Here is a 54,966-nt window from a genome sequence, read left to right on the forward strand (position 1 = left end):
GTCGGGGCGCTCCGCGCCCCGACCGCTCCCGCTCCGCGTGAGCGGAGGCGGCTCCGCTCCGCCTCCACCGCCAGCGGCACGCGCTCCGCACGCACCGCAAAACGAAGGGGGCCCGACCCACTCCGTGGACCGGGGCCGGCCTCCGGCCGACCCGTGGCCTCCGCTGCGCTCCAGCCACAAAAGACGCGCCAGCAGGGATGGGGTGCGGGCCCAACTCCCGCGCAGGACAGGCGCACCACGCTCCGCGAGGCACGCCCACTGGGGCTCAGACCACCAACAGCAGCAAGGGCGGAGAGGGGTGACGGACAGTCGGAAGAGTGGCGGGTCAAACAGGGATCGGGGGTGCCGGATGCGGGGCCGAGTTGACCGGCCGTCAGGCTGCTTTCCGGGGTGGCCATAAGGCAACAGTAACAGAATTCAGTCACGTTCGAGGGACTTTCACCATTCCTGGTGCTTCACTTTGAAGCACCAGGAAGACTCTGGACTCAGATAGCAGCACCATTAAGGGAGCTGTACCGGTTTCCGATCACGCTTCCCGCTACCAGTCCGAGGCTGCGAACCGGTTTCGGTGAGGTTCACCGTAGCCAATCACATGGCTTTTACGTGCATGTTTCCTGATTCCTGCCCATCTGAGAGCCTAGGAGAAGGCAGACAGATATGTCGACCACAACCCGAACTGATCAACGTGAGGCGGCTCAGCAGGAAGCCGTGGACGCGGTTGTCCGTGCCCTCGAATTGCCTGCAAGATCACTTGTGCCGGCGAGGGGGCTCCGGACTCAGGTGATCATGGCTACCGGATCCGGCAAGACCCGGGTCGCGGCCCGCAGCGCGGAGAAGCTCCGTGCGGGCCGCGTGCTGGTGCTCGTCCCCTCCCTGGATCTGCTCACCCAGACCGAGGCCGCGTGGCGCGTGGCGGGTCGTACGGGCCCGATGATCGGGGTCTCCTCCCTGCGGGGGGATGACGTCACCTTCCCCAACACCACAGATGTGGAGGAGCTGGTCGACTGGGTGCGGCCGTTCGACAAGGTCACCGTGTTCGCCACGTACGCCTCGCTCGGGCTGGGCACGCTGGAGCGCGCGCACCAGGCCGGCCTTCCGGGCTGGGACCTGATCGTGGTCGATGAGGCGCACCGGACGTCGGGGCGGCTGGGCAAGCCGTGGGCGGTCGTCCACGACAACCTGCGGATTCCGTCCCTGCGGCGCCTCTACATGACGGCCACGCCCCGGCTGTGGCAGCTGGACGAGGACGCCGAGGGCGCGCCCGGCGAGCTGGTCGCGAGCATGGAGGACGACCCCAACGGGCCCTTCGGCAGCAGAGCGTTCACCCTGACCCTCTCGGATGCGATCGACCGGGGAATCTGTGCGCCGTACCAGGTGGTGTGCGTGGACATCACCGACACCCAGCTCCAGGCCGCGCAGCTCCTAGGCGCCGAAGGCCGCTCGGACGAGGTCCGCGGGGCCCGGCTCGCCGCGCTCCAGACCGCGCTGCTCAAGGCGTCCTCGGAGGAGAACTTCCGCAGGACGCTCGTCTTTCACCACGTCGTGAAGGAGGCCGAGGCGTTCGCGGCCGGCCTTCCCGCCGTCGCCGCGCAGCTGCACGCGGCCGACCCCGAGCTGTACCCGCGCACGATCTGGGCGGACTGGCTGTGCGGGGAGCACAAGCCGGGCCACCGGCGGCGGGTTCTCGGGGAGTTCGCCGACGGCATCGCCACGGACGGCACGGTCGTGGAGAAGGGCTTCCTGGGCTCGGTGAAGGTCCTCGGGGAGGGCGTCGACACGAAGAACTGCGACTCCGTGTACTGGGCCGACGTACGGGGCTCGATGCCCGACCTCGTCCAAGCCGTGGGCCGCGCGCTGCGGATGCAGCCCGGCGAGGGCAAGCTCGCCAGCCTGGTCGTGCCGGTGCTGCTCGGGCCCGGCGAGACCGCGGACAACATGCTCACCTCCCGGGCGTTCGGCGGGCTGGCGAAGCTCCTGGAGGCGCTCAGGGCGCACGACGCCCGGGTGGTGGAGCAGCTCGCCGAGCAGCAGGCTCCCAGCGCCTACAAGCCCGTCCAGAAGGCCGCGAAGGGCAAGGAGAGCCGGGGTGAGGGGAACGGGTCCGGCGGGCCGTCGACCCCGGCGTGGAAGCTGCTGAAGTTCTCCACTCCGCGCGACCCGGCGCAGCTGGCCGCGTTCATCAACCTGCGGGTACTCAACCCGGAGCACGAGCACTGGCGGCGCGGGGTGGAGGCCGCCGTCATCTTCGCCCGCGAGCACGGCGACATGAAGGTGCCCTTCACCTACCGCGTGCCCGGCGGTGAGGAGGGGGCCGGGTGGCCAGCCTCGCTCGCGAACTTCCCGCTCGGGCAGTGGATCGCCGACAACCGGCGCTTCTACGCCCGCGGCGACATGGACGAGGACCGCATCACGCAGCTGGAGAAGCTGGGCATGGTGTGGTCGCACTTCGACGTCGCGTGGGAGGAGGGCCTGTCCGCCGCGCGCGGGTGGGCCGAGACGAACGGGCACCTCCTGGCGCCGCTGGACGCCACGCACCAGGGCTACCGGGTGGGCACCTGGCTGAAGAACGCGCGGGCCGCAGCCCGCAAGGCCGACGAGATCGAGCAGCGGCGTGCCGAGGGCCTGCCGGTGGAGTCGTCGGCCGGGGCGCTGACGACCGAGCGGCGCGAGCAGCTGGACGACGTCGACCCGTCGTGGTGCCCGAGCTGGGCGGTGGAGTGGCAGCGGGCCTTCCACCTCGTCCGCCTCCACCTGGAGAAGGCCGGCGGGGAGCTGCCGATGGAGCCGGGTGCCGTCGTGCACCAGGGCGAGGACCTCGGACGGTGGGTGCGCTCGGTCCGGCTCGGCTGGGACAACCTCACCACCGTGCAGCAGTGGATGTGCGAGCAGGTCCTCGGGATCACAGCCGCGACCGAGGAGGAGAAGTCGCCCCCGCGCCGTACGCAGGCCGACAAGTGGGCGCTGAACTACCAGGCCGCCCGCCAGTTCCTCGAGCGCGAGGGGCACCTGCGGGTCCCTCGCAAGCACGTCGAACGGATCGTCGGCGAGGACCAGGAGGAGCGGGAGCTCCGCCTCGGAGCGTGGATCGGCAACCAGCGCAGCCGGGCCGCGAACCTGTCCCAGGACCGGATGGAGCAGCTGTCCGCGATCGGGATGCGGTGGGCGTAGCCGCAGGTGTGGTGGTGGGCCAGGCAGAACTGACGCCCGGCCCACCACTGTTTGGTGTCAGGAACGGGAGGTGTAGATGTGCAGGATGTCACCCATCGGCTCTTGGGTACCGTCCGGGTTCTTCCGGATGCCAGGAGCTGTGTTGAAGCGCAGGGTGGGCCCGCGCTTGCTCAGCTCTACCTTGTCGAGCGCGGTATGCCGGTCCGGATGCCCGACGACGACCTGTTCGCAGTTGTCTGCGAGGTCTTGCTTGCAGCTGATCACTCGGCTGAGCTTGACCTCTTCCGCGGATGCTCCCGGGCGGCCGGGAACGAGCACTAGGCCGTGTTTTAGGTAGCGCGGGCGGCCAGCCATTTGGTGAGGTCGCCCGCGATCTGGTTGATGCTGGTCGCGGTGGTGATGTCGTGCTCGCGGCGGGTGGTGTCGCGCCGGACGATCTCATAGCCGCCCTCGTCCAGTACGGCGACGGAGGCGAACCAGAGGGGATCGTCCTCGTCGGGCTGGACAACGACGAAGGTGTTGTCCGTGCCGTTCAAGTCGCTGATCAGCATGAACAGGGCGTCTTCGGACGGATCGTCGACGTGGTCGCCGTTCTCGCTGTCCGCGCAGTAGTACTCGGCGGCCACAGGCCCTCCCCATGCGTGATGCGTGTGCTGTTCGAAGTCCGGCGGCCAGCATGGCACGGGCACGCGGCCGATCTGCTGGTCACAGCCACTGGTGGATCGCCGCAACGTGGACGGTCGCCTCGAACCGGACCGCGAGCTTGTCATAGCGGGTGGCCACCGCCCGGTGCTGCTTGAGGCGGCTGATCCCGCACTCGACGGCGTGCCGGGCCTTGTAGTCCTGAGAGTCGAAGGCGGGCGGGCGGCCACCGGCCCGGCCGCGGCGCTTGCGATTGCGGACCTGGTCGGCCGGCTCCGGGATGGTGCACCTGATCCCGCGTCTGCGCAGGTAGGCGCGGTTGGCGCGGGAGGAGTACGCCTTGTCACCCCGCACCCGCAGCGGTCGGTTTCGTGGCCGGCCCCGACTGGTCCTGGGCACCCGGATCGCGTCCAGAACCGGTTCGAACAGCGGGCTGTCGCCTCGCTGCCCGGCGGTGACCAGCAGCGACAACGGCTTCTGGCCCTGCTCACACGCCAGATGGATCTTCGTGGTGAACCCGCCCCGCGACCTGCCCAGCCCGTGGTCATCCGGCTCGGTCGTGACACCGCCAGGCGGTTCCTTCTGCCCGGCGCCGTCCCGGCGGGCGCCGGCTGCGTGCTGGTGGGCCCGGCAGACCGTGGAGTCGACGTTGACCTCCCAGGTGATGAGCCCAGCCGCGTCGGCCCTCGCCTGCAACAGCGTCAGCAGCCTGGCCCACACACCCCGTCGCTGCCATCGCCGGAACAGCCCGTACACGGTCTGCCAGGGCCCGTACTCATCCGGCAGATCACGCCACGGAACCCCCGTCCGCACCCGCCACCGCACACCGTCAACCAGCCGCCGCCGACCCGGCCACCTGCGACTTACACCCGCCGCAGGCAGCAACGACTCCAGAACCGACCACTGCTCATCGGAAAGATCCCCACGCCCCACAGCATGATCATCACAGCGCGAGGCGTGGAGTAGAACCCGATCTAAAACACGGCCTAGTGGCGCCGTGGGACTGACCGGGAACCTGATCTCATGGGCGTCCTCCAGGCCGAACCCCTTGTAGGCATCACTCGGAGTTTGCGGGCGCCAGAGCATGAGGGGCGCGTCGGATGAGAGGAAGATCGGCTTGCGGCTGGTCTCGAGTCGCCAGTGCCGAGCACGGTAGTGCGGGATACACATTTCGATGGAACTGAACGGTAGAGAGACCGCTTCGTTGTGTGTGGGGTCGTTGCCGCCGTTCATCGCTCGCGTGCCGTGGTAGTAGTCTCAGGCTCCCTGAGCTTCGGCGGCCCGCGGCGGCTCACCGAGATGCCGGTAGGTGAGGTACTCAGTCATGAGCACCAGGTCGACCTCCCGTCCATCCGCGTAGGCGGTGACATCGCGCCCGAAGCGCAACATCGTCCGACTCCGCGGGGTCCGGGCCATCTGAACGGCAAGGTAGAGGCAGAGCAGCTCGCGATCGTCGGTACCGACAGCCGGAGGCATGCCCGTCTCGTCTATACGGCGGAGGGCCTCAATGCCCTGCCCTTCCAGGCGGCTGAGCTCATGCTCGATGACCGTGGAGGGCGTGCCGTTGTCGTCCGTGATCGTGTAGAAGCCGGTCTCGGATGCGACGTTCTTAACGTTGGCGAGGTGTGTCTTAGGCGGGCACCGACGCCTCGCTCTGATCATCTCGCCTCGCCCAAATCGGGCCAGGTCGCTCTGCGGTACGTAGTGGTGAAGTTTCGGTGCAGACACGTCGCTCAGGGTAGGCGCCCCACCTGTGAGCGACTACGCAGTTTCCCGGTGCTACAATGGAGCTCCCCCGCCCGTCGCGTCCCAACCGCCCAGTAAGGCGGAGAGGGAACGGCATTGCTCTTCCTCGCGGGCGACCTGCCGGGCGAGGACGTCGCGGTCGACGTACGACTGGAGCCGAAGCCGCGGACCACGACCGGGATGCCGAACGGGGCGAGCCAGTCGGTGAGCGCGGGCCGCACGGATCATTCCGAGCGGCCCGCCGTTGTTCGGTTGGCAGTGGTCCTGTGCGTCAGATGCGTCGAAGTTCGGTGATCATCTGGTCGGCGGTGTTGATTGCCCTCTCCAGAGCGACGCGGACGGACTCCTGCCGCATGGCCTGAATCAGGAGGGCCCTGGCCTCGCGCTGCGCGATCGACTCCGTCAGCATGCGGGCCGCAAAAGGGGGCCTCTGACGGGACCGAATCCGACCGACCGCGGCAAGCCCGGATCGGAAATCCACCTGATCACCGACCGGAACGGACTGCCGCTCTCACTCGGCATCTCGGGCGCGAACATGCACGACAGCCTCGGTCTGGAACCGCTCGTGCGGGGCGTCCCACCGATCCGGTCCCGACGCGGACCTCGTCGACGGCGCCCTGGCAAGCTCCACGGAGACAAGGGCTATGACTACGACCACCTGCGCCGCTGGCTCCGCGGACGCGGCATCCGCCACCGCATCGCACGCCGTGGCATCGAGTCCTCACAACGGCTCGGCCGCCACCGGTGGGTGGTCGAACGGACCGTGTCCTGGCTCGCCGGTTGCCGTCGCCTCCACCGTCGATACGAGCGCAAGGCCGAGCACTTCCTCGCCTTCGTCGGCATAGCCGCAGCCCTCATCGGCTATCGCCGGTTGGCTACCCTGCTCAAGGCCTGAGCTGGTCCTGCTGCACGTCGAAGCAGACCAAACCCATGGACTCCGCCACGGCTGCCGCGTAGGCCGACGCCTCCTCGGCCATGCTCCACCGCATCGGGAAGTAGATCAACGGACCACTGGCCTCGCCGATCGACGGGCCGGTCGACCAGGGCGAAGTGTCCTCCTCGTCCTCAGTAAGGTCGCACCACCGCTCAAGAAGGGCCGCGACGTATGCCGCTATGCGTTCGGACGGAGGCTCCTCGACCTCGCCGTCGATATAGCAGTCGTACAGGTCGCTGAAGACCCGGCCAGCGGACTTGTCATCCGCCGGCTTCTCGCCTTCCCACACAGCCAAGTCGTAACTCATGCCGGGAGGCTCTCATAGAGCACTGACACACATCGTCGCCGGTCAACAGCACGGACCTTAGCCAAAGGAAACGACCTCTAAGGAGCGGCCCCTCCGTAAGCTTTGGCCAACGCTTCCGATACGGAGACGTGTCGATCGGATGCACCAAAGAAGCTTTCCGCCCGCTAAGTCCGATTCGCTAGCGTCGGCACCCGACAGCCATGCAGGACTGAGCAGCGCTCTTAGGTGCTACTTGATCATCGCAGGCCCTGACCCGAGAGGAAGGGTAGCCTAACCGCAACGCCCCTCCACTCTCGCTCCGAATCGACAGCAATGCACACGGGGTAAATTCCACAGACCCCAGAGGCGGAAAACCTGCCGAAACTGGACTTTCGTTTTCCTTAATGATCCTGCTTGGGCACCTTCCGGCTCGACATGGACAAGCGGCTCGACCTGGGACTGCCGGTCAGCGTGCCGCATCCACGCTCCGCCGAAGCCACCGCCGCAGCCTCGTAGCCACCGCCGCCCGCGCGCTTCCCTCGGGGCACCGCGCGACGCTCAATTTCGCCCCCACGGCTTGGCGGTGTCAGCAGACTCGCCCGGTGAGACGAGCCCTGTCTCGTAGGCGAGGACGACGGCTTGGGCCCGGTCGCGCAGGGTCAGCTTGGCGAAGATCCGGGCCACGTGGGTCTTCACTGTCGCCTCACTAAGCGTCAGTTCCCGCGCTAGTTCGGAATTGGAAAGACCCCGCCCCATGAGCGTCAGCACCTCGCGTTCGCGCGGCGTCAGCGCGGCCAGGTCTCGGTGGACGTCTGGCGTTGCGAGACCCGAACCGGTTCTGGGGGCGCTGGGGGCGAAGCGCTCCACCAGGCGGCGGGTGATCGAGGGTGCGAGCAGGGCGTCACCGGTGTCGACCAGGCGTACGGCAGCCGCCAGATGCGCGGCGGTGACGTCCTTGAGCAGGAATCCGCTGGCTCCGGCGGCGAGGGCGGCGTAGACGTATTGGTCGAGGTCGAAGGTGGTCAGCATGATCACACGGCAGCCCGGGGTCTGCGCGAGTATGCGGCGGGCGGCTTCCAAGCCGTCCATGATGGGCATCCGGATGTCCATCAGGACGACGTCGGGCCGCAGCCTCCGCACGGCGGCCACGGCCTCGGCTCCGTCGCCGACCTCGCCCACCACGTCGATGCCGCGGGCGGTCAGGATCAGGCGGAAGCCGGTGCGAACCAGCTCCTGGTCGTCGGCGATCACGACGCGAGGGGCGGATTCAGTGTGCGTCGTCATGGCCGGTCCAGCGGGATCCGGGCGCGGACGCGGTAGCCGCCGCCGAGGCGGCGGCGGGCGTCCAGGTCGCCGCCGTAAACGGCGACCCGCTCCCGCAGGCCGAGCAACCCGCGTCCCGTTCCGTCCGCCTGGCCGTGGACCGGCTCTCTCCGCGCGGGCCGGCTGCCCGACAGGACGCTCGGCCCGCTGTTCAGCACCTCAACTCGCAGGTAGTGGTCCGCGTATCGCACCGTCACCTCGGCTTTCGCCCCGTCCCCGTGCTTGAGGGCATTGGTCAAGGCCTCCTGGATGATCCGGTAGGCGGTGACATCGATCCCGGTCGGCAGCGGACGCGGCTCACCCGAGATGCGCATCTCCACGGGCAGGCCGGCAAAGACGATCCGGTCGATCAGCGGGCTGAGCCGGCCCAAGCTCGGCTGCGGTGACAGGTCCATACCGTAGGACTCGTCGTCGCCGTTCTGCGCGGGCGCGAGCAGGCCGAGCAGGTGCCGCAGCTCGGTCATCGTGTGCCGCCCGGCGGTCTCTACGGCGCTCATCGCCGCCGCGGCCTCCTCGGGCATCGTGGCCAGCACCTCGCGAGCGGCCCCGGCCTGGACCACCATGAGACTCACGTTGTGGCTGACGATGTCGTGGAGCTCGGTGGCGATCCTGGCCCGCTCGGCGTCGACCGCGGTCCGCGCCGCGCTCTCGCGCTCCCGCTCCAGCAGCCAGCCGCGCTCCGCAATGGCCGCCTGGTGCAGCCGCCGCGCCCGGACCGCCGCCACGCACAGACACCCGGCGGCGCCAACTGCCGCCGCCAGGGCCATGACCAGCCACATCGCGCCAGATCCCCACACCGGAACATCTTCGCAGCTACACAACGCGCCCCACATCAGCCCACAGTTGCAGCTCCGTACATCCCCGGGATGACCTGCCCGGACGGATGCATCAGGAGGGTGACGCCCCGTCCGCGGACTCCGTTCTAAGTTCGAACCATGACAACTGATCACGACAGCGCCCGGCAAGTAGTGGTGCGGCTGGACGGCGTGCACAAGGAGTACGGCGACGCGAAGGCCCTGAACGGCCTGTCCCTGGATATCAGGGCGGGGGACGCGGTCGCCGTGATGGGCCCCTCCGGCTGCGGCAAGTCCACCTTGCTCAACATGGTGGCCGGCCTGGACCGGCCGACCTCGGGCACCGTCGAGGTACATGGTCATGACCTCGGGAAACTGGACGAGACCGGCTTGGCGCTGTTCCGGCGGCGGAACGTCGGCATGATCTTCCAGTTCTTCAACCTCATCGACGATCTGCCTGTCCTGGACAATGTGGCGCTGGCCGCGCAGCTAGCCGGCACCCCTGCCCGGCAGGCACGCCGCCGTGCCCTGGAGCTCCTGGACGAACTCGGTGTCGCGGAGCGCCGGAACAACTATCCGGCGACGCTGAGCGGCGGCGAGCGACAACGCGTCGCCGTCGCACGGGCGTTGATGAACCGCCCGGCCCTGCTGCTTGCCGACGAGCCGACCGGCGCCCTCGACAGCCGGTCGGGCGAGCAGGTGATGGATCTACTGATCGACCTCAACCAGATCGGCCAGACCCTGTTGATCGTCACCCACGACCCGCAGCTGGCCACCCGCTGCGCCAGCCGGCTGATCGAGGTCGCAGACGGCCGGATCGCCCGCGAGGGCACGCTGGAGGCGACCGCATGAGCGCCGTATGGAGAGCCTCGCGCGCGGCCGTGAAGCGCCGCCGCCTCCAGACCTTCGTCATCGGGCTCGTCGTCCTCTGCTCCACCACGACCTTCCTGCTCGCTCTGGCGCTGCTGAGCGCCGCCTCGGGCCCCTTCGACAAGGCCTACGCCGAACAGCGCGGTGCTCATACGGCGGCGACCTTCGACACCACGAAGGTCTCGCAGGAGCAGTTGGCACGGACCGCCCGGCAGCCCGGGGTGGAGGCCGGGGCCGGACCGTTCGAGCAGACAGTCGTCGACATCCCCAAGGACTGGCTCTGGATGGCGGGCGGCACCCTCACCGTGGTGGGCCGCGCCGATCCGGCGGGCCCCGTGGACCGGATCGAACTCCTTGAGGGCCACTGGGCCACCGCACCCGGCGAGATCGTCGTCAACTGGTCCGCCCAGGGCTCCCCCGGCACCGCACTCCTCAACACCAAGCTGGAGACCCCCGGCGGAGCGACGCTGACCGTCGTCGGATTCGCCACCAGCATGAGCAAGTCGGCGAGCGCCTGGGTCTCGCCCGAGCAGATGGCCGCACTGCACCCGACCTCCGCCCAGATGCTGTACCGCTTCACGGACTCCTCGACGGAGGCCCAGCTGAGCGTCTCGCTGGCACGGGCCACCACGGGACTGCCCAAGGATTCACTGACCGGCGCACATACCTACCTCGCCCTCAAGCAGGCCTTCTCCGCGCTGGCCGACTCCTACCTCCCGTTCATGACGCTCTTCGGCGTCCTCGGCGTGCTCGTCTCCACCCTGATCGTCGGCAACGTGGTCAGCGGGGCGGTCGTCTCCGGGTACCGGCACATCGGGGTGCTCAAGGCGCTGGGCTTCACCCCCAACCAGGTCGTCGCCGTCTACCTGACGATGCTTTCCGTGCCGGCGGTGGTGGGCTGCGTGCTCGGCACGCTGGCCGGCAACGCGCTGGCCGGGCCGATCCTGAAGGTCGCGTTCACCGGCATCGACGTGGGCCAGGCCTCGGTCGGCGGCATCAGCCCGTGGGTGTCCGTGGCCTGCCTCGTGGGCATGCCTGTCCTCGTCCTGCTGGCCGCGCTGGTCCCCGCCCTGCGCGCCCACCGGCTGCCCGCCGCACGGGCGATCAGCGCGGGCAGCGCGCCGCGAACCGGGCGCGGGCTGCGCGTCCAGCGGATGCTCGGTGCCAGCCGGCTGCCGCGCCCGGTCAGTCTGGGCCTCGGCCAGCCGTTCGCCCGCCCCAGCCGCACCCTGCTGACCCTGGCGGCCATAGTCCTCGGGGTCACCACGGTGACCCTGTCGACCGGACTGACCAGCACCATGGTGGCGTACGGCAATGTGGGGCGGGAGGACGGAGGCGCCAGGATCCACGTGACGACCGGGGGGTCGGGCAACGACCGGACCCCGCCCCGGCTCGATGACCAGCAGATCGAGAAACGGCTGAGGTCCCTGCCGGGTGCGGAGGGGGTACGGGCCCGCGCGCTGTCCCAGGTGAACATGACCGGGCAGACCCAGCCCGTCTTCGCCGACTTCTACCACGGCGACGATTCCTTGTACGAGCACACCATCGTCAAGGGCCGGGCGCCGGCCGCGGCGGGCGAGATCGTGGCCGGTCCGGCGTTCCTGACCCAGCGCGGGCTGAAGCTCGGTGACCGGGTCACGCTGGAGCTGAACGGCAGGAAGATCACCGCGACCGTCGTGGGTCAGCTCATCGAGGGCAACGCCCGGGCCCTGGAGGCCACCAGGGAGACCCTCGCCCAACTCGCACCGGACGCCCACGCCACCGAGTACACGGTGCGGCTTGCCCCCGACGCCGACGCGCGCGCCTACGCCGAGGCGGTCACGGCGCTCGACCCGGGCCTGCGCACATCGGTGATGGACTCCGGCAACGCCGGCACCGCCACCGTCATCACCTTCTCGACGGTGTTCACGGTGCTGCTGACGCTCGTCGCGTCGCTCGGGGTCTTCAACACCGTTCTGCTGAACACCCGTGAGCGGCGCCGGGACCTGGGCATGCTCAAGTCGATCGGGATGACCCCCCGGCAGGTGGTGGTGATGACGGTGACCTCGGTCGCCGGGCTGGGCGCGGTCGGCGGGCTGCTCGGCATCCCGCTCGGGATCGTGGCGCACCGCCTCGTCGTAAGCCATGTCGGGGTGGTCGACTTCCCCGAGTACATGAAGGACGTGTGGCACGCGCCGCAGCTGGCTGCGATGCTCCTGGCGGGTGTGGCGATCGCAGTCCTCGGCGCCCTGGTCCCGGCCCGGTCGGCGGCCCGGATGACCATTGCCTCGGTGCTGCACACCGAGTAGATCACCCGTCAGCACCAGCCTCTGAATCGGAGTCAGCGCAGGAAGCGGCCCGATCATGCGTGAGGTCTGCCAGTGGCAAGTCAAGCCACGCGGCCCGCCGCGCCCAGAACCGGGCGATCAGCGCGTTGCCTTCGATCCGACTGGCCGATCTTCGCGAGGTCTGCCTATCAGACGTCCGGCGCCTGATGGATCGTCGGGGTGCTGCCGCAGTAGATGCCGGATTTACTGCGGCGGAGCCCGTGCTGTGATCATCTCGATCTGCGGCGGGACATTCCGGCCGCCGGGGTGAGGTGTACGCATTTACTGCGGCAGCACTGGGAGGGCGGAGCGGGCATGACGATCGAACCGGTGACTGAACTCGGGAGCGGGGGCGCGTTGCGGTTGCCGCGCGCCCGCGTTGTGCCTGTGTCCGCCCCGCCCCTCCCGCGTCGTACACCGCGGCGGTCGAGCGCTACCTCACCGCCGCGGGCATCGCGAAATCGTCCGCGCGTATCTACCGGATCTCGCTGACGACGTGGGGGTGGATGCTCACCGGTGAACCGGCGCCAACCGGACCCGCCCGCCGCGGCGCGAAGCCGCCCATCGAGCATCCGGTCGGCCACGGTGAGTGCGTAGACGAAGCCGCTGCATACGGCGTTGACGTCGAACGCGGCCGCGTTCGTGGCGCCTATCAGGCCTTGGACGATGCTGGCGGTGGCCGGCTGTGGGTGATCGGGCGTCGACGTGGCGAGGACGATGAAGGACAGCTGCTCGGGGCGCAGGCCCGCCTGGGCCAGTGCGTTGCGCGCGGCGTGGGCCGCGAGATCGGAGGTTGCCTCATGGGCGGCGGCTCGTCTGCGTTCCTGGATGCCGGTCTTGCGGACGATCCATTCCGAGGTCACTCCGGCGCTCGCGCCGATCTCCTCGTTGGTCACCACGGTGGTCGGGACGTAGGAGCCGGTGCTCACGATTCCGATGGAACTCATGGTTACTCCTCGATCCGTGACGTGCTCGTCCTGGGCGGGCCGTCACAACGGTTTGAACTACTGGGCTACGGCAGGGGCCAGCCGGCGCCACCCTGAGCGGTTGGCGTGGCCGGCGAGGATCGAGTCGTCGCCTACCACCACGGGGCGTCCCACGGCGCGCAGCATCGCCAGGTCGCTGATGTGGTCGCCGTACGCTGTCGAAGACGGGAGGTCGAGCCCCAGTACGGAGCCGGCGGCCTGCACGACGCGGCCCTTGGTAGTGCCGATCATGGGCGTCAGCACTTCGCCGGTGAACTGTCCGCGGTGAATCAGCGGGCGGGTGCCGTATGCCCGGTCGGCACCGAGCCAGGTGCTGATGGGGTTCAGGCACGCGAAGAACGACCCGGAGATGAGCAGGATGCGCTCGTGCGCTTCCCGGTGCCTGTGAAGTTCGGCGACCGTCTCGGGGAGGAAGAGGCCCTGCTCCAACTCGTGCTCGAACCACAGCATGCCTGCGGTGGTCACGTGTCGCACGTTCTCGCCGGCGTAGAACCGGTAGTAGGCTCGGTTGATGGAATCGCGCGGGATACCGAGCTTGGCAGCCGCCTGCAGTTCCCCGTTCAAGCGCTGGTATGTGCTGTCCGGGTCGCCCCTCAGTCTGAGGGAACCGGACTTGCCGCCAACGACTGTGCTTCGCACGGCAGTTGATAGCGTGTTTCCCATGATCGAATTGGCGGAACTGGTCCTGACCCCCGACGAGCGTACCCGGGGGGGTCGGAGTCGACCATGTGATACACAGCATGGACTGGACCGGCGAGGACCATCGCGGCCAGGTGGCGGCGTTCGCGGCCGACCGTGTGAGGGCGTTCGGCGTGGAGCCGACGGGCGTCGATACCGATGCCGTCTACGAGGCGGCCGAGGGTGACACGACACTGGCCCGCGGTGACTTCCCGATCCGTCAACTGGACCATCTCTCCGGTGTGCTCACCCGTCTCGGTTTCACCCTCACGCTGCGGGAGAACGGCTCCGACACCTACGAGCTGTTGGTCGCTCGGGCCACTGCCGAGGGCACGCCGACGGGACTGGAGCACCGGGGATGCGCGGTGCGAACCTGGGACTCGAGGGCAGCGGAGGTCTGGGCCGGTGTGAACTGCCCGCACTGCTCGACATGGCAGATGTGGCTGATCTCCGAGGATGTGGCCGACGGGCACTGCGACTGCGGCGCCCGACTGTTCGATGCCAGTGGTGCTCCGCTGCCCCATGTCACGGTGCGCGTCTGACGACGACGCGTGCGGTCCGCCACCGCCTTCCGGCGGCCACGTCCCCAGGACGCCATGGCACAACCGGCAACCTGCACGAGGTGACGCGCAGTTGGACACACTCCGGCCTGCAACCGCACACCCAGGTGGAGTCCGTCCGCCGAGTGTCGCCGGCCGCACGGGAGGAGATCGATAGCCGGTTCTTCGCCATCGTCACCGATCTGGTCGGCGCACCTACTGAGCTGATCGACGAGCAACGGCCGCGGTGACGGCTCGTCCAGCAGTACAGCGAGATCGCGCTGGAGACCCTGAATACCAAGGGCATGGGCCCGCTCCGCCAAGGGCACCGTGGACACACCTACGAGTCACGAAAGTCCTGAATGGGTCTTTGTCTGGGCGTGCCTCTGCGGGAAACATCGCTCACCTCAGGGATGGCACATCGACAACCGTGAATCTCATGCGGTGCAGGCGGGGGAACCATGCATGTCGCAGTAATCGCGGAAGGTCCAGACGGAGGGGCCCAGCTCCGCTCGCTCCGGGACTGGTTGGCGGATTCCCAGGATTTGCGCGGGCGGGTCGAAGCGGTGGAGCGGCCGCCGGAGACCGGCACGCTGGGGCCGGTGCTCGACGCGTTGTCGGTCGCGCTCGGCCCGGCCGGTGCCGTGAGCGCGTTCGCCACCGGACTCATCGCCTGGCTCCGCACCCGCCGTGGAGACGTGCACATCAAAGTGACGCTCCCGGACGGCAGTTCGCTCGAACTGGCCGCGAAGCGGGTATCCGGTCTCGACACCCCCGCATTACAGCGGCAAGTGGCTCAGATCGCCGATCTGTTCAACGGGCAGCGAGCGGCGGGCACGGACGGGCCCGAACGTCGCGAGTTGCCGTGACGGACCTGTCCGGCGCGGGAGTACGGGTTCTGCTGATCGCGACCGCGACGCACGAGGGCCCCCTATTGACGCCGGTGCCCGCAGCCGCCACCTCCTGCCGGGATCTGCGGACGGTCTTGACCGAACGTTGCGGGGTCCGGCCCGACCGCCTGCGCACGCTGCTCGACCCGGCCGACGCGCAAACCATGGCGCGGGCCGTCACCGAGGAAGCGCAGGGAGCGGACACTGTGCTGCTCGTCTACTTCATCGGGCACGGTCTGCTCGGCCCGGACGGCGAGTTGTACCTGGCGGCCACCAGTACGGACCGCCTAACCCCCGGGATGTCCGGGCATCAGGCGCTGTCGTTCTCCTCGTTGCGGCAAGCGCTGGAGGCGAGCCGGGCATCGTCCGTCGTCGTCGTGCTCGACTGCTGCTTCTCCGGACGGGCTTCGTTGAACGGCAGCCCGTCGTTGCCCGCGTTCACGATGACGCCCGCGCACGGCATGTACCTCATGGGGTCCGCGGAACAGCTGGCCCTGGCACCTCCTGGCGCACCCCACACCGCGTTCACCGGCGCGCTCATCGAGGTGCTGACGCACGGAGACCCGCGCGGACTCCAGCAATTGACCTTGGACGCCGTGTTCGACGGAGTCTTCAGGGTGATGCGCGACCGGCAGGGGCCGCTGCCCCGCCGCCAGGCAGGGGACCGCTCGGGGCGTCTCGTCCTCGCACCGAACCCGGCAGTGCCGGCGCGGCCCGAGCCCTTGCCGGACGTGGAGCCCGCGCCCGGCCGCTGCCCATATCCGGGCCTGGACGCCTTCGGGGTGGACGACGCCGACGTGTACTTCGGGCGCGACGGCATGACGGAGCGGGTGTTCGCGGCGCTGACGGAAGCGGCCGGGGACGATGAGCCGGGCCCGCTGGTTCTGGTGGGCCCCTCCGGCTCAGGGAAAACCTCCCTGCTCAACGCCGGTCTCGCAGCCGGACTGCGCGAGCGAGGGCTGCTCGGCACCACCTCTTGGCTACCGCTGCGCCTGACCCCCGGCAGGAGCCCGCTCCGGCGCCTGGCAGCGGTGCTCGACCATCGCGCCGAGCCCACGGATCCGCTGTGGGAGGACTCCGGCCGGACGACCGAGCTGGCCGGCCTGCTGCTGGCCGGCCGACCGGAGCAGCGGCTCATCGTCGTCGTCGACCAGTTGGAGGAACTGTTCACGCTCTGCCCCGACCCGTCGGAGCGCACCGCGTTCCTGCGGGCGGTAACGGCCCTGGCCCGGCCCTCTGGAGGGGGCCCGCCCGGAGCCCTGGTGGTGCTCGCGCTCCGGGCGGACTTCTACGGCCAGGCTGCCGCGCACCCCGAACTGCTCGCCGCTCTGCGCGACAACCAACTGCTGGTCGAGCCGATGACCCCTGACGAACTCCGTGCCGCCGTAGACGGACCGGCCGCAGCCGCGGGCCTGGTCCTCGACCAAGGCCTCGCCGACGTGATCCTGCACGAGTTCGGCGCGACGGCCGACCGGCAACCGGCCGCCGGGGCGCTGCCGCTGCTCTCCCACGTCCTGTGGGCGACCTGGCTGCGCCGCTCCGGATCGCGACTCACCGTCGCCCAGTACCGTGCTGCCGGAGGCATCGCGGAGGCGATTAAAACCACTGCCGACAGCACGTACGACGGTCTCGATCCGCACGGCAGGGAAGCTGTCCGGCTCATGCTGCCCCGGCTGGTCCGCGTAGGTGAGGACACCGCCGACACCGCCCAGCCCGTGGACCGCTCCGCGCTCCTGCACGGCCTGCCCGACACCTCGGCCGCACAGCTGGCCCTCGACCGCTTCACCCGGGCCCGCCTGATCACGCTCGACCACGACTCCGCCCGCATCAGCCACGAAGCGCTGCTGCGCGCCTGGCCCCTGCTGACGGAGTGGGTCGACGCGGACCGGGACTGGCTGCGTGCCCGTCAGCACCTCGTGGCCGACGCCAGGGCATGGGAACGGGCCGGGCGGGAGTCCTCGCTGCTCTACCGGGGAAGCAGGCTGAACGCCGTACGGGAACGCGCCGCATTGTCACCGGCGAGCGCGGACGCGCCGGACTCGGTGCTCGCCGAGTTCGTCGATGCCTCCTGGCGGCAGGAGCGCCGAGGTGCACGCCGAACCCGGATCGCCGTCGCGTTCCTCATCGCGTTGGTTGTGCTCGCGACATCCGGACTGATCGGTTCTGTGATCTTCCAGCATCGTGCCGAGCGGTCAGGCGAACGCGACCTGGCCCGCTACCTTGCCGCCGAGGCCGAGGACCTCCGCGATCAGCAGCCCGGTCTGGCCAAGCAGCTCAGCCTGGTCTCCTACCGGATGGACAAAGAGGCGGGGCGCGGCGCGCTGCTCAACAGCCGGCTCTCGCCCGGAGTGATAAACGCGGACGAGCAGGCCCAGGACCTCGCCTACAGCGGCGACGGCCGCGTCCTCGCCCTCTCGGTCGGAGCCGCGATCGAGCTGCGCTTCCAGGGCGGCTCCGCCCGGGTCGAAGCGGGCCTCACCGGCCCCGTCACGATCAGCCGGGACGGCCGGACGCTCGCCGCGGTCACCTACGACGAGCGGCAACCGACGACAGCGCGGGTGCGACTGTGGGACATATCGGATCCCGGTCATCCGACGCAGACCGCCGCCGCGCCACAGCTGGAACACAGCGTCCACGCGCTCGCCCTCAGCGTTGACGGCAAGATCCTGTACGGGGGTCTGTCGACCGGTGAGATCCGCGTCTGGGACATCGGTGACCGGACCGCGCCGAAGCCCCTGCCCGCACTCACCGGTCATTCCGCGCGGCTCGACTCCCTGGCCGTGTCTCCTGAACGTGACCTCCTCGCCAGCATGAGCGTGGACGGCCGGATCCAGCTCTGGACGGCGGCCGGCTCCGGACGCCCCGAGCGCATCGCCGTGCTTGAGGGGGCGAAGTACGACCGCAGCGTGCTCGTGAACTCGAGGCCGCTCCACCGCGTGGCCTTCAACCCTGACGGGCGGATGCTCGCGGCTCCGGTCGTCTTGAGGAGCGGGGACGCGCTCGGGTTGTGGCAGTTGGACGTGCCCGATACGCCACGAAGGATGGAGGAGGAGAAGGACGATTCGACGATCGGATCATCCTGCATCGCGGGCCTGAACTCCCTGGTGTTCAGCCCCATCCGGGAGTACGTCGTCGGTGCCTGCGACGGTACCTGGCAGGTGTGGATCTACCAGAAGACCGGCCTCTCCGTCACGCTTCTCTCCGGGGCGAAGGGCGGGGAGAGCACGCTCCAGGAGTCGGGGATGGTCCTGTTCGACCCCGCCAGTCCGCGCAGACTGTTGCAGGCCACCGACCACGGAGTGCGCGTCTCCTACCTCAACAACTCGGCCCAGCCGGGTGCCGAGAGTCTTATTCCGCTCACCCCCGGCACGGGAGCACAGTTCGACTACCGGGTGGTCGGTGGGAAGAAGCTGATCGCCCTCCAAGGAGTGCGCGTGAACTATCTGCTGGACGCGACGGCGCAGGACGACGTCACGATCCTCAGCAGGACGCGCTCCCCCGACATGTTCACCGGAGCGGACATCGCCCTCAGCCCGGACGGAAGCCTCCTCGCCGACGCCGAGGTGTACGAGAACGGCAAGACCGATCCGGACGGCAAGAAACAGGAATTCGTCGGTGTGCGGCTGCGCAGCACTTCGGCAGCTGAGGGCACCGCACCACTGGCCACCATCGAGGACCTGGACAACGGTGTGGCGGTGATCGCCTTCAGTCCCACCGAGCCCGTCCTGGCGGTGTCCGACATGAACGGCTTCAGAGACGGCAACGTCGCGAAACCGAGCGTTCGGATCTACAACATCGCGAGCCCCGAGCATCCGCGCCAGATCGCCCGGATCGACGCGTCGTGCGTGATGCTCGCCTTTTCCCCGGACGGCACATCGCTCCTCCTCACCGATACCCCCTTCGCCGACAAGGACGCCACCCAGCCCAAGCCCGCAGGCGAGTTGGAGAGCTGGGACCTCACCGATCCCGCTCATCCGAAGCAGCAGTGGGCGCGTCCGAGCGAGGCCGGTGTCAACGCGGCGCACATCGCTTTCCGACCGGACGGCAAGCTGCTCGCCGTCTACGACATCGACGGCACACTGAGGCTGTGGCGCGTGGAGGACCACCAGCTCACCGAGGAGCTCTCCCGAGTGTCCGCGGGCATCTACGGCAGCACGATGGCCTTCAGCCCTGATGGAACCCGCCTCGCCCTGATGGCGAAGAAGGCCGCGGGTGAAGACGGGCGCCCCGAGATCTGGGACCTGACCGATCCGAAAGACCCCAGACGCGGCTCCTACCTGCCGAGCTCGCCTGATTCCGTATACGCACTGCGGTTTACCCCGGACGGTGAGCACCTCGCCCTCGTCAGGGCATCCTCCGGTGTAGAGCTGTGGGACACCAACCCAGAGCGGGCCATCGGCGACATCTGCGCATCAGTCGGCGACCCCATCACCCGGCAGGAATGGAAGCGCTACCTGCCCGACAAACCCTACGAGCCACCGTGCCCTCCCTCCTGAGAAGACCTCGCGGTCATCGACTTTCCGGATCACGATGCTCCCCGCTGACTACGCACACTGGTGCGCACCCCGACGATCTGCCTGCCCGCATCGTCGTCCCTGTCTTCGGGATCGCCTCCGCGCTCGCCACGCTGCTGCCGTTCTCCATGGCGACCCAGTCCCCGAACAAGTCCGCCAGCGGCACATCGCCGCGGCCGGGCCCTGTCGCCGAGCAGTTCGCGGGCGCCGGGCGTCAGCTGCACGGCCTGGTCCCGGTAGACGGCGTCGACCCGTGACGCGCGGGTCGGGAGACCAGCGATCCTGCACAGGCCGCTTTTCGATGACAGGATGTTCGTCGGGGAGCGGATTCGCAAAGTCACGGGGGTATGAGTGGCCGGGATAGCGCTTGGGGTGCTGGACGATGTGCCGTGGGAGCGGCTGGAGTCGACGCTCGGCCACTACCCGGTCGAGGAGATACGGCGAGCGCTGCGTCGCTTGGCGCTCAAGGGTGGGGCGGCGACGGAGCAAGACTGCTGTCCCCTGTTCGACTGCTTCGCGCTGGGCAGCGGACGCGTGTCTTCCGTCGCAACCGCCCTGCTGCCGTTCGTCGTTGCACTCGCCGGCGATCCGGACATGGGCGCCCGGGCCACGCTCGTCCAGCTACTGGCGAGTTTGTCCAAGGCGGTGGCCAAAGCCGACCCGCACCTGGTGGACGCGGGGTGGCACGAGGCATGGCTGCTCCAGCGCCCGCGAATCAGGGCGCTGCTCGCGGACCCCCTGCCCGAGGTGCGGAGGGAAGCCCTCCCCCTCGGAGAGGATGTCGGCGCTTTGCTGGAGCGGTCGCACGCCGAGACGGACCCGACGGTTCGGCTGCCCGTTCTGCTCGCGCTGGGGACCGCCGCAGCCGGCTCCGCCGACGCCGGGCTGGTGGGCCGGGCGCGGGCGGTGGTGGCCGAGGCGCTGCGGACCGACGGTCCCGTCATGCGCGTGGCGGCCGTGCACGCCTGGGCCGCGTTCGACCCCCAGGCATCAGTCCGTGAGCTGGACCTGCTGGTGGAGGTCTTGTCCGACCCAGCCGTGCGTCCGCAGTTCGAGGCGATCTGGTATGTGCCGGACTTCGACGGTGCCTTCACTCGTGAGGAAGTCATCTCCTGGACAGCCCAGCTGTTCGAGGGTGCTCCGCAGACGGCACTCGCCTTCGTCATCCGGCTCATCGGTGCGGCGCGCCGGAACGGGGACACCCTGCTGTGCCGCGCCGCGCTGGATGAGGGGTGGCAACTGCTGGTGGCCCGGCCGTCCGCGGCATCCGCGCTGCTGCCGCTCGCGGGTGCGCTGCTCGCTGAGCAGGACGACGGCGTACGGTACCGGGCGGCCCACCTGCTGGCCGTGCTGGGTTCGCGGGCGGCTCCGTACGCCGATGAGTTGGCTGCGCTCCTCGACGACCCGGGCGAGGGCGAGTTTCTTGAGGGTACCGTCGGCGACCACGCTCGCTGGGCGCTGACGCGCATCGGCGACGAGCGCGCCCTGCCAGGGCTGGTCGAGCGGCTGTACGCGCCGTACCAGGGCCAGTACGCACGCGGGTACTACTCGGGCGACCCGCACCTGCCGGAGGTCAAGGACGTCCTGACCCCGCTGTGGGCGCACGCAGAGGCCCTGCTGCCCGCAATACGGAAGCTGCTCCGGGACGACGGCATGGGCGGCTCGCTGACCTGCAGCTTCCTGGAAATCCTCTATGCGTGGGGGCCGACCGCGTCGCCTGCGCTGCCGGAAGTGGTGGCCCTGCTGGACGACGCCCGGTACTCACTGCACGCAGTCGATGCGTTGGTGGCGATGGGAACGGCTGCGAAGTCAGCCGAGCCCGCCGTGCGCCGCTGCACGGTCCTCGACTTTCCCGGCAATCATCACAAGGTGGCGTGGGCAGTCTGGCGCCTGGGCGGCGACCGCGACGCGGCGCTGCGGCTCATCGGTGAGGCGGTGCTGACCGAGGAGGGGCGGTGCTACGGTTCGATCGCCCTCCTCGGCGATTTCGGACCGGCGGCCGCGAGCCACGCCGACCGGGTGCGGCATGTCATGGAGCACGGTGACCGCTGGCTGCGGCTGCAGGCGGCGGTCGCGCTGTGGTCGATCACTGGTGAGCCGGAGCCGAGTGGATCGGTCGTGGAGGAGTATCTCCTTCCCGTCGCCGAGGGTGGCGACGCCTACGGCTCCTTCTTCGCGGCGCTGCGCGCCCTCGCCAGGATCGGCACGGTCTCTCCGGCGGCGCGGACAATCCTGCGTACGGTGCAGGGATCCGACCGGCGGCTGTCGATGTACCGAGACTATCGGGCTTTCATGCAGGACGAAGAGATCCGGTCCGCGATCGACGACGTCCTCGCCCTGCCGTGACGACCGGCCGGCGGGCGGTGCCGAAGCGGGCCCGCTGCCCGCGAACGCCGTGGGCGGTGACGGTGGGCAGAGCGAGTGCGGCCCCAGCAGTTGAGATCGGCCCTCAAACCACTGCTCGATGCGTACGCCGAGCAGTTCCGCCGGAACAATCGACGACAGACCCGCAGTCCCGCTGGTGACAACAAGCCTGCCCAGATGACGACTATCGTGCTTCGGGACCGTGTGGCTCTGCCGGGGCAGGACGGGGTGGCGGGGGTCGGCAGGGGACGTCGAAGTAGTCGCGGCAGTACCTTCACGGCCGCTTTCTGACACAGGGGTATCCCCGGGCCGGGGGCGAGGCCCCTGGTCCGGCGCCCCGCCCCTGCGTCGGTGACCGGGCGTCAGGGGGTGACCATGGCGAAGTCGGGGTCGGGGTCGGTGAGGTGGCCGAGGAGTTCGGCGATCACCTTCGGGTCGCCGGAGGTCTCGGCCCTCCCGTCGGCGGCGAGCTTCTCCAGGTCGGCGGTACCGAGCAGGACCGCGCGCAGGTCGGCCTCGTCCAGGGTGATCGTCACGCCGGGTGCGGCGACCGCAGGGCCCTCACCTGCGATGTGCGTGAGCACACCGTTGTGCAGGCGCAGGGTGGTGGGCTCGTCGTGGCCGTTGATGTTCCAGCGGATGGCGAGGGAGGCGTCCCAGCTGTTCGGGCCGTCGATCCGGATGGCGAGCGAGTCGAAGAGCTGATCGAGGGTGAGGGCGGCGAGCACGTCCGAGGAGGTGGTGGCGGTCGGGGTGCCGACGCCGCCGTCGCGCAGTTCGAGCGCGCCCATCAGGTAGGCGTTGCGCCAGGTGCCGTTCTCGCTGCCGTAGCCGAGCTGTTCGAGGGCGGCGGCCTGCAGGGTGCGGGCGTCCGCGTTGGACGGGTCGGCGAAGAGCACGTGGTCGACCGCCTCCGCCACCCAGCGGTAGTCGCCCGCCGCGAAGGACTCGCGGGCTTGCCCTGAGGCCGTGTGCCCGGGAGCTCCGCCCTGGTGCCCCTGGTGGGGTGGCGGCCGCCAGATCCGGGACCGTGCGCGGTCTCGTCAGCCGGTCCTCCGCCACCCCGACGAGCGGGCCCCGCAGGACAGTGCGGGGCCCGATCGGGGTGCGTGGTGACCGCTAGCGCAGCATCACGTCGCAGGTAGACAGGAAGAACTCGCCCGTCTTGCCGCCGTTCTCACCGTGCGGCGTATCGGGGCCTCCGTGGCCGCCCCAGATACCCACGATCGCCGCCCGCCCGGTCCGGCGCGGGAGGGACGCGAACTCCCAGCTGGTGGAGTCCTCCTCGTTCGGCGAACCGTGTACCTCGACCAGGAACGGGGTCGGCTCCAGGTCATGCCAGCTGAGGCCGTCGGCCGGGACCCAGTCGGGGCGGGTGATGAACCACCGGTGGGACCAGGTCTCGCCCCAGTGGTAGGCCATGTAGTCGTAGGTGAAGGTCTGGGTGGGTGCCGAGGTGTCCAGTTCCGTCAGGGGCCAGTCCCCGAGCGTGCCGTCCGGTGCCAGGTCCAGGCCGCGGAAGGCCGGGTTCCCCGTGGACGCGAGCGCGCCGTCCTCGAAGAACTTGCGGTACTCCAGGTACTTCTGGGCGTTGTTCCACGGGTAGTCGGCGAGCATCCTGTCGGCCCCCGGCAGTACTTCCTGCCAGTCGGTGCTGGTGTTGAGACGGCGTGCCTCGACGCAGATCGGTGAGGAGTCCTTGTCCCTGATCGCGGCGCCGGCCCGGCTGCCCGGGTGGTTGGCCGTGCCGTGCCGCGGATCCGCGTTGGCGGTTCCGGCAGCGAGGGGGGCCCTGTGGCGCGGCTGACGCACCACCCACTTGGGGATGAAGCTCTGCTGCGAGCCGATGGTGACCTCGTTGGTGAACGGCGTGTACTGATCGCCCACCTTGGCGCGGATCTTCACCTGGAAGGCCCCTTCCGGCTCCTCGTCGCCCAGGTCCACCCAGTGGGAGTTGGACTGCATCCAGTTCCACGCCGACCAGTGCAGGAAGACCGTCTGGCGCAGCTCGTCGTTCAGCCACACCTCGTACACGCGCGGGTAGGGCGCGTTGCCCTCGTCCCAGTCCGCCGGAGGCGGCCACGTCCCATGGTCGGGGCTGTTCTGACCGATCTGCCAGCGCAGGCTGATCCCGTACATCGTGTACTTGCCGTCGTCGCGGTACCTGACCTCGGCACGAAGGTCAGACGGTCCCGTCGCGTTCCTGCTGCCCACTACGCCTCCTCTTCTTGGTCGAACCCGTCCTGCAGGCCGCCACCGCGGAGAAACACACACAACCCACAGTGACTAGAATGCTACAGAAAGTGACTGTAGATCATGTGGGCCCTCTCCGACAGACGAACCCCACGCCCACCTCCAGCTCGCCGACCACGCCCACACCCATCACCCGTCACCTGTCACCCGAGCGCACGGCTTCCGCCACGGCGCCGGTACGCCCGCAGGCCGGCGGGGGTGGTCCAGCGTCAGGCGCAGGCCACCCGACCCCGACCGGAACCGGACGATCAGCGGCACCTCCCCGGTCGCGCCCATGACAGCGAGTGAGGCTCTACGGTCCGGCTGATCGCCGGTTCTGGCGGAAGGCGCACCCTGCTGAGCTACGACCTGAGCAGGGTGCGCCCTCCGCCGCACGGTGGAGACGACCCGCCGTAGTGGACGATGCGCGGCTGCCACGTCCGCGGCCAGCATGGGGTTCATGACGACAGCGCCCGCTCCGCTCCCCGCCACCTCTACCGCCCCCGCGCCCGTCTGGGCCCGCCGCGCCGCCCACGCCATCGCCCTCTGCGCCGTCCCGTCCGGTCTCTGGCGCATCGCCATGGCATCCGGTGTCTACGTCGGCTACAGCGACGAGGTCCTGCGCGACGTCTTCGACATCCCGGGATGGGGCATCGCCTACGTCGTCGGGCTCTCCGTCATGGCCGAGGTGGCCGCCCTGTTCCCGCTGCTCCTTGTGAGCGACCGGTGGCGACCGCTGCGCCCCCGGACTCTCGCCGCGCTGGCCTGGACCGCCTCGGCCGTCTTGGTCCTGGTGGCACTGGGGCAACTCGTGGCTGCCTTCGTCGTCGAGAGCCAGACGTACATGTCAAGTGGTACGGCACAGACCGTCTGGGGCTTCGCCTTCGCCCCGCTGTTCGCCATCCCGGCGTTGATGACGGCCGTGACCTGGTCGTACACGAAGCGGCACCGGGCTCAGGGCCAGGTATGACCCCGGCCACGTGCACCCGGGGACGCTGGGGAGGAGCCCAACGAAGGACCTCAGGATCGAGGTACGGGTCGACGGCGGCGAGGACCCGGCGCTGGAGTTCGTCGGGTTCGAGGACTTCGCCTTCCCACTGCACGGGGCGGTCGGTGTCGAAGCCTGAGCGTCGGGCGACGGCCGGCCGTCTCGGGGCGTTGCGCTTGCCCTCGGTCGTGGGCAGGACGTACCGCTGGACCTGTTCGTGAGCGAGTAGGACGCGGGTGACCCGTCTCCACCACCCGGTGTGTTCCACCCGGTCCGGTTCGTCATCCTCACCTCTTGGATGCGGGCCACCACCTTGCGCCGGGCGGCTGCGAGCGGCGGGCTCGAAACCCGCTACGCGGGTCCTGGTCGAAGCGCATAGGGTGCGCGTACCGCGGCGGGGTAGCTGTAGCGCAGAGGTCGACGTGCCCTCTTGCTCAGAGGGAGGACGCCGGTTCGATTCCGGCGCGCTCCCCCGCCGGCAGGTTGCGGCCGCCGGGCCGGGCGCAGCGCGCAGTCCGGCACGGTCGTGTGGCGGCCGGTGCAGCCGCGCGCCGGCAGTCCGACCCCGAGCGCGGGGCGCTGTCCTGACGCCTCGTACGCTCTTTCCCGCCATCCGCTCCGTCCTCGCTGAAGAGAGTCTCCGTGCACACCGCTCACCGCCTGCTCGCCGCCGTCGCCCTGACCGGTGCCGGGGCCCTCGGGCTCACCGGCTGCCTGTCGTCCGAAGCGTTCCCCGGTCAGCCGGGCTCCCGCGTGCTGAACGACTCCGTGACCGCGCTGCGCGGCGCGTCCACGTTCACCATGAGCGGGAAAGCGTCCGGCCAGGGGCAGGTGAACCTGTCGGTCAGCGAGACCGGCGAGTGCAAGGGCACCGTCGATGCCCGGGTCGGCGGCACCATCGACGTGGTCCGCACCCGGGATCACACCTTCCTCCGGGGCGACGAGGCCCACATCCTCGCCCTGACCAAGGACATGCCCGAGGAGCAGGCGAGCCTGACCCGCAAGGACATGACGGGCCGCTGGATACGCACGGAGGCCACGGACCCCGCCATCAAGGGACTGACCAGTCTGTGCGACCGCGACGGCCTGCTCAAGGAGATCTACGGCATCCAGGGCGCGGAGAAGGGCGGACTGACCTCAATCGACGGCCAGGAGGCGGTCACGGTCAACACGCCCGAAGGGGTCTTCCTCGTGGCCACCAAAGGTGAACCGTTTCTCCTCAAGATGACCACCAGCGGACCGAACCCGCTCGATCTCACCTTCACCGGCATCAACCAGCCCGTACAGGTGGACGTCCCGGCCGACCAGGACGTCTACAACCCGGACAGCAACGGCTGACCTCCGCCCCGGCGCGCCCTGCGCCGGGCCTCAGGTCGGACTCGGCGTGCGCACGGGCCGGGCCATCCGGCCGGTGCGGGGCGGCGCACCCGGCCGTGCTGCGGCTCCTCGTGCAGTACCCGATGGGGTGCGAGGAGGAGGAGGTTGAAGGGCGTGGGAGGCGACTCCAGGCGGCGGCCTGCGTCGTCCCCGGCGTACCGGCCGCCGCAGGAGCAGAAGCTGCCCCCGTAGGCGTAGCGGTGCCGGAAGTGGGTGGCCGGGAAGCATGTCCACGGGCTTCGTCCCTTCATACGGTGTCGTCCTCACAACGCCGAACAGGGGGTGAACGGTCGCCCTCGCGGAGGCCCGGCGCAACACCTGTGCGTGTCTGGCGCCGGTGGCCGCCAAGGGGCGTCAGCCGTCGGGAGGCGCTTGCGGCCCGGCCGTACTGCGTCCCATGAATGGGGACCGGGGCCTGTTCCGGCACGGGCCGGAATGGAGCCTGAGCCGTGGCGTCATTGCAGTTCAGCAGGTTCTCGGTCGCATGTACGATCCCGGACGTGATCGTTGCTTCTTCCCTTGACCCCACCTCGCGGTCCTGGGCCTTCGGCGAGGTCGTCGGCTACCTGCTCCCCGCCGCCATAGGCATCGGCGTGCTGTGGCGGCTGACCCGCGCCTGGCGCAAGCAGTCCACTCCGCCCGGCAGCGATCCGGCCCAAGCGGCGCGGGCGAAGAAGAAGCGGACCTGGTTCATCGCGGGCGTGAGCGTGTTCATCGCCGCCGTCGCAAGCGTGAAGGCGTTCACCGAGTACGACCCAGAACCCCGCGCCGTCGAGACGGTCGCCGCGGACGGGACCGAGGAGTACCCCGTCATCGTCCTCCCGGAGCTCTTCGACCGCTTCCGCCTGCTGAAGGGCGAGGACGCCACACGCGCCGAGGACGAGGTACTGGCCGGCCGGAAACTGCCGCACAGCATCCGGACCGGCTTCTACGACCAAGACGCCGACGGGGCCTATGACCTCTTCGTCATGGTCAACAGCGCCGACTGGGACCCCAAGGTCGCCGATTCCAAGGCCACCCAGTCCATCTCCCAGGAGTTCCGCAACCTCTTCGCCGGCGCCAAGGCCCGCGACGTGACCCGCTTCGACCCCGGCACGCACGGCGGCGGCCTCGCCTGCGGCCACGTCACCGGCCCTGACGGCGACCAAACCCTCTGTGCATGGAGCGACGCCGCCAACCTCGTCGGCGTACGCCACGTCCACGAAACCGACCTCGCCGCCGCGGCCCGCACCACCGTCGCCCTGCGCAACGCAGCCAGCAGCTGACAGGCACGTTCCGCTCCTTCGAAGGGGGCGACCTTGTGCGAGGTGAGCCCCGCGGTTTCTCCCCGTGCCCGCTCTCCTGGGCCTTCTGCAGTCTCTCGACGAACAGCCCGCTGAGGGGCTGATCTACGCAGCCGAGCGCTGTGCGCAGGGCCTTGGGAGCAGACGTCGGAGCGTGGTGCTGCAGGAGGCCGGGCGTGGCCGGCGTCGGCGTACGGGGGCGGGCAGAGGACGGGGCATCGTCGGTGGGGCTGGTCTGCGGGAATATGCAACGACAGCCCGGCAACTCCCGTTTTCCAGAGGGGCACGCGCGCTGTTCTGCCAGCGGCAGAACAGCAGCCGGTCCGGGCTCGATGATCACTACAGTCCGGTCTCATGGCGACGATTACCACGCGCACGGTCGAGTACCCGGCGGACGGTGTGACGATGATCGGGCACCTCGCTCTTCCGGCCGGTGTCGACCGCCGGCCCGCGGTACTGATCGGACCAGAGGGCATGGGGCTCAGCGACGTCGAGCGCCGCCGGGCCGATGCTCTCGCCGAGCTGGGGTACATGGCGCTGGCCTTCGATCTTCACGGCGGGCGCTATTGGGGCGACCCCGAGGAGATGCTGGCCCGTTGCCTACCGTTGCTCGCCGATCCCGACCGGATGCGGGGCATCGGTCAGGCTGCCCTCGACGTGCTGCGCACCGAACCGCGCACCGACCCCGACCGGATCGCCGTCGTCGGCTACGGCACCGGGGGCGCCGTCGGGCTGGAACTCGGGCGCGGCGGCGCACACCTGTGCGGGATCGGGACGGTCAACGCACTGACCACGGGCCGGCCGGGCGAGGCGGCGCGCATTCGCTGCCCGGTGTGGGCCGGGGTCGGCTCGGAAGACCCGATCATGCCGCCCGCGCAATGGAACGCGTTCACCACCGAGATGCAGGCCGCGGGCGTCGACTGGCGCCTGACCGTCTACGGCGGCGCTCTGCACGCCTTCCACCACCCGCCGGTCGACCACCCCACGGTCCCCGGCGTCGGCTACCACCCACAGCACGCACAGCGAGCCTGGCGCGACGTCGTCAACCTGCTCGCCGAATGCCTGCCCGTGACGGAGGCTCCAACGAGTTGTTCCGGCCCGGGGCGCGTGTGACCGACGGGTACCACCCCGAGATGACCGTCGTGGAGCCGCGCCGGGTCGGCACCCTGCGCGTACCCGGCGGGCTGCTGGCCGTCTCCGACCCGGGCACCGGTCACGGCGACGGGCCGCGCATCACGGTCCCTGTCCGGCCCGGGGAGTACGTACTCGACGAGGCGCGGGCCCGCTTCAGCTACCACTGCGAGTGGCGGGACGCCGAGGTCACGAGCACGGAACCCACGGCCGTCCGCCTGCTCGTCAGCGAGACCCCCGCCGCGACCTGGGAGATGGCCCTCGGTCCGGATGACGATCCCCGGCTGTTCATCGAGCAGCGGATAGTCGGCTTCGCCACCGACAGCGCCACTGGCTGCTTCGCTGACGCCGGCGCCTGGGAGCCGCTCATCGCGCTCTTCCAGCAGGGGTTGTTCGAGGGGGAGCAGGACCTGGACGGGTGCGAGGACATCGACGACGGTTCCATGTTCATGCAGCGCACCCGGGACGAGGCTTCCGGCGGCGAGCTCATGGCCTTCGCGACGGCCGGGGACGGTACCTACCCGGTGTGGGTCGGCCGTTGCGAGGCCGGTGAGGTGGTCGGCGTCGTGGTGCCGGTGGAGGGGATGCCCGAGTTGCTCCCGGAGCGGGACGGAACCCCCACCGGTCCGGCTGCGTAGGCAGGGAAGCCAAAGCCCCGGGGTGCGGCGGCGACCGGGGCCGGCTTACCGGTGCCCCGCGAGCGGCGGGGCACCGGACTGCGTCTTCGGGTGCGGTCCACCCGGGTACGGAGCTGCCGAGTTGGGCGGGGGTGCGAACGGCCCGCGGCGGCGCCGTCGCCTGCTTCCGGCTCGCCGGTCAGGGGGCGTCGATGAGTACCCGGCCGTCGGTCGGAACGGGTGCTGCGAGCCTGTTGGCGTAGGCGTTCTGCACGCGGGACCGCTCCGTCGCGTTGGGCACGGCGTTGGTGCAGGCCGTCCCGGCGCTGGACCCGGACATCAGTTGGGAGCACGGCCCCGGCTTGGTGTCCGGGAGGCCCAGGCTGTGGCCCAGCTCGTGCGCGGCGATGCGCGTCTTGTCGTATCCCTGGCTCACGGCCTGCGCACCGAGCTCGACTCGGACCTGTCGCCCCGGGCGGACCGGGCCGAGGGTGGCTTGCGGCCAGCCGGTGGTGGCCACGATGACGATCTCGGCCCGGGTTCCGGGCGCGGCCTCCACCAGCCGTACGTTGGTGACGTTCGCGTTCCAGGAAGCGACTCCGGCCGCGATGGCCGCTTCCCAGCCGCCGGCCCGACTGTCGTCGTAACGGAGTGTCACTACCGCTGTGGTGGCGTCCGGTATCGGCGTGGGTGCCGCAGTCGCGGCGGGTGCCGCCGTGAGGACCAGTGCGGCGGCGGAGGTGCCGACCTTCAGCCAGGTGCCCAGAGACATGGTCGTCTTCCTTCAGGTGGGGGGACCCGGCCCCTCGGCGGAGCCGGGGTGTGGGAGGCGTCGCCACCGCCCGCCTGTGACGCGCGAGTTCGGACAGCCGCCTCTCAGGAGCCCTAAGAAGGTAGTCCCGCGCCCCACTTTCCCGTCATGCACCTGCCAGTCAATTCCTGGGGGCACTCCAGCCGGTGCCCGGTCAGCGGGCGGCCGGGCCGCGAGGCTGCGTTCGTACGGGCCCGGGTACGGCACGTCGGGTGCAAGTGCGCGGCAATCGGGTTTCGAAGAGTGGGGGTCATGGCCACGAACCATGCTTCGGATTGCGCCGTTCACCCCTACACCCGCGAGATGGCGATGATCCACCAGGTGTTCCGTCGCGAGTCGCGGCTGCTGGCCGAGCTCGTCCAGGACGTTCGGCCCGCGGACACCGCCCGTGCCCGGATCCTCGTCGAGCACTGACGTCTCTGTTCGATCGGCCTGCGCGCCCACCACACCGGGGAGGACGCGATGCTCCGGCCGGTCCTGCTGCCCCATCTGGACCTCGATGCCGAGCAAGTGCCGGCCATGGAGGCGCAGCACCGGGAGCTCTCCGCAGGGATCCGCGAGGTTCAGGCGCTCATCGAGCGGTGGCAGGCGCAGGCCCTGTCGGAGGAACGTGACGAGTTGGCCGAGGCGCTGCGTCGGCATCACCGGCAGCTGTGCGCCCCTCTCTCGACCCGCTGCTCGTGCTGGGCGTGGCCGCCGAGGCGACCGAACGGGCGGGCCGGGACCCGGCAGGGCTGCGGCGGGTGCTGCGCGTGACCCCTGGCATCACCACGTCCGCGGCCGACCTGGCGGAGGGCCGCAGCTCGTCCTCGGCGTACTCGCGCGGTCCGCACGCCACATCAGCCTCCCGATACAACGGACTCTCCGTGGCGCGGTACCGGACCGCCCCGAGGGCACACCCTCCTGGCGACCGCGGAGTCTCTGGTCGGCGAACCCGACCAGGCTCGGCCGGGGCCTCGCGGTCGACGAGGCGGAGAAGGACCGGCCGCGCGGCATCGTGGCCGGCTGCGGTGGTACGGACGTGGGGTTCGCGTCCGTCCCGTGGGGCGGCTCAGGCGTTGCGCTGGTCGTTGCTGTCCTGGCGGAGCCGGTCGGTGTGGCGGGTCATGGCGTCGATGCGGTCGGCGAGTTCGCCGTCGTCGGGTCCGAGGTGGGGCCGGGTGCCGGACAGGGGGCCGACCAGGCGGGCGGCGTCGTTGTCGGAGAGCGCCAGGTTGAGTTCGCCGAGCGCTCCTGCGGCGTCGGCGGGAAGGCCGGTGAGGGAGGTCACCTGTCCTGCGAGGCGCCGCAGGTCGGCCGCGTTGTCGCGGGCCCAGGCGGTGACGGTGCGGTCGGCGGCCCGCGCGTCGCGGGTCGCCTGGACCCGCTGTTCGCCCGTGCTTCCCGCCGCGCCGGGGCGCAGCCGCAGGTAGCGGCGTTCGGCGGCCTGGCGGCTGGCGACCCCGAGGGGTCCGGCGAGCTCGGCCCAGCTGGCGCCCTCGCCGCGGGCCGTCTCGATCAGGACGCTCTCCCAGCCGGCGAGCTGCTCGCGGACCTCGCGGAGCATCAGCAGAGCGGCCAGGGCCTGCTGGCCGGCAGGCCCGGTCGCCGGTGCGCCAGGGGGAGGCTCCTGCGCGTCCTGGACCGCCCGGCGGATGGTCTCCAGCGCGGTGACGGCCTCTCGGGCGCGTACCGGTGGGGTGGGGGGAGCGGTCTCGTTCACGGCACCTCCAACATTCTGTCGTCCATCCGGCGACATCGCACTTGTCATCGTTTCGATGACATGTTACAACGGTGGCACGTTGAAGCGCATTGGCAGTTCCTGCCTGAACCAACTGGAGGTGTTTCGCGATGTTGATGCGCACCGACCCGTTCCGCGAGATGGACCGCATCGTCCAGCAGCTCTCGGGTACGTCCGGGACCTGGTCGAAGCCGTCGGTGATGCCCATGGACGCCTACCGGCAGGGCGACACGTACGTGATCGCCTTCGACCTCCCCGGAGTGAGCACCGAGGCGATCGATATCGACGTCGAGCGGAACATGCTCACGGTGAAGGCCGAGCGTCGACCCGCGGGGAAGTCCGACGGTGTGCAGATGGAGCTCTCCGAGCGGCCCCTCGGTGTCTTCTCCCGCCAGGTCATGCTGGCCGACACCCTCGACACCGAGCACATCGAGGCCGACTACGACGCGGGGGTGCTGACCCTGCGGATCCCGATCGCCGAGCGCGCCAAGCCGCGGAAGGTCACCATCGGCGGCGCGTCCGGCCGCAAGCAGATCTCCGGCTGACCGGGCCGGCACCGGCGGCGGAGGACGGGGAACCCGATCCCCCTCCGGCACCCCGTCCTCCACGCCTCTTCCCCTTCGCCCCCTTTCATGGAGGTGACGTGAGATGCCGATGCGCCGGGAAGCGTTCCTGGACCACGTCCAAGAACGCGGCAAGTACCGGACCCGGGACGAAGCCGAACGCGCGGCCCGCGTCGTCCTGGCCCTGCTGGGCGCACACCTGGTCGGCACCGTGCGGGCCGACCTCGCCGCCCGCCTCCCCGAGAGCTACGCCCTCATCCTCCTCAACCCCCTACAGGCCGCGGAGCCACTCTCCGCCGAACGCTTCGTCCGCGCGACAGCGGCCTGGATCGAGGGCGCGACCGAGCGGACGGCCCTGTGGGACATCGGAGCGGTCCTGTCCACCGTGGCCGCGGCGGCCGGCGACGCCCTCACCCACGAGGTCCTGCTCCAGCTGCCGCCGGGCTACGACCTCCTCTTCGGCCGCCCCCGGCCCACCTGACACCCGCCGCCATCGACGAGAAAGGCACCCGCAGCACCATGTACGACCAGCCTCGAGCGAACCCGGCCCGGCCCGCCATGACGTTCGAGCAGATGCTGGAACGCGTGCGCTACGAAGGCGCCTACCCCACCCGTGAACGCGCCGAGGAAGCCGTCCGCACCGTCCTCGCCGCCCTCGGCCGGCAACTCGTCGGAGACGAACGCGCCGACCTCGCCCAGCGCCTGCCCGTCGAAGCCGCCCTCGCCCTGACCGCCCAGATCCCCGACACCGGACACCTCACCGGCTGGGGCTTCGTCAAAGACATCGCCACCCGCGCCGACACCACCCCCGCCGCAGCCCGCTGGGACACAGGAGCCGTACTCGCCGTCGTCGCCCGCCTCGCCGGACCCGACCTCCTCGCCCGCATCCTCCGCCGCCTTCCGGGCGGCTACGCCCTCCTCTTCGGCCAGGCCGAACTGCGCCAGCCCCAGCCCGCCGCCTGATCCCGCATGCGGGCGTAGCGCTCGGCGGTGTTCGGCCCGAGGCCGGGGCGGCGGGATCCGTCCAGCAGCCCGACGCCCCGGCCGGGCAGGGCGTAGAGCCTGCTCCAGCATTCACGGGTGGTCTGCGCGCGCACCCCACCGGGCAGCGGCGGATCGAGGGCAGCGGCCAGGCAGCCGTGGGCGCGGGGCAGGCAGCCCCGGGCAGGCTTGGGGGAACGGATGGAGCCTGCGGAGCGGTGTGCGTCCCCACTCCTCCAACGGCGCGGCATGGCCGGGGGGTGGCACGGACAGAGCCCGGCCGGGGTGACTACGGGCGCCTGGCCGGGCTCTGCGTGCGTGGGGTCGCGCTGGGGTCAGAAGTCCTCGCGCAGGTCGTCGTACTCGTTGCGGCGCCGCTCCCCCTCGTCGGGGCGCCGGCCGCCGTGCGAGGGGGTGCCGGGCTCGGGGTGGACCGGGTCCTGACCGGGCCGCTGCGGGCGGTGGGGGTGCTGCTGTTCCTCGCGACCCTTGCCCGGTTCCTGGCGCTTGTCCTGCATACCGCCCATGACGGCGACTCCTTGGTGCGTGGGGTGGTACTTCCTCTGCCACACTGACACCAAGAGTCACATTTCGCATCATTTTGGATACGTATCGTAGCGGAAGGGTGAGTGGTGGCCGGTGCGGATGCGTCACGAGGCCGGGGTGCCGAGGATGAGCGCACTCCCCGTCCCCGCACCGTCAGGAGCAGGATTCACATGCTGGAGCGCACCCTGCGCACGGACCGCACCGCAGTCACTTCCGTCCTTCCCGCCAGCACCCCGGCCGGGGACGGGAAGGGGGCTGTCACCGCCGAGCCGCCTACCGCGAGCAGCCGCTGCTGTCGTTATCTGACGGCCGGGGACTACTGGTTCGACGATTCCGGCGCCCAGGGCGGGGACGGGTCCGACAGCCGCCTGCACACCTGACGCCCAGGGCCGGCGCTTGGGCCACCGGCCCCCGGGCAGTGTCTCGATCCGGGCCGCCGCTTCGTCCGGGGTGGCCGTCGGCCGGCGTCGTGGCGTCGGGGACCGGCCCGAGAGCCCGCGCTCGGCGACGGGCAACGGCGCACTGCCCCACCACGGTGATCCGGCATCGGGGTCGGCGGGTGGGGTGGTGCGGACGGTGCGGTGCTGTTCGCCCACGGGCCGCGGGCCGCCGCCGCAAGGCCGGGGCAGCGGCGCCTCCGCCATCGCCGCACCCGGACCGCGGTTCACCAGGGAACCGCAGCAGGGGCCGCGGCGCGGTGCCAGGCGGCTTCCCAGGCAGGGAAGTCGGCCGGGGGCGTGTCGCAGGCCTTGAGGAACAGGCGCAGTTGGTCGAGGGTGGGGACGCGGCGGCCCGACAGGATGTCGTGCAGGGTGCTGCGCGGCAGGTAGCTGACCGGGGTGCCCGCGACAGCATGGCGGGAGGCCATCGCCCGCAGCGTCGGCTCTCCCGCGGTGGTCCTGACGGCACGCATGGCCTGCAGGAGGTGGGCGGGTTCGGTGACCAGGGGCAGGGGTCGTCGTGCGGGCCGCCGGTGCGGGGAGTGACAGGCCGGGCAGCAGCGGCCGTGAGCGGCGGACCGCCACAGCCTGGCCGCACGGCGGACGTCCCCGCGGCACACGGTCACGAAGGCCTCCACCGTCGCCCAGCGCGGCAGGCCGACGCCCTGCTCGGCGCGCCAGAGCGTGGTGTGGGTGACGGACCGGCCGTGTTCGGCGAGCAGGCCGGACATCTGACGGTGGGTGAGGCGCGAACGCCGGCGCAGGGCGGCGAGCCACTGCGCCAGCGCGGCCGCGGCGTGCGCCGCGGCCGGGCCGGTACGGCACATCAGGTGCGTACCGCGGGTATCAGGCGCGGCGCCGGACGACCCGGCGCAGCACCGGGGACGCGGGAGCCGCGACGGCCCCGCGGGTGGGCGGACGGTGCGCCGCGAGCACACCCGAGGCCGTCAGCAGCGCCGCCACCGGCTCGGCCGGCACTCCGCATGCGACCATCACGGCCGCACACACCACCACGACCACGACCACGATCCGCGACGGGAACGCGGCCACGGTGCGGCCGCCCCACGCCCAGACCCCGCATACGGCCCGGCCCGTACCCGCTAGGTTCATGTCCACGGGAAAGCTCCTTCACTGCCTGCTTTGCTCACGGCTGTCGCCACTCGACATCCGGCCCCCGCCAGGAACAGCGCCTGGGATCTTGCAGGACCCCGTGGCACGGAGACCGGAAAAGGAATGTGCCCCGTTCGCGACGCTTTTAGAGACCTTTCATCAGGAACGTTGCATTCCGTCCGGTCTCCCCTGCACCACCCGCAGAGCGGATTTCCGCAGGCCGCTCCCCCGCCCCGCCCTCCTTGAGGGACGTCCGTACGCCCGGATGTCCGTACCCGTCCACCACCGTGCAGGGTTCGCCCCGCGGCCGGACGGGCACCCTGCTTCCTAAGCTCTTCCCGCCTCTCTTGCGGAGCAGGCAGCAGAGCCACGGCAATCGGAGGCCGCACCCAGCGGCCGCCCGTGCGGCCACCCCAGCCGCCGCCACTCGACACCCCAGGGGAACCGATCAGCGTGCGTTGCAGCGCACCACGATCACTGGCGGCCGCCCCAGGCGGCCGCCCCACCTGCTCCCCTCCGCTCCCCTGTTGCCCCACCACCCGAACCCTCAAGCCCGCCCCGTTCAGGCAGCACCCGTGCCGCCAGGCGCGTTCCCCGGCGCGCTGCCCGGTCATCCACAACACGTTCGGCGACGGCGGCTTCCTCGTTCAGCAGGATTGCTTACCTCACCAGCGATGCCTGCTCCCGTTCGAAGAACGCGGCCGCTTCGTCGACGTACTCGGGTGAGATCCGTTGCGTCACGCCCCTCCTCCCCTCCGGTGGGTCCGCCGGCTGCTGTACGTGCGGCTGCTTTGCCGGTCGGCGCACTCCTGACGAGCCGACAGGACCTCTTCACCACTCAGGTCGTACGAGGCGCGCCGAGCGCTGCCTCACCGCCGCGACGCCACTGCCCGTACCGGTCGGGGCGGGCCGGCGGAGCGGTTCGGGGGAAGCCGCCGCCTTTTCGGTGACAACGCTTCGCGGCGGCCCGGCTACTCATATGCTTCTACATGTGTGTAGATTCCGCTATTGGTGATCTTCGCGCACTGCTCCGCCGGCATGCCCGCATGTCGGCGGCGGTGGGTGGGGAGACGGCTGGTGGCGGATGGACGTGTTGGCTGTTTGTTCTTCAGGGAGGGACCCTTTCATGGCGTCGATCGATCTCGACAAGGTGCTGGACAAGGCGTGGGCGGACAAGAGCGTGGCGGAGGTGCTGGCGGCCCCGGTGGACGCGCTCAAGGGCGTGAGCGAGCGGCAGGGAGATCTGCTGAAGGAGGCGTTCGGGATCAAGACGGTCGCCGACCTGGCTGACCTGAAGTTCGCCCGCTGGGCCCAGGCGCTCGCCGCACTGGACGCCGCGAAGTAGCACCTCGCGCCGCCGGCGCACCCCTTTTTTCGCCCCGGCGGCGTGCCGCCGGGGCATCCGTCTTCGTGGACCGAGTCCGCGGTCGTGGGCGCCGCCATGGTGTCCACGGCTCCTCGGCCCTGGGAGGGGCACCGGGTGCCTGCCGTCCTGACCGCTCCCCGCCGCCGCGGCGACGCGGCGCTTCGCCCGGGGGCGTCGTCTGGTCCGGGGGCGTCGTCTGCGCGCCCTGAACTGCCCGGCGTCCCGGGGCCGTTCACATCAGCGGAGGGAAGCCGCACGTGTAGTGGTACGAGTCGTCCGGGTCGACGGCGGAGGCGCTCTTCACGTCGCGCGCCGCCAGGAGGATGAGCCCGATCACAAGCAGGAAGACTCCGACGCCGAGGCACCACCCCACCCCGGTTGTCGGGCGGGTTTGCGAGGTCGGGCCACCGGCGTGCAGGAACAGCCCGATGAGCAGGAGCAGCAGGCCGAGTGCGGCGGTGCCCGCGAACGCCCGCTTCAGCCCGCCGGTGCTGTCCGTCGGGTCCGGCTTCGGCAGGGCCACTGCGGACGGCGTCACCGGGTCGCTGATATCGCCGGCGAGCCGGGTTGCGTCCTCGGCAACTGGCGGCCGGCCTGCGGCTTCGGGAGCTTCCCGGTGGGTGGGGTGGCGGTCGAGGGCCTGGCCGACGGCCTGCAGCGCCGGGGCGAACACGACGTCCTGGGCGTGGTTGTCCCGGCCGGCATCGGCTGCCGCGAGTTCCATCTGAAGGCCCACCAGGTCTTCGCGCAGCCGGGCGGACTCCATGCGGAGGCGGTCGCGTTCCTGCCGCAGGGCTGTCGCCTCGGCGGCCGATTCCGCCAGCAGGCCGCGGAGGGCCTGGATCCTGTCCTCGTGTGCGCGCAGATCCCGGCGGAGGCGCGCTTCCACTTCTTCCCGGGCCCGGACCTGCTGCTCGCGTTCGGCCCGGGCCTGGTCGAGCCGGGCGTCGAAGGCGGCGTGGTCGCGGCGGCGGGCGTCTTGCTCCTCTTCGACGAGGGCGTTCAGGCGGGCGGTCTCGCGCCGGTGGTGCTGTCGCCGCGTGCGGAGTTCGTCCTGGGCGGCGGTGAGGGCCTGGCTCGTCGTCGCGTGCCGGGTCAGGAGGTCGTCGTAGTCGGCTTGGCGGCGGCGGTGCTCGCCGACGGCTTCCTCAAGCCGGGCCTGGACCCGGTCGTGGAGGAGGACGGTCTCCTCGTAGGCGTCGGCCATCACCAGGCGTTCGGCGAAGGCGGGATGCGCCTCGCCCAGGGCCGCGGTGTGCAGGCGCAGCGACAGGGACCGGACCTCGTCGCTCGCCCCGCAGAGCCGGATGATCGCCTCGACCGTGGAGCGGTGGGGAAGCCGGTCTCCCGAAAGGTTCTTCGACAGGGCCGAGGCGCTCAGGGCCACCCCCGGGGCGACGTGCTTGCTGGCCAGGTCCGCGGCCCCGATCAGGGACCGCAGGTGCTCGACGAGCGCCAGTTTGTGGGGACGGTTCTTGAAGACCTCCGGCTTGAGCGGGTGGAGCGGCCGGCGGGCAGGACGTGTTCCTCCGCCTGCGGGTCCTTCACCGCCGGTTGCGTCCTCGGCAACACCCGTCATGGCTGTTCTCCCGGTTGACAGCTTCGGAAAGAAGATCGTTCCCCTTGGCGCAGCCGCTGCTGCGAGGTGACGCTCGAAGCATTCCCCGCCGCGCGCCGCGTTCAGCGGCCCGCCCGGCGGAGGGTGACGTCCTGCGACCTTCGATGTACTGAGGAGAACCATCGTGCCGAGCCGTCGTGCCCCGCGTGGCCGCTTTCCCGTAGATCTCGCCGTGTTCCTGGCGGTTCTGGCCGCCGGCGTCGTCCTCATCCTCGTCGGTCGTGTCTCCCCCGAGGCCCTTGCCGGGTACGCCTCTGCGCTCGCCGGCCTGTACGCGGCCTGGCAGCGCCGGCCCGGCGGCGGAGAGGCCCGGCGGACTCCGCCCGAGGGCCCGCCCGCGTCCGAGCGGTAGGCGCCGCCGCCCCGCCCGAACAGACCTGCGGCCGCTTTCGCCCGGGCCGGGCCCGTCGGGCCCTCGCGCCCGTGCCCACGGTCGACAACGGCGCCGCCCGGGCCCGCGGCGGGCGGGGCTAGCGGGTCGGGCAGGCGGCGACGACGCGGCGGAAGAGAGCCTGGACGGCCGCGGTGATGTCGGTGCCGGTGCTGGTGTGGTGGCACGGTCCGGTGTAGGCGTGGGTGAGGAAGTCGGCGGTGAGTTCGGGGTCGGGGACGTCGAACTCGCCTGCCGCGTGGCCTTGCGCGAGGAGGGTGACGAGCAAGTCGCGGGCGGCGGTCATGGGTTCCTCCCCCGCCGCACCGCCGGGTTCGTGGAAGAGCTGGTGGTAGAGCTCATGGTGGTCCTGTTCCGCGGCGATCCAGGCGGCGACGAGGCCGTCGAGGCGTGCGGTCCAGGTCAGGCCGGGCTGCTCCAGGAGGGCGGCGGGCTGCTGGAGCATGCGGTCCCACATCTCGGCCTGGAGGGCGGCCAGGAGCTCCTGTTTGGAGTCGAAGTAGAGGTAGACCGTGCCCTTGGCGACCCCGGCGCGGGCGGCGACCTTGCTGACCGTCAGGGCCTCGTAGCCGTCGGCCAGGAGCAGGGCGGCGGTGGCGTCGAGGATCTGGCGGCGGCGGACGTCCGGGGGCTGGAAGCGGCCGGTGGGCTGGGCGGGGGCGGACTCGTCCGCGGGCACGGTCCCTCCTTCGTCGTCAGGTGGCTGGCCGACCGGTGATCGGTCGGTGGGCGAGGTCCAGGGTGTCATGCGGTTTGCGGGCGGTGACGATGACCGCGTGGTCTTCGCTGGGGTGCTGCAGCCTGGGCACGCGTTGCCGTTCGGCGCGCACGATGTCCAGGCCGAGGCGGGTGAGGGCGTCGGTCAGCTCGGCGAGGGTTGCCAGGTCACCGGGGTCTCCCCAGGCGCAGGCTTCCTCGTCCCATTCGCCGACGGCCAGGACGCCGCCCGGGGCGAGTGCGGCGGCCAGGGTGGCCAGGGTGGCGGTGCGGGCGGGGCCGCGGGGCGGCAGCGCGTAGGAGCTGAGGGCGAAGCCGTAGGCGCTCTCGGGCTGCCAGGAGGCGCTGTCGGCGACGGCGAGTTCGATCCGGCCGTCCAGGCCGCGGGCGCAGGCGCTGGCGCGGGTGGAGGCGATGGCGCGGGGTGCGAGGTCGACGGCGGTGACGCGCCAGCCGCGTTCGGCGAGGGCGAGGGCGTTGCCGCCGGCGCCGCAGCCCAGGTCCAGGGCCCTGCCCGGGGGGAGGTGGTCGGCGGGGGCCAGGAGCGCCGGGTCGGGGTCGGCGGTGTCGCTGCCGTCGCCGGTGTAGAGGTCGTCCCAGGCGAAGTCCGGGTACGAGGCGGCACCGGGTCCGTGCGGGTGGTCGCCGCCGCAGGCGTGGTGGGTGGCGTGGGTCACAGGTCCTCCAGGGGAATCAGATCGAGCGAATGACCGTTGGTCAGTAGTATGACCACTGGTCATTCGATTCGTCGAGTCCCTTCGGAGGCATCCCGTGAACCCCACCGCCCAGTACGACACCGTGATCATCGGCGGCGGGCCCGCCGGCCTGACCGCCGCGCTGGCCCTGACCCGCTACCGCCACCGCACCCTGGTCGTCGAGTCGCCGGCCCCGCCGCGGAACGCCGCCTCCCGCGGCGTGCACGGCCTGATCGGCCTGGAGGGCGCCACCCCCGGCGAACTGCGCGCCCGCGCCTGGGAGGAGTTGGACCGCTACGGCCTGGCCCAGCGACTCGACGCCACGGTCGGCAGGATCACTCCGTCGCCCGGGGACGGCTTCACCGTGCGTGCGGACGACGGGACGTCGGCCTGGGCCCGGAACGTGATCCTGGCCACCGGGGTCACCGACCTGCATCCCGACGGCGTGGAGGGCTTCGCCGCCTGCTGGGGCCGCACGGTGATCCACTGCCCCTTCTGCATCGGCGAGGAGAACGCCGACCGCACCTGGGCCCTGGTCGCCGACGAGCCCGGCTACCTCGCCATGGCCGCCACCGCCTTCCGCGCCTGGACCGGCGACACCGTCGCCATCGCCCCGCCCTCGCTGCCCGGCGCCGCCGAACTGCGCCGAAGCCTGCGCGAACAGGGCAGCGACCTCATCCAGGGCGAGATCACCCGCCTGCACCACACCGACGGCGACCTGCACGCCGTGGAACTGGCCGACGGCACCCTCCTGGAGCGCCAGACCCTGCTGTGGCCCCGTCCCCAGCGGCAGGTCCCGCTCGTCGAACGCCTGGCCGCGGAGCAGGGCCTCGCCCTGAGCGACGGCTACGTCACCGTGGACGACGGCTGCCAAACCAGCATCCCCGGCCTCTACGCCGCCGGGGACCTCACCGCGAAGACCTGGGAACAGGGAGCCGTGCCCGCCGTCGCCGCCGGGGCCGCGGCCGCCGACGCCATCCACTTCGCCCACCTGGCCTGACCGTGCCGTACGCGCCGGGCACCCGACGGGGGGAGGGAAGGTACCCCGGCCGGGCGCCCGGCCGCCTGGTTCCCCCGCCTGCGGTGGGCGTGTCATCCCAATGGGGCGATGTGCGGCAGGGCGGATCAGGCAAGACTCTCGCGAAGCCCGATTCCGTCCCGGAGGTTCCATGCCGAAAAGCGGCACGCCCCGCATCGACGATCCGCATGAGGCCCCGGCGCGGGCGTCGCTCGTTCTGGCGTCCCTGATCATCGTTGCCGCGGTGGCCAACTTGAACCTGTCGGTGGCCAACGTGGCGCTGCCGGCGATCGGGAAGGCCTTCGACTCCTCCCAGAGCGCGCTGAACCTGATCGCCGTGGGGTATTCCCTCGGCCTGGCCGCATCGGTGCTCTATCTGGGTGCCGTCGGCGACCACTACGGGCGCAAGCTGCTGCTGCTCCTCGGCGTCACCCTGTCCGTCCCCGCCTGCCTGCTCGCCGCGTACGCGCCGACCGACACGGTCCTCGTGACGGCCCGGATCCTCGGCGGGCTGTCGGCCGGCATGGCCTTCCCCACCACCCTGGCCCTGATCACCGCCCTGTGGGCAGGTCCGGGGCGGACGAAGTCGATCGCGCTGTGGTCGGCTCTGGGCGGCGGGATCTCCCTGCTCGGTCCGGTGATCGCGGGCGCCCTGCTCGAACGCTTCTACTGGGGTTCGGTGTTCCTGGTCACCCTGCCCCTCGCCGCGGTCGCGCTGGTCATGGCCCTGCTGTTCATCCCCGCGCACGCCAACGAGTCGGCCGAACCGGTGGACCACCTCGGCGGCGTCCTGTCCGTCCTCCTGGTCGCGGGACTTGTGCTGGCGATCAATTTCGCCGCCGTCCCCGGCCAGGGAGCGCTGGCCGGCGGCCTCGCCGTGATCGCCCTGGCCGCCGCAGCGGTGTTCTTCCGGCGTCAGCGCCGGGCTCCCAACCCGCTGTATGACCTGCGCATCGCCGCCCGGCGCACGTTCTGGGTCGCCGCGTGTGCGGGAATCATCGTGTACGGGGCCATGATGGGGTCGGCGTTCATCAGCCAGCAGTACCTGCAGAACGTGCTCGGGTACGACCCCGTCGAAGCCGGCGCCGCCATCCTCCCCCTCGTCGTGATGATCGTGCTCGTGGCACCGCGGTCCGCGAAGCTGGTCGAGACACGCGGCGCCCGCACGACCCTGCTGACCGGTTACGCGTTCCTCTTCCTCGCCTTCGCCTGGATGCTGCTGTTCTGGGGCGAGGACAGCAGCTACTGGCAGATCGGCTTCGCCTACGTGCTCATCGGAACCGGCTCCGGCTTCGCGGGGACGCCCGCATCCCACTCGCTGACCGGATCGGTGCCCGTGCGACGGGCCGGCATGGCCTCAGGCACCGCCGACCTGCAACGGGACCTCGGCGGAGCCGTCATGCAGTCCGTCATGGGCCTGCTCCTCACCGCCGGCTACGCCTCGGCCTTCAGCGCGGCGATCACCGCCTCCCCCGGGAGCGGGAAGGTGTCGGACCAGGTCCAAAGCGAGCTGACGAAGTCGTTCGCCTCCGCCGAGCAGGTCGCCCAGCAGTACCCCCGGTACGCCGACCAGATCGTCGCAGCGGCCCGCCAGTCGTTCCTCCACGGCGACGACTGGGCGTACACCGTCGGCCTGGCCGCGATCGCCCTCGGCGCGCTGCTGATCTTCTTCATGTTCCCGCGCCGGGACGCCGAGCGGGAACTCCTGCGGCGCTACCGCGCCGAGGACTCCGCCGACGCGGCCACCGGGGGCAGGCGGAGCGGGCCGGAAGCCTGAAAGGGCTGCCGGCCGGCCGGCCGAACGGCTGTCGCGCGCGGCCGCCGGACGCGGGGCCGAGGCGGTGCCGCGGGCCGGTCCCGCCCGTCCGCACCCGGCAGGCGTCCCGGCGTCTGGAAGCGGCCGCTCCCGGACGCCTCGGCCGGTGCCGGCCCGCCGGCGCTGCGGGGACCTCCGCGCCGGACCCGTGGTCACGGACCCGGCCGGGCCTCGCCGTCGCGCTGATCGTCGAGGCGGACGGTCAGGCGGGGCCACTGCCCGGACCAGCGCGCCAAGTCCTCCGCGGTCGGCGACCAGTGCGGAGGCAAGGCTTCGTCGGGCAGGAAGCGGACGCAGGTGCCCGTGGTCCCGTCGGGTTCGACGGGCTGGAGCCCGGTCACCGGGACGCCGTACTCGTAGCGCTGGCTCCAGGCCCCGTGGAGACGGCGGTTGGTATGGATCAGCCACTCGCTGAGCGCCGCGACGACGGACATGCCGCGACGCGGGTGTCCGTCCGGAAGCCGCTCCGCCTCCGGGAGGTCGAAGAACCGGAGGTCCTTCGTGGCCATGACCGGTTTCCTGACCACGCGGCCGTGCGCGTCGACCCGGGTGTCGGTGCCCCGGCCGTCGTCCTGCACCGACACCGAGCCGTCGGCGTGGAGGGTGACCACACACCGTCCGCCGCCCCGGCTCGCCGCTTCGTCGGCGGCGTAGGCGACGATCTCGAGGACAAGGTGTTCGGGCCCGCCCGGCGCGAACTGCGCGGGTTCCCGGCGGATCCGGCCGAGATGGTCCGCGTCCACGGTGGCGGCCCAGTCGTGTGTGGTGTTGACCCAGGGAGCCTTCGATCCGTCCATCCGGCAAGTATCCGCCGGGTGCGTGAGGATCCTGCGCGAGGGACCCCGTTGCCGCCCCTGGGCGCCACACCACCGGGGCGGTGCCGCAGCGTTGCGGGCACTACTTCGGGGGTGTGCGGGCCGCCGCCACGATCCGCTCCAGCGCCGCGGCGTGCCGCTGGAAGGCCTGGCGCCCGTACGGGGTGAGGCACAGGTGGGTCTGCCGTCCCGTGCGGTTGCGGGTCTTGCGGACTTCGACGTACCCGGCGGCCGCCAACGCGGCCACCTGCTTGGACAGAGCCGAGTCGCTGGTATCGACCGCGTCCCGCACGAATCCGAACTCCACCAGATCGGCCGGAGCCAGCAGTGCGACCACCGAGAGCCGCGCCGGAACGTGCAGGAACTCGTCGAAGTCGGGGTCCATCAGGCGCCGTTCCTGCGGATGACGGACCCGAGGACCGGGCGCAGCGCGTACGAGGCAGCTACCGCCGCGAGGGCGGTGACGGCCGCGGCGAGCGTGTGCCGTGCCGGCAGGCCGGCGAAGTGGGCCGCGATGGCCGCCGTCCAGAAGAGCGCGAGGAGGAGGACGCCCACGGCCGTGTAGAACAGCGCCTCCGGGCCGGTGGTCCTGCGTCGGACGGAGGCCCTGCGCTGGTATACGAGAAGCCCTCCCAGGGTCAGGCCGTTCCCCACCACGATCGCGGCGGTTCTCCAGGAGCCCTGCAGGTCGAAGGAGGAGCACACCGCGAACAGGCCCAGCGCCGCGGCGATCAGGTAGGGACGGGAGTGGGCGTGGCGCAGGTATCCGTCGAGTGTCTGCTCCTGACGGTGGTGTATGGCGTCGAGGGCGGCTTGGGCGTCGTGGGGGGTCATCGGGGTGGCGTTCCTGGTCATCGATCCTCCGAGTGCTTTCCTATGAGGAAAGTACCACCTTCTTTCCTTTCCGGAAAGAAGGTGGTCCGCGCAGTGGCGGGAACAGGCCCGACCGGTCCCATGCCCTGAGCTCTCGTCAGAGGGCCTCGGCAGCATGGGTGGTGGCGCGATTCGCCGCACGGGCCTGCGTCCTCGCGACGCCCCCTGGAGCGGACCCGGTCCGGGGGCGGGGGTGGGTCAGCCCCTCTCGGTGTCAGCCCCTGCGGCGGCGGTTGCGGGCGACGACGGCGCGGGTGACCACGGGCGGGAGCAGGTCCTTGGCCAGCCTGCGCCAGCGGGCACCGGGCCGGCGCGCGGCGGCGGGAGCGGGGGGCCGCGCGGGTTGCGTCCTCGGCGCGGGGTGCAGCGGCTGCGGGGGCTCGGGCGCGGACACGCCCTGGTCCCCGATGCGTACCAGGGGGCGGCCGTCGATCACGTCCACGCCGTGCCAGAGGTCGGTGCGCTGCTCCAGCCACGCGAGCAGTGCCGCCTGGTGGGGTGCCGGGTCTCCCCAGGTCGCGTAGAGCTTCGAGGCCGAGACGCAGACGGGGTTCAGTTCGCCGGTGACCACGGCGGTCCAGACGGCGGCCGCGACACCGGGGCAGTGCTCGGAGCGGTAGTCGTCGAAGACCACCACGGCATCCGGGGCGGCGACGCGGCGGGAGGAGGCGATGTCGGTGGCGACGTGCTCGTAGAGGTGCGAGGCGTCGACGTGCACGAATCGGCAGCTCGCCGGCTTGACCCGGTCGGCGACGACCGAGGTGGGGGCCTGTATGAGCGTCGGCAGCGCTTCGTGGAAGGCCAGGTAGTTCGTCTCGAAGCCGCGCCGGGTGAGCGTGGGGTAGGAGCTGCGGTTCTCCGCGGCGTTGACGTCGTCCGTCGCGGGCGAGTCGAAGAGGTCGCAGACGGTGAACTCCTCGCCGGGCCGCAGGTACCGTCCGAGGAAGATCGCGCTCTTGCCCAGGAAGGCACCGAGCTCCAGCAGGTCGCCCTGCTGGCGCTCATCGCTGTTCTGGCGCGTCAGGAACCAGTCGAAGAGCACCTGGTCGTAGGCCGAGAACCAGCCTTGGACCTCCCGGTACGCGGTGGGGGCGGGCGGGGTCGGCCCATCGTCGGGGGTGGTGGCGGAAGCATGTGAGGCATGCGGCACGGAGAGTCGTCCTCCAGCGGAGTGGCATCGGTTTCCACGCGGGTACCCGGCCGGGTAGCGGAACCCTAAGCCCTGGGTGGACGTGTGACGAGATGTGAGCGGGACCGACCTTGTGGTTCCCGCCCCGCGCGCCCCGTGTGCCGCACCCCGCCATGCGGGCCAAACGCCGTGCCGGAAGGGGAGCGGACGGCGTGTGAGTGATACTTGGCCCTCACCACGCCCCGCGGCGGGACGCGGTGCGGCCGACGACGAGGGAGCCGTACATGACCACGGCGAAAGACCTGTTCAGCATTGCGCTGGAGCCCCGGCCGGAGGGCTCTCCGGGGCAGGGCGATCTGTCGTTGTCCCTCGCGGGCGCGGAACTGGTCGACCTGCTGCGTGCCGCGGCCGTCGCCCTGGACGGCGATCTGATCGTGCCGGGTCCTCGGCCGGACCTGGACGACCGGCTGCTGGGTGCGGCGGCGGCCGTGCTGGTCCGGCAGGTGCCGTACGAGCACGTCGAGGACTGGCTGTGGCGCAGGGGCCGTGACCTCGCCGCGGCCTATCAGGAGGCGTTCGAGGAGGACGGGCTGCTGGCGCGGGCGCGGCGCGGCCGGCTGGGCCTGGGGGCGGAGCGGATGGAGCTCGTCGACACGCCCGCCCGGCATCGTGCGCAGCGTCGTTGGCAGGCGGGCGACCCCGTCCTCGGGGCCCTCGCCGCGGCCATCGGCATCGACGGTGGTGAAGGCGCCGGCGATGACGGCGGACCGGGCGGCGAGGCGGTGACGACCGTGCTCGCCGCCGTCAACGACGCGGTGATGGAACTGGAGGCGGTACGCCAGCGGCGTTCCATCGAGAACGCGGCCTTCGCCAACGTGTGGCGGGTCCCGTAGGCACCGCCCTGGCAGGGCCGCGGCGCGTCGTGGACCGTCGGGAGCGCAGCCCCGGCGCCCTCCCTCTCCCCCGGCGGGCCCGGCACGCCGTCGGGGGGACGGTCGTGCGGTGCGGCCGGTGGCCCTGCCCTCCCGTCGCATGAGGGGCAAGGCCACCGGTGGCTGCCGTTTCCGATCGGGTGGCGGCTACTTGGGCATCAGGACGGTGTCGACGATGTAGACGTTGGCGTTGGCGGTCTTGACGTTGCCGCAGACCACGTTGGAGGTGTCGTTGACCTTGTAGGCCTCGCCGGAGCCCATGGTGGTGACCATGCCCTTCTGGAGGGTCTCGAAGCTGCCGTTCTCCAGCTGCTGCGGGGTGAGCTTCTGGCCGACGACGTGGTAGGTCAGGATCTTGGTGAGGGTGTCCTTGTCGGCGAGGACCTTGTCGAGGTCGGCCTTGGGGATCTTCGCGAAGGCGTCGTTGGTCGGCGCGAAGACCGTGATGTCCTTGGCGTTGTTGAGGGTGTCGACGAGGCCGGCCTGCTTGACCGCGGCGACCAGCGTGGACAGCGCCGGGTTGTTGGAGGCCGCGGTGGCGACCGGGTCCTTGGCCATGCCGTCGAACGAGCCCGCTCCCTCGGCGGGGACGCCGGCACAGGCCGGGCCGAAGGGCTCGTTGCCGGTGGACGCGTCGTCCACCGGGGTGTTCGCGCCGGTCTTGGCCTCGTCGCCGGCGGCCGGTGCGGCCTTGGTGTCGCCGGAGTCGGAGCACGCGACGAGGGAGAAGGGCAACAGCGCGGCCGCGGCCACGGCGATCGCGGTACGGCGGATCTGCAGGGTGTTCATCATCAGTCGCTCCCCTTGAGCTTCTGTCGGTCTGTCAGGGTGGTGGGGGTTCGGGGGTGGTTCGGGGGTGGTGCTGCCGGAACGGGCCCTGGAGTGGGCCGGGCCGGGGGTCTAAGGGACGGTGACGAAGACGCTGTGCCAGCCGCTCGCCCCGTCGGGGATGGTCCGCGCGCGTTCCTCGGTCTGGACCTGGCCGGTGCCGTCGGTGGCGCGGACGGTGATCGTGTGCCCGCCCGGGTTGGCGTTCCAGGGGTAGGACCACTGGCGCCAGGTGTCGACGGTGTCCTGGACGGCCAGGTCCGCGTCCCGCCAGGGTTCGTCGTCGATACGGACCTCCACGCGGGTGATGCCGCGGCGCTGGGCCCAGGCGACCCCGGCGACCGTGATGGGGCCGGCGGCGGGGCGGGCGAAGGGCTTGGGGGTGTCGATCCGGGCCTGGGTCTTGACCGGCGCGCGACGGGCCCACTTCCGCTTCACCCAGTAGGGGTCGTAGGCGTCGAAGGTGGTCAGCTCGATGTCGGTGATCCACTTGCAGGCCGACACGTACCCGTACAGGCCGGGGACGAGCATGCGGACGGGGAAGCCGTGGTCGAAGGGCAGCGGTTCGCCGTTCATGCCGACCGCGAGGATCGCGTCGCGGCCGTCCATGACGTCCTCGACCGGTGAGCCGAGCGTCATCCCGTCCACGGACCGGGCCACCAGCTGGTCGGCCGGGCCGCCCTTCGACGGCGGTTTCACCCCGCACTCGGCGAGCAGCGCGGCCAGGGGGACGCCGAGCCAGCGGGCGGTACCGAGGTAGGGGCCGCCGACCTCGTTGGAGACGCAGGTCAGGGTGATGTCGCGTTCCACGAGCGGGCGGTCCAGGAGCTCGTCGAGGGTGTAGGTGCGCGGTGTGGTGACGCCTTTGCCGTGGAGGCGCAGCCGCCAGCTGCCGGCGTCGACCCTGGGGACGGTCAGAGCGGTGTCGACGCGGTAGAAGTCGGCGTTGGGGGTGGTGAAGGGGCTGATGCCGGGCACCTTCAACCGGGCTCCGGCCGGTACGGGCGGAGCCGGGGAGGCCGGTGGGGGCAGGACCAGGCCGGCGCGGGAGGCGACCGCTCCCTGCCCCTGCCGGCCGGAGAGGAACCGGCCGAGGGCGCCTGCCGATGCGGCCGCCACAGCGGTCAGGGCCGCCGAGGCAAGGAAACCGCGCCTGCTCCATCCTTCGGTGCCGCTGTGCCCGTCCCCGGCCGCCGGCTCCGGAACGGGTACGGCCTTGGAGGCCAGGACGTACAGGGCGGTTGCCCCTGCGAGTGCTCCGGCGATCGAGGGCAGTGCATCGCCGATTCCGGTGGAGTCCGGGCGGCTGAGGGCCGCCGCGGAGCCGACGATCCCGAACAGCAGCACGCCGGCGGCACCGGCCCGCCGGTGGTCCAAGGCCAGGATGCCCAGACCGACGGCGATGACGGCGAGGATCGCCAGGATTCCCAACTGCAGGACGGTCTTGTCGTTCTCCCCGAACGTACGGATCGCGAAGTCCTTCACCGCGGCCGGGGTCCGGTCGATCACCGCGCCGCCCACCACCGTCACCGGCCCGGCGGCCGGCCGCACCCAGCCGGCGACCAGCTCGGCCACGGCGAGCGCCATGGCAGCGGCCAGAACGCCGGCCGACGCGCCCAGGGCGGCGCGGGGAAGGGTGCTGCGGAAGTGGTTCACGTACCGGATTCGGCAGCATCCACCTGGCGGATTGGCCAGACACCCGAAAGAGTGACCCGCGCGCCGGAAAGGTGCCGGCGGTCCGTGGTGCGACGGGCCCGGCCGCGACCCGCGAAGGCGGCGCCGGCACGCAGCGGGACAGGAGTGCTGCCCGTGGGCACGGTGGTCGCCGCGCCGCGCCGCGCCGCCCCGCTCCCGCTCCGCCCCGCTCCCGCACCGCGCCGGCTGAGGGGCCTCGCGGTCAGATGGCGGTGGAGAGCGCCACGTGGCGCCACTGGTCGAGCTCACGCCGTACCAGGTCCAGCTTCGCCTCGACGCGCTCGACCGCGTCCGCGCCCAACTGCAGGCGCAGCGGCGGCCGAGGGGCCTCGGTGACGTCGACGATGGCCTTGGCCGCCTTCTTCGGATCGCCCTGCTGGAGTCCGTCGTTCCGGGCCAGCGCCTCGCGGACCGGGCCCGCCGCGGCGGCGTAGTCGGCGATGGCGGCCGGTTCGACCTGGAGGCTGGAGCGGCCGAGGAAGTCGGTGCGGAAGCCACCGGGTTCGACGATCGTGACGTGGACGCCGAGCGGGGCCAGTTCGCCGTGCAGCGCTTCGGAAATGCCCTCGAGGGCGAATTTCGACGCCCCGTACAAGCCGACCGCCGCAGCGGTGGCGAAACCGCCCACCGAGCCGATGTTCACGACGTGTCCGGACCGCTGGGAACGCAGGGTCGGCAGGGTCGCCCGCACCGTGTTGAGCAGGCCGAACACGTTGACGTCGAACAGGTCGCGGGCTGCCTTGTCGGAGGTCTCCTCGATCGCGCCCACGAGTCCGTAGCCGGCATTGTTGACCACGACGTCGATCCGGCCGAACTCCGCGAGGCCGGCCCGCACCGCGGCCGCCAGCTGCTCCGGTTCGGTCACGTCCGCGTTCACCGCGAGCAGTCCGCCGGGCTTGTCCGGGTACGCCGCGAGCACGGCCGAGGCGTTCCTCGCCGTGGCGATCACGCTGTGCCCTCGTTCCAGCGCCTCACGGGTGATATCCGCGCCGAGTCCACGCGATGCACCGGTGACGAACCAAACGCCCATGTTCTCCCCCATTCCGATGGCCGACCGGCCCGACCGGCCGACGGCTTCACGCTAGGAGCTGGAGCCCGCTCCAGCTCAAGAGGTATGTGACGGGAGTCACCAGCAGACCGGGGCGCCCGTCGGCCGCACGCACCCACGAAAAGAGCAAATAAGTACAATTACGGCAAAATCGCGCTTGGGGTGCCGCCCCACCGACTGCCGTACCGCGGGGGTCCGCCGTGCACGACGTGCCCTACTGGCTGTGGATCGTCTTCGCCGCCACCGTCCTCGCGGCGCTGGCGGTCGATCTCCTCGCGCACCGACGGGCGCACGTCATCGGCTTCCGCGAGGCGGCGGCGTGGAGCGGGGTGTGGGTCGCCCTGGCCCTGGCCTTCGGCGGTCTGGTGTTCGTCGTCGTGGGCACGCAGGCGGGCGTGGAGTACACGACGGCGTGGCTGCTGGAGAAGAGCCTGTCGGTCGACAACCTGTTCGTCTTCGCCCTGATCTTCGGCTACTTCCGGGTTCCGCGGGCCTACCAGCACCGCGTGCTGTTCTTCGGGGTGCTGGGCGCGCTGGTGTTCCGGGGGGTCTTCCTCGCCGCCGGAGTGGCCGTCGTCAGCCGGTTCACGGCCGTGCTGTACGTCTTCGCCGCGATCCTCTTCTCCAGCACGTACAAGATCCTCAAGGAGGAGGACGACGGCTTCGACCCGGGGCGGAGCCTGGCCGTCCGGCTGCTGCGGAAGATCGTCCCGGTCGGTGAGGACTACGTCGGGGCGAAGTTCTTCGTGAAGGAGGCCGGCCGGCGCGTCGCCACGCCACTACTGGCCGTGGTGGCCGCGATCGAGGCGGCCGACCTGGTCTTCGCGGTCGACAGCGTGCCCGCCGTGCTCGCCGTCAGCAGTGACGCCTTCATCGTCTACAGCAGCAACGCCTTCGCCATCCTGGGGCTGCGGGCCCTCTACTTCGTGCTGGCCGGCATGCTCGACCGCTTCCACCACCTGGGCACGGGACTCGCTCTGATCCTCGCGTTCATCGGCGTGAAGCTGGTCCTGCAGGCCACGCACGAGCTGATCAGCCCCGCGGTTCCCGAGATTCCCTCGCAGGTGAGCCTGGCCGTGATCGTCGCCGTCCTCGCGGCGTCGGTCGCCCTCAGCCTGCTCCGGCCACACCCGCCGGAGCCCCCGCCAAACGGCAGCGGGCCCTCCAGCGGGGCGTAACCACCCCCACCAAAGAAGGTTCAAAACAGAGCAAAGCGGGCGTAAAGTCGATGCATGGACGGCGAAAAGCATCCCGCGGCGGCGATCCCCGGACACCTGTGCCCCAGGTGCCATCAGCAACTGCCCGCGACGGTCCGGCGGCACCGGACGATGGGCATCCACGTCCCCCTCTACACCGATGCCCCCTGCGCCAACCCCGCCTGCCCCGAGGCCGCCCCCGCCGGACGGGCAGCGCGGCAGGCACAGCCGCTCCCCGAGGACCGGGCCACCCCCTGAGGCCCCCCGCTTCGCGGGCCGGGCGTGGGCGTCGAACCCGCCGGCGCGCAGGTCGACGTTCCGGCGCTTCACCCAGAGGCCCGGAGGCGCCGACCCGGGGGGGGCTGCGCCGCGCCGGAGGGTTGCCGCCGCTCCCCGTCGGTCCCGGAGTCGGGGCCGCCGAGGTCCCGCCCCTTGCTCGACCTATCGATTTTCGATAGATTTCGATCGTGGGTCGATGGAGGGATGGGTCATGGGCAAGCTGACCGTGCGGGCGTTGCACGTCGTGCTCGGGGTGGTGTTCGCCGGCACCGTGTTCGTGCAGGCGGGGATGGTGTGGGCGTTGGTCACGGGCGAGACGGAGGGGGGATCGCTGCCGCTGACCCCGATGCGCGTGATCGTGGCCCTGGGCATGGTGGCGGCCCAGGTGGCCCTGGTCTGCGTGTGGCGGCTGACGGCGATGGTGCGGCGCGGGACGGTGTTCTCCCACGCCGCGTTCCGGTACGTGGACGGCGTGATCGGCGCGATCACGGCTGTGGCCGTGCTGTGGTTCGCGGTCACGGCGGTCAACGCCCCCGGCCAGCGGGAGGATCCGGGCGTTACTGTGATCATGGGCGGGATCGGCTTGGCCATCCTGGGGGTCGCGCTCATCGTGCTGGTACTGCGGATGCTGCTCGCGCAGGCCGTCGCGCGCGACGGCGAGGCGGCACGGATGCGGGCCGAGTTGGACGAGGTGATCTGATGCCCATCACCGTCGACATCGACGTGATGCTGGCAAGGCGGAAGATGTCCGTGGGCGAACTCGCCGACCGGGTGGGGATCACGCCGGCCAACCTGGCGGTGCTGAAGAACGGCCGCGCCAAGGCGGTGCGCTTCGCGACGCTCGCCGCGCTCTGCGAGGCGCTCGAGTGCCAGCCGGGCGACCTGCTGCGCTGGGAGGCCGGGGACACCGCCGCGCAGGACGGCGCGGGGGCCGAAGCCGCCGGGTCCGGGCTGCCCGGGCAGCACCGGCAGGGCTGAACGGCCGCGGAACCGTACCGGCGGTGCGTGGTGCCCCGGGCGATCGCGGGATGTGAGGGGCGTGTTCAGGGGCAGGTGCGTACGCCGTCCAGCCAGGCGGGGCCCTTGATGTAGATGTTGGTGATCCATGCCCGGTATTCGGGCAGGTAGGACCAGGCGTCGTTGGTGTAGCCCTCGGCGGTCACGGGTTCGGCGTGTTTCTGGCAGTCGATGCGCACCGTGGTGGGGCCGGGGAACTTGTGCACGCGCGGGCTGCCGGTGGAGGGCTCCCGGTGGGTCCACACGTCGGTGCCCCAGGTGCTGAACGTGCCGGGTGCCTGCGTCGGCGGCGCGAAGCGGACCGCTCCGGCATAGTCGCCGCCGAGCCGTACGTCGGCGACGGTGATCCGGGTGCCCGATTCCCGGGCCTCGACCATCCTGCCCGCGCCCAGGTAGATCGCGATGTGGTGGATGGAGCCGCCCGAGCCCCAGGCCAGGAGGTCTCCCGGGAGGAGCGGGGCGGTCCCCTCGGCGGCGGTGAACCGCTGCCGCACCTGCGGTGCGTGGAACTGGTGGTAGGCGTTGCCGGGCAGGGGGTCGCCGCCGGCGGCGCGGGCGTAGGCGTAGCGGACCAGTCCCGAGCAGTCGAAGCCGAGCCGCTCGGGGTCGTGGGCGCTGTCCGGGTCGCTGGGGTCGACCTGGCCGTAGGTCGGGCCCGGCTGCGGCCCGTGGCCGCCGCCCCAGGTGTACCAGACGCCGATCTGTTCGCAGGCGGCCGCCACGGCCTGCTCCGCCGTGGTGGAGGCGCCGGCGGCGAGCACCCGGCACTCCCCCGCCGCCGTCCTGGGTGCAGCGGTGGCGCTGTGGGCGCCTCCCCCCGCGGCCAGGAGGGTGAGTGCCGCCACCGCCGCCACCGCTGTCGTGCGCATCGCCATGTCCGGTCCCCCGTTTCCGCCGCGCGGTCGTCCGGCCGCGGGCCGTCGTGCCCGTGGTGTCCTGTCCGGGCGCTTCCGAGACTGTCGCCCGCCTCCCCCGTGTGTCGAGCAGGCGCGGGTCGCCCGCTGCGAACGGGAAACGGGAAACTTCCGGGAAACCCCTTCCGGTCTGGGGTTTTGAGTGTCCGTCACTCGTGAGGGGGGCGGTGTCCTGGTCGGTCGGCTGGAACCCGGGCGCGGCACACCGCATCCCTTGGGGTGGCCGGGAGTCAGCCGGGGCGGTTGCCCTCGCGGGCCGGCCACGCCTTCGCCCCGACCCGACCTGCCCGAGCCTGACCGAACCGAACCGAACCGGAGAGTGCCGCCGATGAACCCTCAATCACCGCCGGGGCCCCTGGGCAGAGCGCTCCGCGTCGTGCGGAGATATCCGCGCCGTGCGCCGCTGACCCTCGCCTATGTCTGCCTGCTGCTGGCCGGCCACGCCTGGATCGGCCGGGTGTCCGACGAACGGGCGGCGGCCGTGCTGGGGTACCTCAGCACCAACCTGGACAACCTGCGCGACCATCCGCTGGCGGCGCTGGCCGGCAGCGCGCTGTTCTTCGACGGGACGCTCACCGATGTGGCCTCGACGGACTTCGTGGGCACCCTGATCACCCTGGGGCTGGGGGTGTGCTGCTTCCTGGCCTGGGCGGAGTCGCGGTGGGGGAAGCGGCGTGCGGTGGCGGTGTTCCTCGGCGGGCATGTCGTGGCGACCCTGCTCACCGCTGCCGTCATCACCGTCGCGCTGCGGTACGGCTGGTATCCGGCGGCGGTGCGACA

At 71.1% G+C, this 54,966-nt stretch carries 58 protein-coding genes, 1 tRNA gene and 1 pseudogene (1 of these 60 only partly in view); 32 read left to right on the forward strand and 28 right to left on the reverse strand.

The genetic code is table 11. The annotated features are described in order from the left end of the window. Positions 1-657: 657 nt before the first annotated feature. On the forward strand, positions 658-3,168 hold the full coding sequence (locus ACFW2G_RS20465; RefSeq protein ID WP_384583827.1) for a Helicase associated domain protein: 2,511 nt from the start codon (positions 658-660) through the stop codon (positions 3,166-3,168). Positions 3,169-3,225: 57 nt separating this feature from the next. On the opposite strand, the gene ACFW2G_RS20470 is transcribed toward ACFW2G_RS20465, so the two are convergent. From ACFW2G_RS20470 to ACFW2G_RS20490, 5 genes are all read right to left on the reverse strand, one after another. Further along, positions 3,226-3,432, reverse strand: a complete 207-nt coding sequence (locus tag ACFW2G_RS20470) for a hypothetical protein (protein ID WP_384451367.1) — start codon at positions 3,430-3,432, stop codon at positions 3,226-3,228. Between the two features lie 65 nt (positions 3,433-3,497). Beyond that, positions 3,498-3,794, reverse strand: coding sequence for a hypothetical protein (locus ACFW2G_RS20475; protein WP_384451369.1), 297 nt, complete (start codon positions 3,792-3,794; stop codon positions 3,498-3,500). 79 nt (positions 3,795-3,873) lie between these two features. Further along, positions 3,874-4,743, reverse strand: coding sequence for an IS5 family transposase (locus tag ACFW2G_RS20480; protein WP_384583824.1), 870 nt, complete (start codon positions 4,741-4,743; stop codon positions 3,874-3,876). A gap of 324 nt (positions 4,744-5,067) precedes the next feature. Beyond that, positions 5,068-5,538 (reverse strand): DUF4238 domain-containing protein, encoded by a 471-nt coding sequence (locus tag ACFW2G_RS20485; protein ID WP_384451376.1) that lies wholly within the window; start codon positions 5,536-5,538, stop codon positions 5,068-5,070. Between the two features lie 289 nt (positions 5,539-5,827). After that, complete coding sequence (locus tag ACFW2G_RS20490; protein WP_384451378.1) at positions 5,828-5,965, reverse strand: hypothetical protein; 138 nt, start codon at positions 5,963-5,965, stop codon at positions 5,828-5,830. On the opposite strand from ACFW2G_RS20490, the pseudogene ACFW2G_RS20495 reads away from it, so the two are divergent. Continuing rightward, positions 5,937-6,451, forward strand: a pseudogene (locus ACFW2G_RS20495) (IS5 family transposase); the annotation flags it as partial. The gene ACFW2G_RS20490 and the pseudogene ACFW2G_RS20495 overlap by 29 nt on opposite strands. Here the strand turns inward: ACFW2G_RS20495 and ACFW2G_RS20500 are convergent. The 3 genes from ACFW2G_RS20500 to ACFW2G_RS20510 form a co-directional block, all read right to left on the reverse strand. Beyond that, positions 6,441-6,797, reverse strand: a complete 357-nt coding sequence (locus ACFW2G_RS20500) for a hypothetical protein (protein WP_384451381.1) — start codon at positions 6,795-6,797, stop codon at positions 6,441-6,443. The pseudogene ACFW2G_RS20495 and the gene ACFW2G_RS20500 sit on opposite strands and share 11 nt — an antisense overlap. A gap of 537 nt (positions 6,798-7,334) precedes the next feature. Then, on the reverse strand, positions 7,335-8,060 hold the full coding sequence (locus ACFW2G_RS20505) for a response regulator (RefSeq protein WP_384451384.1): 726 nt from the start codon (positions 8,058-8,060) through the stop codon (positions 7,335-7,337). Then, positions 8,057-8,896, reverse strand: a complete 840-nt coding sequence (locus tag ACFW2G_RS20510) for a sensor histidine kinase (RefSeq protein ID WP_384583821.1) — start codon at positions 8,894-8,896, stop codon at positions 8,057-8,059. The genes ACFW2G_RS20505 and ACFW2G_RS20510 overlap by 4 nt, the downstream gene beginning before the upstream one ends. A gap of 138 nt (positions 8,897-9,034) precedes the next feature. Here ACFW2G_RS20510 and ACFW2G_RS20515 point away from each other — a divergent pair, with 138 nt between their 5' ends. Further along, complete coding sequence (locus tag ACFW2G_RS20515) at positions 9,035-9,745, forward strand: ABC transporter ATP-binding protein (protein WP_384583818.1); 711 nt, start codon at positions 9,035-9,037, stop codon at positions 9,743-9,745. Then, positions 9,742-12,051, forward strand: a complete 2,310-nt coding sequence (locus tag ACFW2G_RS20520) for an FtsX-like permease family protein (protein ID WP_384583815.1) — start codon at positions 9,742-9,744, stop codon at positions 12,049-12,051. The genes ACFW2G_RS20515 and ACFW2G_RS20520 overlap by 4 nt, the downstream gene beginning before the upstream one ends. 248 nt (positions 12,052-12,299) lie before the next feature. On the opposite strand, the gene ACFW2G_RS20525 is transcribed toward ACFW2G_RS20520, so the two are convergent. Next, positions 12,300-13,016, reverse strand: a complete 717-nt coding sequence (locus tag ACFW2G_RS20525) for a hypothetical protein (protein WP_384583812.1) — start codon at positions 13,014-13,016, stop codon at positions 12,300-12,302. Positions 13,017-13,073: 57 nt separating this feature from the next. Continuing rightward, a complete protein-coding gene (locus ACFW2G_RS20530; RefSeq protein WP_384583809.1) occupies positions 13,074-13,619 on the reverse strand; it encodes an HAD family hydrolase in 546 nt (181 codons plus the stop codon). A gap of 176 nt (positions 13,620-13,795) precedes the next feature. Here ACFW2G_RS20530 and ACFW2G_RS20535 point away from each other — a divergent pair, with 176 nt between their 5' ends. The 5 genes from ACFW2G_RS20535 to ACFW2G_RS20555 all read left to right on the forward strand — a co-directional run bounded on the left by ACFW2G_RS20535 (position 13,796) and on the right by ACFW2G_RS20555 (position 22,022). Next, entirely contained in the window at positions 13,796-14,275 is a 480-nt protein-coding gene (locus ACFW2G_RS20535; protein ID WP_384583806.1) for a hypothetical protein, read from the forward strand. Between the two features lie 80 nt (positions 14,276-14,355). Beyond that, a complete protein-coding gene (locus tag ACFW2G_RS20540) occupies positions 14,356-14,523 on the forward strand; it encodes a hypothetical protein (protein WP_384583803.1) in 168 nt (55 codons plus the stop codon). A gap of 210 nt (positions 14,524-14,733) precedes the next feature. Further along, the gene (locus ACFW2G_RS20545) at positions 14,734-15,141 is read left to right on the forward strand and encodes a hypothetical protein (RefSeq protein WP_384583800.1); all 408 of its coding nucleotides are present in this window, start codon (positions 14,734-14,736) and stop codon (positions 15,139-15,141) included. Further along, positions 15,138-19,658 carry a caspase family protein gene (locus ACFW2G_RS20550; protein ID WP_384583797.1) on the forward strand — a complete coding sequence of 1,507 codons (4,521 nt, stop codon included), beginning with the start codon at positions 15,138-15,140 and terminating at the stop codon, positions 19,656-19,658. Before ACFW2G_RS20545 ends, ACFW2G_RS20550 begins: the two co-directional genes overlap by 4 nt. 390 nt (positions 19,659-20,048) lie before the next feature. Then, the gene (locus tag ACFW2G_RS20555) at positions 20,049-22,022 is read left to right on the forward strand and encodes a hypothetical protein (protein WP_384451413.1); all 1,974 of its coding nucleotides are present in this window, start codon (positions 20,049-20,051) and stop codon (positions 22,020-22,022) included. A 380-nt stretch (positions 22,023-22,402) separates the two neighbouring features. Here ACFW2G_RS20555 and ACFW2G_RS20560 read toward each other — a convergent pair whose 3' ends face one another. Then, positions 22,403-23,062 carry an alkyl sulfatase C-terminal domain-containing protein gene (locus ACFW2G_RS20560; protein ID WP_384583833.1) on the reverse strand — a complete coding sequence of 220 codons (660 nt, stop codon included), beginning with the start codon at positions 23,060-23,062 and terminating at the stop codon, positions 22,403-22,405. A 97-nt stretch (positions 23,063-23,159) separates the two neighbouring features. After that, entirely contained in the window at positions 23,160-24,254 is a 1,095-nt protein-coding gene (locus tag ACFW2G_RS20565) for a lytic polysaccharide monooxygenase auxiliary activity family 9 protein (protein ID WP_384583794.1), read from the reverse strand. A 469-nt stretch (positions 24,255-24,723) separates the two neighbouring features. Here ACFW2G_RS20565 and ACFW2G_RS20570 point away from each other — a divergent pair, with 469 nt between their 5' ends. The 7 genes from ACFW2G_RS20570 (at position 24,724) to ACFW2G_RS20600 (ending at position 29,689) form a co-directional block, all read left to right on the forward strand. Further along, a complete protein-coding gene (locus tag ACFW2G_RS20570) occupies positions 24,724-25,242 on the forward strand; it encodes a hypothetical protein (protein WP_384451419.1) in 519 nt (172 codons plus the stop codon). A gap of 10 nt (positions 25,243-25,252) precedes the next feature. After that, positions 25,253-25,399 carry a hypothetical protein gene (locus tag ACFW2G_RS20575; RefSeq protein WP_157840327.1) on the forward strand — a complete coding sequence of 49 codons (147 nt, stop codon included), beginning with the start codon at positions 25,253-25,255 and terminating at the stop codon, positions 25,397-25,399. Positions 25,400-25,656: 257 nt separating this feature from the next. Then, positions 25,657-25,735: transfer RNA gene (locus tag ACFW2G_RS20580), tRNA-Ser, on the forward strand. A 167-nt stretch (positions 25,736-25,902) separates the two neighbouring features. Beyond that, positions 25,903-26,598 carry a hypothetical protein gene (locus tag ACFW2G_RS20585; protein ID WP_384583791.1) on the forward strand — a complete coding sequence of 232 codons (696 nt, stop codon included), beginning with the start codon at positions 25,903-25,905 and terminating at the stop codon, positions 26,596-26,598. Between the two features lie 539 nt (positions 26,599-27,137). After that, positions 27,138-27,902 (forward strand): hypothetical protein, encoded by a 765-nt coding sequence (locus ACFW2G_RS20590; RefSeq protein WP_384583788.1) that lies wholly within the window; start codon positions 27,138-27,140, stop codon positions 27,900-27,902. A gap of 372 nt (positions 27,903-28,274) precedes the next feature. Next, positions 28,275-29,033, forward strand: a complete 759-nt coding sequence (locus ACFW2G_RS20595) for a dienelactone hydrolase family protein (protein ID WP_037930339.1) — start codon at positions 28,275-28,277, stop codon at positions 29,031-29,033. A gap of 20 nt (positions 29,034-29,053) precedes the next feature. Further along, positions 29,054-29,689 carry a DUF4241 domain-containing protein gene (locus ACFW2G_RS20600; protein ID WP_384583784.1) on the forward strand — a complete coding sequence of 212 codons (636 nt, stop codon included), beginning with the start codon at positions 29,054-29,056 and terminating at the stop codon, positions 29,687-29,689. Positions 29,690-29,867: 178 nt separating this feature from the next. On the opposite strand, the gene ACFW2G_RS20605 is transcribed toward ACFW2G_RS20600, so the two are convergent. Further along, positions 29,868-30,440: a snapalysin family zinc-dependent metalloprotease gene (locus ACFW2G_RS20605; RefSeq protein ID WP_037930340.1), complete on the reverse strand. Its 573-nt coding sequence runs from the start codon at positions 30,438-30,440 to the stop codon at positions 29,868-29,870. Between the two features lie 291 nt (positions 30,441-30,731). Between ACFW2G_RS20605 and ACFW2G_RS20610 the strand changes: the two genes are divergently transcribed. Together ACFW2G_RS20610 and ACFW2G_RS20615 are read left to right on the forward strand one after the other, a co-directional pair. Continuing rightward, complete coding sequence (locus ACFW2G_RS20610) at positions 30,732-30,893, forward strand: hypothetical protein (protein ID WP_384583781.1); 162 nt, start codon at positions 30,732-30,734, stop codon at positions 30,891-30,893. An 18-nt stretch (positions 30,894-30,911) separates the two neighbouring features. Further along, positions 30,912-31,235: a hemerythrin domain-containing protein gene (locus ACFW2G_RS20615; protein ID WP_384681002.1), complete on the forward strand. Its 324-nt coding sequence runs from the start codon at positions 30,912-30,914 to the stop codon at positions 31,233-31,235. A 295-nt stretch (positions 31,236-31,530) separates the two neighbouring features. On the opposite strand, the gene ACFW2G_RS20620 is transcribed toward ACFW2G_RS20615, so the two are convergent. After that, positions 31,531-32,181: an HSP18 transcriptional regulator gene (locus ACFW2G_RS20620; RefSeq protein WP_384451439.1), complete on the reverse strand. Its 651-nt coding sequence runs from the start codon at positions 32,179-32,181 to the stop codon at positions 31,531-31,533. Positions 32,182-32,309: 128 nt separating this feature from the next. Between ACFW2G_RS20620 and ACFW2G_RS20625 the strand changes: the two genes are divergently transcribed. The 3 genes from ACFW2G_RS20625 (at position 32,310) to ACFW2G_RS20635 (ending at position 33,725) form a co-directional block, all read left to right on the forward strand. Then, positions 32,310-32,744 (forward strand): Hsp20/alpha crystallin family protein, encoded by a 435-nt coding sequence (locus ACFW2G_RS20625; RefSeq protein WP_037930350.1) that lies wholly within the window; start codon positions 32,310-32,312, stop codon positions 32,742-32,744. Positions 32,745-32,847: 103 nt separating this feature from the next. Further along, positions 32,848-33,243, forward strand: coding sequence for a DUF2267 domain-containing protein (locus tag ACFW2G_RS20630; RefSeq protein ID WP_384451443.1), 396 nt, complete (start codon positions 32,848-32,850; stop codon positions 33,241-33,243). 38 nt (positions 33,244-33,281) lie between these two features. Next, positions 33,282-33,725 carry a DUF2267 domain-containing protein gene (locus tag ACFW2G_RS20635; RefSeq protein WP_384451446.1) on the forward strand — a complete coding sequence of 148 codons (444 nt, stop codon included), beginning with the start codon at positions 33,282-33,284 and terminating at the stop codon, positions 33,723-33,725. Between the two features lie 353 nt (positions 33,726-34,078). Here the strand turns inward: ACFW2G_RS20635 and ACFW2G_RS20640 are convergent, their stop codons facing one another. Next, positions 34,079-34,270: a hypothetical protein gene (locus ACFW2G_RS20640; RefSeq protein WP_052031368.1), complete on the reverse strand. Its 192-nt coding sequence runs from the start codon at positions 34,268-34,270 to the stop codon at positions 34,079-34,081. A 189-nt stretch (positions 34,271-34,459) separates the two neighbouring features. On the opposite strand from ACFW2G_RS20640, the gene ACFW2G_RS20645 reads away from it, so the two are divergent. Beyond that, entirely contained in the window at positions 34,460-34,669 is a 210-nt protein-coding gene (locus ACFW2G_RS20645) for a hypothetical protein (protein WP_384583775.1), read from the forward strand. A gap of 284 nt (positions 34,670-34,953) precedes the next feature. On the opposite strand, the gene ACFW2G_RS20650 is transcribed toward ACFW2G_RS20645, so the two are convergent. Then, positions 34,954-35,556 (reverse strand): helix-turn-helix domain-containing protein, encoded by a 603-nt coding sequence (locus ACFW2G_RS20650; protein ID WP_384583772.1) that lies wholly within the window; start codon positions 35,554-35,556, stop codon positions 34,954-34,956. Positions 35,557-35,575: 19 nt separating this feature from the next. Next, entirely contained in the window at positions 35,576-35,845 is a 270-nt protein-coding gene (locus tag ACFW2G_RS20655) for a hypothetical protein (RefSeq protein WP_037930364.1), read from the reverse strand. 1,120 nt (positions 35,846-36,965) lie between these two features. Between ACFW2G_RS20655 and ACFW2G_RS20660 the strand changes: the two genes are divergently transcribed. Beyond that, complete coding sequence (locus ACFW2G_RS20660; RefSeq protein ID WP_037930366.1) at positions 36,966-37,184, forward strand: hypothetical protein; 219 nt, start codon at positions 36,966-36,968, stop codon at positions 37,182-37,184. A gap of 253 nt (positions 37,185-37,437) precedes the next feature. Here the strand turns inward: ACFW2G_RS20660 and ACFW2G_RS20665 are convergent, their stop codons facing one another. Then, positions 37,438-38,784: a hypothetical protein gene (locus ACFW2G_RS20665; RefSeq protein WP_384451460.1), complete on the reverse strand. Its 1,347-nt coding sequence runs from the start codon at positions 38,782-38,784 to the stop codon at positions 37,438-37,440. 163 nt (positions 38,785-38,947) lie between these two features. Here ACFW2G_RS20665 and ACFW2G_RS20670 point away from each other — a divergent pair, with 163 nt between their 5' ends. Then, entirely contained in the window at positions 38,948-39,175 is a 228-nt protein-coding gene (locus ACFW2G_RS20670; RefSeq protein WP_052031369.1) for a hypothetical protein, read from the forward strand. Positions 39,176-39,293: 118 nt separating this feature from the next. On the opposite strand, the gene ACFW2G_RS20675 is transcribed toward ACFW2G_RS20670, so the two are convergent. Both ACFW2G_RS20675 and ACFW2G_RS20680 read right to left on the reverse strand, forming a co-directional pair. Beyond that, entirely contained in the window at positions 39,294-39,893 is a 600-nt protein-coding gene (locus ACFW2G_RS20675) for a TetR/AcrR family transcriptional regulator (protein WP_384583769.1), read from the reverse strand. A 16-nt stretch (positions 39,894-39,909) separates the two neighbouring features. Continuing rightward, complete coding sequence (locus ACFW2G_RS20680; RefSeq protein WP_384583766.1) at positions 39,910-40,608, reverse strand: SAM-dependent methyltransferase; 699 nt, start codon at positions 40,606-40,608, stop codon at positions 39,910-39,912. Between the two features lie 94 nt (positions 40,609-40,702). Between ACFW2G_RS20680 and ACFW2G_RS20685 the strand changes: the two genes are divergently transcribed. Together ACFW2G_RS20685 and ACFW2G_RS20690 are read left to right on the forward strand one after the other, a co-directional pair. Continuing rightward, positions 40,703-41,626 (forward strand): NAD(P)/FAD-dependent oxidoreductase, encoded by a 924-nt coding sequence (locus tag ACFW2G_RS20685; RefSeq protein WP_384451467.1) that lies wholly within the window; start codon positions 40,703-40,705, stop codon positions 41,624-41,626. Positions 41,627-41,795: 169 nt separating this feature from the next. After that, positions 41,796-43,421 carry an MFS transporter gene (locus ACFW2G_RS20690; protein ID WP_384451470.1) on the forward strand — a complete coding sequence of 542 codons (1,626 nt, stop codon included), beginning with the start codon at positions 41,796-41,798 and terminating at the stop codon, positions 43,419-43,421. Between the two features lie 191 nt (positions 43,422-43,612). On the opposite strand, the gene ACFW2G_RS20695 is transcribed toward ACFW2G_RS20690, so the two are convergent. The 4 genes from ACFW2G_RS20695 to ACFW2G_RS20710 all read right to left on the reverse strand — a co-directional run bounded on the left by ACFW2G_RS20695 (position 43,613) and on the right by ACFW2G_RS20710 (position 46,298). Continuing rightward, positions 43,613-44,257: an ATP-binding protein gene (locus ACFW2G_RS20695; protein WP_384451473.1), complete on the reverse strand. Its 645-nt coding sequence runs from the start codon at positions 44,255-44,257 to the stop codon at positions 43,613-43,615. A 100-nt stretch (positions 44,258-44,357) separates the two neighbouring features. Continuing rightward, entirely contained in the window at positions 44,358-44,660 is a 303-nt protein-coding gene (locus ACFW2G_RS20700) for a transcriptional regulator (protein WP_037930375.1), read from the reverse strand. Beyond that, positions 44,660-45,130 (reverse strand): hypothetical protein, encoded by a 471-nt coding sequence (locus ACFW2G_RS20705; protein ID WP_384583763.1) that lies wholly within the window; start codon positions 45,128-45,130, stop codon positions 44,660-44,662. Before ACFW2G_RS20705 ends, ACFW2G_RS20700 begins: the two co-directional genes overlap by 1 nt. Positions 45,131-45,362: 232 nt before the next feature. After that, positions 45,363-46,298, reverse strand: coding sequence for a class I SAM-dependent methyltransferase (locus ACFW2G_RS20710; RefSeq protein ID WP_384583760.1), 936 nt, complete (start codon positions 46,296-46,298; stop codon positions 45,363-45,365). Positions 46,299-46,561: 263 nt separating this feature from the next. Between ACFW2G_RS20710 and ACFW2G_RS20715 the strand changes: the two genes are divergently transcribed. Next, positions 46,562-47,170 (forward strand): GPP34 family phosphoprotein, encoded by a 609-nt coding sequence (locus ACFW2G_RS20715; RefSeq protein WP_384451483.1) that lies wholly within the window; start codon positions 46,562-46,564, stop codon positions 47,168-47,170. 186 nt (positions 47,171-47,356) lie between these two features. Here ACFW2G_RS20715 and ACFW2G_RS20720 read toward each other — a convergent pair whose 3' ends face one another. The 3 genes from ACFW2G_RS20720 to ACFW2G_RS20730 form a co-directional block, all read right to left on the reverse strand. Continuing rightward, a complete protein-coding gene (locus tag ACFW2G_RS20720) occupies positions 47,357-47,998 on the reverse strand; it encodes a fasciclin domain-containing protein (protein WP_384451534.1) in 642 nt (213 codons plus the stop codon). Between the two features lie 111 nt (positions 47,999-48,109). Next, positions 48,110-49,693 (reverse strand): molybdopterin-dependent oxidoreductase, encoded by a 1,584-nt coding sequence (locus tag ACFW2G_RS20725; RefSeq protein ID WP_384583758.1) that lies wholly within the window; start codon positions 49,691-49,693, stop codon positions 48,110-48,112. 241 nt (positions 49,694-49,934) lie between these two features. Continuing rightward, complete coding sequence (locus tag ACFW2G_RS20730) at positions 49,935-50,762, reverse strand: oxidoreductase (protein ID WP_384583756.1); 828 nt, start codon at positions 50,760-50,762, stop codon at positions 49,935-49,937. Positions 50,763-50,980: 218 nt separating this feature from the next. On the opposite strand from ACFW2G_RS20730, the gene ACFW2G_RS20735 reads away from it, so the two are divergent. The 4 genes from ACFW2G_RS20735 to ACFW2G_RS20750 all read left to right on the forward strand — a co-directional run bounded on the left by ACFW2G_RS20735 (position 50,981) and on the right by ACFW2G_RS20750 (position 53,233). Further along, positions 50,981-51,958, forward strand: a complete 978-nt coding sequence (locus tag ACFW2G_RS20735; protein WP_384583753.1) for a TerC family protein — start codon at positions 50,981-50,983, stop codon at positions 51,956-51,958. Between the two features lie 54 nt (positions 51,959-52,012). Further along, positions 52,013-52,234, forward strand: coding sequence for a hypothetical protein (locus ACFW2G_RS20740; RefSeq protein WP_384583750.1), 222 nt, complete (start codon positions 52,013-52,015; stop codon positions 52,232-52,234). A gap of 232 nt (positions 52,235-52,466) precedes the next feature. Continuing rightward, positions 52,467-52,955, forward strand: a complete 489-nt coding sequence (locus ACFW2G_RS20745; RefSeq protein ID WP_384583748.1) for a DUF2975 domain-containing protein — start codon at positions 52,467-52,469, stop codon at positions 52,953-52,955. Next, positions 52,955-53,233, forward strand: coding sequence for a helix-turn-helix domain-containing protein (locus tag ACFW2G_RS20750; RefSeq protein WP_384451497.1), 279 nt, complete (start codon positions 52,955-52,957; stop codon positions 53,231-53,233). Before ACFW2G_RS20745 ends, ACFW2G_RS20750 begins: the two co-directional genes overlap by 1 nt. 65 nt (positions 53,234-53,298) lie before the next feature. Here the strand turns inward: ACFW2G_RS20750 and ACFW2G_RS20755 are convergent, their stop codons facing one another. Next, entirely contained in the window at positions 53,299-54,147 is an 849-nt protein-coding gene (locus ACFW2G_RS20755; RefSeq protein WP_384583745.1) for a C40 family peptidase, read from the reverse strand. Between the two features lie 415 nt (positions 54,148-54,562). Here ACFW2G_RS20755 and ACFW2G_RS20760 point away from each other — a divergent pair, with 415 nt between their 5' ends. Beyond that, on the forward strand, positions 54,563-54,966 hold the 5' portion of the coding sequence (locus ACFW2G_RS20760; RefSeq protein WP_384451503.1) for a rhomboid-like protein. Its footprint extends 331 nt past the window's final position; the window shows 404 of its 735 coding nt (coding positions 1-404); it begins with the start codon at positions 54,563-54,565; its stop codon lies beyond the right edge, outside the window.

The sequence above is a fragment of the Streptomyces sp. NPDC058880 genome (assembly GCF_042742535.1).
In the GTDB taxonomy this organism is placed as follows: domain Bacteria; phylum Actinomycetota; class Actinomycetes; order Streptomycetales; family Streptomycetaceae; genus Streptomyces.

What these genes read in the sequence shown, in the direction of transcription:
- ACFW2G_RS20690 (WP_384451470.1), top strand. Translation starts at nt 41,796, where the DNA reads ATGCCGAAAAGCGGCACGCCCCGCATCGACGATCCGCATGAGGCCCCG.
- ACFW2G_RS20525 (WP_384583812.1), bottom strand. Translation starts at nt 13,016, where the DNA reads ATGAGTTCCATCGGAATCGTGAGCACCGGCTCCTACGTCCCGACCACC.
- ACFW2G_RS20695 (WP_384451473.1), bottom strand. Translation starts at nt 44,257, where the DNA reads ATGGACGGATCGAAGGCTCCCTGGGTCAACACCACACACGACTGGGCC.
- ACFW2G_RS20625 (WP_037930350.1), top strand. Translation starts at nt 32,310, where the DNA reads ATGTTGATGCGCACCGACCCGTTCCGCGAGATGGACCGCATCGTCCAG.
- ACFW2G_RS20595 (WP_037930339.1), top strand. Translation starts at nt 28,275, where the DNA reads ATGGCGACGATTACCACGCGCACGGTCGAGTACCCGGCGGACGGTGTG.
- ACFW2G_RS20665 (WP_384451460.1), bottom strand. Translation starts at nt 38,784, where the DNA reads ATGACGGGTGTTGCCGAGGACGCAACCGGCGGTGAAGGACCCGCAGGC.
- ACFW2G_RS20465 (WP_384583827.1), top strand. Translation starts at nt 658, where the DNA reads ATGTCGACCACAACCCGAACTGATCAACGTGAGGCGGCTCAGCAGGAA.
- ACFW2G_RS20740 (WP_384583750.1), top strand. Translation starts at nt 52,013, where the DNA reads ATGGACGGCGAAAAGCATCCCGCGGCGGCGATCCCCGGACACCTGTGC.
- ACFW2G_RS20700 (WP_037930375.1), bottom strand. Translation starts at nt 44,660, where the DNA reads ATGGACCCCGACTTCGACGAGTTCCTGCACGTTCCGGCGCGGCTCTCG.
- ACFW2G_RS20545 (WP_384583800.1), top strand. Translation starts at nt 14,734, where the DNA reads ATGCATGTCGCAGTAATCGCGGAAGGTCCAGACGGAGGGGCCCAGCTC.
- ACFW2G_RS20635 (WP_384451446.1), top strand. Translation starts at nt 33,282, where the DNA reads ATGTACGACCAGCCTCGAGCGAACCCGGCCCGGCCCGCCATGACGTTC.
- ACFW2G_RS20520 (WP_384583815.1), top strand. Translation starts at nt 9,742, where the DNA reads ATGAGCGCCGTATGGAGAGCCTCGCGCGCGGCCGTGAAGCGCCGCCGC.
- ACFW2G_RS20505 (WP_384451384.1), bottom strand. Translation starts at nt 8,060, where the DNA reads ATGACGACGCACACTGAATCCGCCCCTCGCGTCGTGATCGCCGACGAC.
- ACFW2G_RS20610 (WP_384583781.1), top strand. Translation starts at nt 30,732, where the DNA reads ATGGCCACGAACCATGCTTCGGATTGCGCCGTTCACCCCTACACCCGC.
- ACFW2G_RS20705 (WP_384583763.1), bottom strand. Translation starts at nt 45,130, where the DNA reads ATGACCAGGAACGCCACCCCGATGACCCCCCACGACGCCCAAGCCGCC.
- ACFW2G_RS20515 (WP_384583818.1), top strand. Translation starts at nt 9,035, where the DNA reads ATGACAACTGATCACGACAGCGCCCGGCAAGTAGTGGTGCGGCTGGAC.
- ACFW2G_RS20605 (WP_037930340.1), bottom strand. Translation starts at nt 30,440, where the DNA reads ATGTCTCTGGGCACCTGGCTGAAGGTCGGCACCTCCGCCGCCGCACTG.
- ACFW2G_RS20570 (WP_384451419.1), top strand. Translation starts at nt 24,724, where the DNA reads ATGGGGTTCATGACGACAGCGCCCGCTCCGCTCCCCGCCACCTCTACC.
- ACFW2G_RS20645 (WP_384583775.1), top strand. Translation starts at nt 34,460, where the DNA reads ATGCTGGAGCGCACCCTGCGCACGGACCGCACCGCAGTCACTTCCGTC.
- ACFW2G_RS20600 (WP_384583784.1), top strand. Translation starts at nt 29,054, where the DNA reads ATGACCGTCGTGGAGCCGCGCCGGGTCGGCACCCTGCGCGTACCCGGC.
- ACFW2G_RS20660 (WP_037930366.1), top strand. Translation starts at nt 36,966, where the DNA reads ATGGCGTCGATCGATCTCGACAAGGTGCTGGACAAGGCGTGGGCGGAC.
- ACFW2G_RS20730 (WP_384583756.1), bottom strand. Translation starts at nt 50,762, where the DNA reads ATGGGCGTTTGGTTCGTCACCGGTGCATCGCGTGGACTCGGCGCGGAT.
- ACFW2G_RS20745 (WP_384583748.1), top strand. Translation starts at nt 52,467, where the DNA reads ATGGGCAAGCTGACCGTGCGGGCGTTGCACGTCGTGCTCGGGGTGGTG.
- ACFW2G_RS20630 (WP_384451443.1), top strand. Translation starts at nt 32,848, where the DNA reads ATGCCGATGCGCCGGGAAGCGTTCCTGGACCACGTCCAAGAACGCGGC.
- ACFW2G_RS20535 (WP_384583806.1), top strand. Translation starts at nt 13,796, where the DNA reads ATGGACTGGACCGGCGAGGACCATCGCGGCCAGGTGGCGGCGTTCGCG.
- ACFW2G_RS20715 (WP_384451483.1), top strand. Translation starts at nt 46,562, where the DNA reads ATGACCACGGCGAAAGACCTGTTCAGCATTGCGCTGGAGCCCCGGCCG.
- ACFW2G_RS20650 (WP_384583772.1), bottom strand. Translation starts at nt 35,556, where the DNA reads ATGTGCCGTACCGGCCCGGCCGCGGCGCACGCCGCGGCCGCGCTGGCG.
- ACFW2G_RS20750 (WP_384451497.1), top strand. Translation starts at nt 52,955, where the DNA reads ATGCCCATCACCGTCGACATCGACGTGATGCTGGCAAGGCGGAAGATG.
- ACFW2G_RS20755 (WP_384583745.1), bottom strand. Translation starts at nt 54,147, where the DNA reads ATGGCGATGCGCACGACAGCGGTGGCGGCGGTGGCGGCACTCACCCTC.
- ACFW2G_RS20640 (WP_052031368.1), bottom strand. Translation starts at nt 34,270, where the DNA reads ATGGGCGGTATGCAGGACAAGCGCCAGGAACCGGGCAAGGGTCGCGAG.
- ACFW2G_RS20500 (WP_384451381.1), bottom strand. Translation starts at nt 6,797, where the DNA reads ATGAGTTACGACTTGGCTGTGTGGGAAGGCGAGAAGCCGGCGGATGAC.
- ACFW2G_RS20490 (WP_384451378.1), bottom strand. Translation starts at nt 5,965, where the DNA reads ATGCTGACGGAGTCGATCGCGCAGCGCGAGGCCAGGGCCCTCCTGATT.
- ACFW2G_RS20720 (WP_384451534.1), bottom strand. Translation starts at nt 47,998, where the DNA reads ATGAACACCCTGCAGATCCGCCGTACCGCGATCGCCGTGGCCGCGGCC.